Here is a 55,891-nt window from a genome sequence, read left to right as displayed (position 1 = left end):
GATATTGTCGAGCACGACGACATCGAAATGCGCCTCGTCCAAAAGCGTGGTGGCCTCCGCCGGAGAGGCTGCCTGCGCCACGCGTTTGACGCGCGGCTCCAATATCTTTGTCAGGAAATGCCGCATGCCCGGTTCGTCGTCGATCACAAGGACCGACGCGCCCTCGAGCGTGCCGCCATATTCGTCGCGCGCCATGCTTTGCCTTTTCGGTCTCAGTCCACCCGGACGTTTTTACCCGAATAGACCTCTTGCGAGGAAAAGCCTATCTCATGCAGCCCGTAATAGGCCACAACGCCGATCACAGCGACGGCGACAAACCCTGCGAGCATGGACTTCATTGCGCGTATCCTTTGTTCAACACACCGGCGCCCGTCATTCCGCAGGCGTCCGGCGTTTGTCTTGTTTGACCTCTTCGAGCCAGAGAGAGTGGTGCTGCTCGGCCCAACGCTCATCAACCTCGCCATTGCCCATCGCGTCAAAGGCGCCTTCCATGCCGAGCGTGCCGATATAGATATGCCCAAGGATCACCGCCATCATCACGAAGCCAATGATCGCATGCCACAGTTGAGCATATTGCATTTCGGCATGGGGCGTCAGATCGGATTGCAGCGGGCCAAAGCCAGCTGCCTCTGCCATGCCAATGTCGTTGATGATGCCAAAGGTATGGCCAAAGAGCTGGATTTCGAAGGGGAACAGCAATGACAGGCCCGACAGCGACACGGAAAAGCCGAGCAGGATCACCGCCCAGAAAACGATCTTCTGTCCGAAGTTGAACTTCTTGGCGGGCGGGTGCTTGTCGCCGATGAAACCGCCGCCCTGCTTGATCCAGACCCAGTCGGTTCTGTTCGGAATATTGTGCCAAATCCACATGACGAAAACCATGACCAGCGCGATCATAAAGGCCCAGGAAACGTTGTTGTGGATGAACTTCGATCCCGTGAGCAGCACAGAGTTGAACTCATGACCCAAGAGCGGGATTACCACCTTGCGGCCAAAGAGCGTGGCAAGCCCAGTCAGCGCCAGCAGAATAAAAGACCCCGCCAACATCCAATGGGCAAAGCGCTCAATCGCCTTGAACCGCGTAACAGTGCGCCCGATCTTGCCGCCTTCAATACGAATGCGTCCGCGCAGCAAGAAGAACAACGCCAGCAGCGCGATGGTCCCCAACAGCAGCCAGATGCCATAGGTCGCCAGCGGCCCTTTGCGGAATTCCTGCCACCAAATGCCGTTGTCTTGAACGAGCACGCGGCCCGTTTTGTTCATCGTGCTGACCTTTACCGGCAGCTCATTATAACGAATGCCGCGCCAGAGGTCCGGGTCCGAGCGCCCGCCGAGCGGGCCAAGCGCCGGCACCGTGGCTGCATCACCGCCCAGGTTGTTGCGCCGAAAGCCGTCGTCGATCTCGGCCCCGTTCTGGCGGCGCTCGATATCTGCAAGGTTCTGTGCCCCGCCAGTGCTGGCACGGTCAACGGCGGCAGGCGTTGAATTCTCAGGCAGGCGCACGTCCTGCGCCGTGGCGCCCATCGGCAGGGCAACCAGCGCGAGAATGAAAAGAGCCATCAGGTGGCGCAGCATGGGTAATCCCCCGGCTAAACAAATGTCGTGAAACGGGCGGCCCATATAGGGCCGCCCCGAGAGCCGTTACTGGCCCTTTCGCTCATATGCCGTGCCCCAGCCCCAAGCGCCGGAGCCGAAGCCGCGCGCGACGACGCGCTCGCGGTAGATGTCGGACACCATGTCGCCATCCCCGGCCAGCAGCGCCTTGGTCGAACACATCTCGGCGCAGATCGGCAATTTGCCTTCCGCGATCCGGTTGCGGCCGTACTTTTGGAACTCCGCCTGGCTGTGGTTCTCTTCGGGACCACCGGCACAGAAGGTGCATTTGTCCATCTTGCCGCGGCTGCCGAAGTTGCCGGCCTGCGGGTACTGCGGCGCGCCGAAGGGGCAGGCGTAGAAGCAGTAGCCGCAACCGATGCAGAGGTCTTTGGAGTGCAGCACGATGCCGTCGTCTGTTTGGTAGAAACAATCCACCGGGCAGACCGCCATACAGGGCGCATCCGAGCAGTGCATGCAGGCGACCGAGATCGAGCGTTCGCCCGGCTGGCCGTCCTGAATGGTCACCACGCGGCGGCGGTTGATGCCCCAAGGTACTTCGTGTTCGTTCTTACAAGCCGTTACACATGCGTTGCATTCAATGCAGCGCTCGGCATCGCAGAGAAACTTTGCTCTTGCCATTCTCTTGTCTCCTTACGCTGGCATAATCTTGCAGAGAGTACATTTTGTCTCCTGCATTTGCGTGACTGAATCGTAGCCGTAGGTCTGAACCGTGTTGGTGCTTTCGCCCAGTACGATCGGGTCGGCCCCGTCGGGGTATTTGTCCCGCAGGCTGACGCCGCCGAGATGACCGCCGAAGTGGAAAGGCATGAAGGCCACACCCTCGCCCACCCGTTCGGTGACCATGGCCATGACCTTGATCTTGCCGCCCTCCGGGCCTTCGACCCAGACGTCGGACCCGTCGCGCACACCAAGGTTGTTGGCGTCACGGGTGTTGATCTCGATGAACATGTTCTGCTGAAGCTCAGCCAACCAAGGGTTCGACCGGGTCTCGTCCCCGCCGCCCTCATATTCGACCAGACGGCCAGAGGTGAGGATGATCGGGAATTCCTCCGAGAAGTCGTTCTCCTGGATCGAGGCGTAAAGCGTCGGCACCCGCCAGAAGGTCTTGTCCTCGTAGGTCGGGTAATCCGCCACCAGATCGCGCCGGTTGGAATAGAGCGGCTCGCGGTGTTTTGGCACCGGGTCGGGGAAGGTCCAGACCACGGCGCGGGCCTTGGCGTTGCCGAAGGGCGCGCAGCCGTGTTTGATCGCGACCCGCTGGATGCCCCCCGAGAGGTCGGTCTTCCAGTTGATCCCACCGACCTGCTCGACGTAGTCGGATTCCAACTCGCCTTGCTGCGAGGTTTCGCCAACTTCTTCCTGACCATCGTCCGCATTCTCGGGCGCTTCATAGCCCGCGACCGCTTCGATGATGCCGCGCTCTTCGGCTGTCAGATCACCGTCCCAGCCCAGATCCATCAGCATCTGCATGGTGAACTCAGGATAGCCATCCTTGATCTCGGAGCCTTTGGAATAGACCCCTTCGGCCAGAAGGTTGTCGCCATCGCGCTCCACCCCAAAACGGGCGCGGAACGTCAGGCCGCCTTCTGCCACGGGCAGCGACATATCGTAAAGGTTCGCCGTGCCCGGATGCTTCATCTCGGCAGTGCCCCAGCAGGGCCATGGCATGCCGTAATAATCGCCATCCGCCGGGCCACCATTGGCGCGCAGGGTGGTTTTGTCGAAAGTATGCTGGTTCTGCATGTGCATCTTCATCCGCTCGGGGCTCTGCCCGGTATAGCCGATGGTCCACATGCCCTTGTTGAACTCGCGGGTCAAATCTTCGACCAGCGGCTCTTCCCCGTTCACTTCGATGTTGCGGAACATGCGATCTTCAAAGCCGAACTTCTTGGCGAACTTATAAAGGATCGTGTGGTCCGGCAGGCTCTCGAACAGCGGCTCGACAACCTTCTCGCGCCACTGCAGCGAGCGGTTCGAGGCGGTGACCGAGCCGGAGGTTTCGAACTGAGTACAGGCCGGCAGCAGATAGGTGTTGTCCGTGCGGTCATGCAAAACAGCCGAGACAGTCGGATAGGGGTCGACCACAACCAGCAGGTCGAGCTTCTCCATCGCCGTTTTCATCTCAAGCTGACGGGTCTGCGAGTTCGGCGCATGGCCCCAGAGCACCATCGCTTTGGTGTTGTCAGGCTGCTCGAGGTTCTCACGATCCTCAAGCACACCGTCGATCCAACGCGACACCGGAATACCGGTGAGGTTGATCATCTTCTGCTCTTCGCCCGCACCATCGGTCCAAGAGGCGAAACGGCTCTGGATCCACTCCAGATCCTCCCCCCAGACCCGCGCCCAATGCGCCCAAGACCCGTCGGACAGACCATAGTAGCCCGGCAGCGTGTCGGCCAAAACGCCAAGATCGGTCGCGCCCTGTACGTTGTCGTGGCCGCGGAAGATGTTGGTGCCGCCGCCCGCGGTGCCCATGTTGCCAAGGGCCAACTGCAAGATGCAGTAAGCGCGGGTGTTGTTGTTGCCGTTGGTGTGCTGCGTGCCACCCATGCACCAGATCACGGTGCCGGGGCGGTGGTTGGCCAGTGTGCGCGCAACGCGCTGAAGCTGCTCGCCCGGCACGCCGGTGACGCGCTCAACTTCGTCAGGGGTCCAGTTAGCGACTTCCTTGCGGATTTCGTCCATGCCCCAAACGCGTGTGCGGATAAATTCTTCGTCTTCCCAACCGTTCTCGAAGATGTGGTAAAGAAGCCCCCAAACCAGCGCCACGTCCGAGCCGGGACGGAAGCGCACATATTCGTCGGCATGGGCCGCGGTACGGGTGAAACGCGGATCACAGACGATCAGCGGCGCGTTGTTTTCCTCTTTCGCCTTCAGCACGTGCTGCAACGAAACAGGGTGCGCTTCGGCAGGGTTGCCGCCGATGATGAAGATCGCCTTGGATTTGTGGATGTCGTTGTAGCTGTTGGTCATGGCGCCGTAGCCCCATGTGTTCGCCACGCCCGCAACGGTGGTGGAGTGACAGATCCGCGCCTGGTGGTCGACGTTATTGGTGCCCCAATAGGCCGCGAACTTGCGGAACAGATAGGCCTGTTCGTTGGAGTGTTTCGCCGAGCCAAGCCAATAGACCGAATCCGGGCCAGAGGTGTCGCGGATCGACAGCATCTGATCGCCGATCTCGTTGATCGCCTGCTCCCAAGAAATCCGCTGCCACTCACCGCCGACTTTCTTCATCGGGTACTTCAGGCGGCGCTCACCATGGGCGTGCTCGCGGACCGAGGCGCCCTTGGCGCAATGCGCCCCGAGGTTGAAGGGGCTGTCCCAACCGGGTTCCTGACCCAGCCAAACACCGTCCGATACTTCGGCGATGACTGTACAGCCAACCGAGCAATGGGTGCAGACGGATTTCTTAACTTCCATCTTCCCGCTTACCGCAGCGGTCGCGGCGGAAGCCTGCTGTACGCTGCCCGCGGTCGCGGCAATCGCGCTCAGCCCGCCGATGGCAAGGCCCGAACCGCGCAGGAACGCACGGCGGTTGATGCCACTGCGCGCCACATCGGACATGATGCCTGCCCGCCCTGCGCTACGCGCGACCCCATTGGTCTTTTTCCTCAACATATCTTCACTCCCTATGTGCGGGGTTGGCCCCGCCTGAGATGCTATTGAACGGCGGGCACATGGCGCCCTGCCAAAGTTAAAGAGGCAGCGCCCCTTGGTATCTGATCAGAACCGCGCCGCGGCGTAATAGGCCCGCGTGTGTTCTGTGTCTTGAATACGGTCCGACGACAGATCGGGCGCTTTGGCGGCTTCGGCCTCTGTGCCCGTGGTGGCCACGGCGACGGCGGCCAAGGGCGCGGCGGTGCCTGCGAATTTCAGGAAATCGCGCCGGTCCTTGCGGACGGGCTGTTGTGCGGAACCCTCTGGCTTGCGTGTCATGTCGTCTCTCCTGTTACGTCTCTTGTTCATGGGCGCTACGGCCCGCTCGTCTTGATGTCTCAATCGTCTTTGCTCAGCCGAAAGGCCTCGGCCTCGATCTGCATAAAGGCGCGTCCAATCTTGCCCACCGGTGCATAGAAAACCGAGTTCTTGGCGCCTTCCAAATCGGTAAAGAAATGCGCGGCCCACGGGGCGATGTGACGGTTAAAGAAGGTCTTCTGCTGCGCCAGCGTTGCGGGGGTCGAGAACCGGCCCGCGATCATCGCGCCCATCATCTCCATCAGTGAGGCGATGTTGTCCTCCGGCTCAAAAACATTCGCCGCCCGCTCCAGCCCCCGCGCGACCATATCCTGTCGCAGCGCGGCCAACGGCTTCTCGTTCAAAAACCCGGTGAGGTAGTAGCTGGCATAGGGCAGCAGCTCGCCCCGGCCCAAGCCAATGAAGAGCCGGTTGAACTCGCTCTCGGCGCCCGACGGTTTGGTCTTACTCGCCAACTTCGACAGCGCGGCAAAACCCTGACCCAACTCACTGTCATCACCGGAAAGCGCTGCGCATTGGTCCAGCAACATCTGGTCCGGCGGCCCGGCAAGGATCAGACCCATGAAATTATAGAGATCCGCACGCAGGCGGTCTTCTTCGGGCAAGGTTGTCGCGGCCAATTGGGTCAAGCGCTCGTCCCTTCCATGTCTGATGCCGCATCAACGGCAAAGTGAAACCGCATGCGACGGTGCGTCGGCGCGGGCTGAAGGGCCTCTTCGACGTCGGTGCCCTCTTCAGCCTGCGGTTGATAGCTCACCGTTTCAATCTCTTCGACCTGCGGCGTTTCTGTCAACACCACGTCAGTCGTAGACGTCTCTTCCACCGGGTGAGACGCACCAGCTTCCAACACCTCTTCTACCTTAGCCACCATACCGCGGCCCACTTGATAGATGGTGTTCACCGGCTTCCCGGCTGTCGCCGCTGCAGTGTAATCGTCGTCGTAATCATTCAACCCGTCAAGACAGGCGAGCACAGGGTTGGTTTTCCAAAAGCTGCGCAAGGCGCGGGTCTTGAGCCGTTGAGGAAGCTGCGCTTTAAGGAAGGCACGCAGCTGTTCGCCGCTGACCAAATCCTCCGGCACGGGCAGGTCGAACTCAGCCAGCAACTCATCGTCACTGCGCTCGGCCAGAGCCGCTTCCTGCGCTTCAAGCGCACGTGCCTCGGCGACCTGCGCTTCGGCCTTGGCCTCCGCCACCACAGCAGCGCGGCGCTTTTGCCAGAAACCGCTCATGCCAGCCGCTTTCGTTTGAGCGTCGGGGAGGCATAGACATCCGCGGGCTTTTCAATACGCGGGTCACCAACGCCATCTTGCTTGCGATCCACGCGCAGCCGGTCGCGCCGCCGCTTTACGAACTCTTCCTCGTGGTGGAACTCTTCAACAAACTCGTGCACCCAAGCCAGCAGTCCCGGTGTCATCGCAACCTTCTCCACCACCTCTTCAGCACTGTCGCAATAGTCCTGCGCTTCATAAGGCGAGGCTGTGACGAGGGCGATCTCAAACGGCCGGTCTGTCTTGCCCGCAATCGGGCGCATCACGACATAGACGCAGGGCACGTCCGCGCCGAGCCCATGCACATAGGCTTCGGTCTCGGCCCCATGCAATTCGATCGGGAGGGTCGCTGCGTGATACTCGACAATATCACCATCCCGGCGCAGTTCACGCCAATCGGCAGCGCCCGCGCCCGGCAGCACAGAAGTCGCCTTCCAGCTCCACTTGGCCCAACGGGTCACCCCCGGCGCACGGCGCAGCACAACACCCACGGGCATCGTCCGGTACTTTTTTGGGTTGTGAATCAAGTGGCTCCTCCGTTGCCTAATCTTTCACCGCCTAACCGCCTTGTGAAAAGTACAAACTATTTAAAACGGTGAAAAACCCAGCTTTAAAGACAAGATGACCCGCGGCTTTCGGGCTTCAATAGCGATCTGGACCTTTTGTCTAACTTGACCAAATTCATAGGATTTGCGGGATTCGCTGATATTCGAATCACACTGTCCTTCGCGATGCTCCCCCTGACGATATCACAGGTCCGATCCCAGCGGTCCGACGCAGAATTGCGGTTGTGAACCGGTCTTGATCCCGTCTAGCTTGAGGCCTCAATCAGGCCCAGAAGGGCGTCGGATTGTCGTGTGAAACAAGGGAAAATTCATGGCCAAGACGTTGATAACATGCGATTGCGCGGGATCGCAGCGTATCGATTCAGATGCGCTGGCCGAGACCACGGGTCTGACGGTCAAATCCCCCTGTTCGGCGCTCTGCACCACTCAGATTAACCGCGCGGCCAAGGCGCTGACCGAGGGCGATGCAATTTTATGCTGCACCCAAGAAGAGCGCGTCTTTACCGAACTGGCCGAGGACATGGGCCTGCCCCCTGCCCCCCTGCTCGACCTGCGCGACCGGGCCGGGTGGTCCGATGATGAGGGCGATAAACTGCCCAAAATGTCCGCACTGGCCGCAGAGGCGCTTTTGGATGCGCCTGCGGAGAAAACCATCGATGTCGGCTCCGAAGGGCTCTGTCTGATCCTCGGACGCGGTCCTGCGGCGCTGGAAGCGGCCGAACAGCTAAAGGCCCATCTCAGCGTCACGCTTTTGATGGATGACAACGTGACCGAGGCTGACGACAACCTGCCCGAAGTCCGCGACTTTGACTTGATCTCCGGCAAGCTGCGCCGCGCCAAAGGGGCGCTTGGCCAGTTCGAAGTGGTCATCGACGCCCTGCGCCAGATCGACCCACGGGGCCGTGGCCCGCTGACGTGGACCGACCCGCGGGATGGCGCGAAAAGTCAATGCGACGTGATCCTCGACATGCGGGGCGACACGCCGCTCTTCCCTGCGCACGAAAAACGCGAAGGCTACCTGCGCGCCGACCCAAACCACCCGCCCGCCGTGGCCGCCGCCGTGCTGGCCGCCTCGCATCTGGTCGGCACCTTCGAGCAGCCGCTCTATGTCCGCACCGAACCGCTTCTCTGCGCCCATTCCCGCGCCGGGCAAACCGGCTGCACCGCCTGTCTCGACCTCTGCCCCACCGGCGCGATCATGCCCGACGGTGATCATGTCACCGTCGATCCGATGATCTGCGCAGGCTGCGGCGCTTGCTCTTCGGCCTGCCCCTCCGGTGCCATTAGCTATGACGCACCGCCCGTCGATTTCACCATGCGCCGGCTCCAGACCCTTGCGCGCAGCTACCTTGAAGCGGGTGGCGGCGCGCCCCGCTTGCTGGTGCATGACGACCATGGGGCCGAGATGATCCGCCTCGCCGCCCGCCATGGCCGTGGTCTGCCCGCCGATGTGGTGCCGATGGAACTCGACGCAATCGCCGCATTTGGCCATGCCGAAGCGCTGGCCGCCCTCGCCGCCGGGTTCGCCCATGTCTCGCTGCTGCTCGGCCCAAAGGCCGACCGCGACGCGATTGAGACCCAGACCGCGCTGGCCCGCGCCATCGCGGGCGAGGCGCGCATGGCGCTGATCGACACGCCCGACCCCGACGCGCTGACCGACATCCTCTATGAAGGCACGGCCCCCGCCCCGGTGGCGCAACCTGTGCGCCCCATGGGCAGCCGCCGCCAGATCGCCCGCCAAGCCGCCCGCGCTCTGCAACCCGAAGCCGACGTGCTGCCCCTGCCCGCCGGTGCCCCCTACGGCGCGGTGCTGGTCGATACCGATGCCTGCACGCTTTGCCTCTCTTGCGTCTCGCTCTGCCCCTCGGGCGCGCTCGGCGACAACCCGGACATGCCGCAGCTGCGCTTTCAGGAAGACGCCTGTTTGCAATGTGGCCTTTGCGAACATGTCTGCCCCGAAGACGCGATCACCCTCGCCCCGCAGCTTGACCTCACCGATGCGGCGCTGAGCCAGCGGGTGCTGAACGAAGAAGAACCCTTTGCCTGTGTCGAATGCGGCAACCTCTTTGGCGTCAAATCCACGGTGGAGAAAATCACCGACAAGCTGCGCAACCATGCGATGTTCGCCGATGACGCCAAACTTCGCATGATCCAGATGTGCGATGACTGCCGCATCAATGCGCAGTATCATAACACCGGAAATCCCATGGCGGGCGCCGAACGCCCCCGCCCCCGCACCACCGACGATTACCTCTCCAAGCGGCGCGACCACTAGGCCGCCGCAACCAGACGAAAGGAGCCCCCCATGAGCGAAGACTTCAACATGTCGATGCGCAAGTTTCTCAAGCAGGTCGGCGTGACCTCGCAACAGGCCATCGAGAAAGCCATGCGTGACCAAGACACAAGCGGCAAGACGTTTGCCGTCAAAGCTGTCATCACGATCCCCGAACTGGGTCTTGAGCACGAAATCGACGGCACCATCGCCGGCGCGGACAAGGGCGAGGCATAAGCAACGTGACTGCCAGCAGAGAAGCGGTCTTGACCGCGCTAAAAACCGTGACCGATCCGGCCACGGGCACCGATATTGTGGCCAGCGGCGTGATGCGCGCGCTGAATGTGGACGACGCGGGCGCGGTGCGTTTCGTGATGGAAATCCCCCCCGCCCAAGCCAAAGCCTATGAGGAAGCCAAGGCGCTGGCCGAAGCGGCGCTGGCGCAGGTCGACGGGGTATCGAAAGTCTCCATCGTCCTCACCGGCCACAGCGAAAAAGCCCCGCCGCCGGACCTCAAGCCGCAGCGCAAGGCCGAGCCCACCGGCCCGCAAAAAATCCCCGGCGTGGACCGCATCATCGCCGTCGCCTCGGGCAAAGGCGGCGTCGGCAAATCAACCGTGTCCGCCAACCTCGCCTGCGCACTGGCCGCCCAAGGCCGCAGGGTTGGCTTGCTGGACGCCGATGTCTACGGCCCCAGCCAACCGCGGATGCTCGGCGTCTCGGGCCGCCCGGCCTCGCCCGACGGCAAAACCATCCTGCCGATGCGCAACCACGGCGTCACCATGATGTCGATCGGCCTCATGACCAACGAAGACCAAGCCGTGGTCTGGCGTGGGCCGATGCTGATGGGTGCCTTGCAACAGATGATGACGCAGGTGCAATGGGGCGCGCTGGACGTGCTGATCGTTGACCTGCCGCCGGGCACCGGTGACGTGCAGATGACGCTGGCGCAAAAGGCGCATGTGGATGGGGCGGTGATCGTCTCTACACCGCAGGATGTGGCTCTGATCGACGCCCGCAAGGGGATCGACATGTTCAACCAGCTCAAGGTGCCGATCCTTGGCATGATCGAGAACATGTCGACGCATATCTGCACCAACTGCGGCCACGAAGAACATGTCTTTGGCCATGGCGGTGTCGCCTCGGAGGCCGAGAAATGGGGCGTACCGCTGCTCGCCGAAGTGCCACTTGATCTGCAAATCCGGCTCGCCTCGGACGGCGGCGCGCCGATCACCGTGAGCCAGCCCGACAGCAAACAGGCCGCGGCCTTCCACGCGATAGCCAAGCAACTGATCGACGCCGGCGCGGCATGAGCGACCTGTCCTTCCCGCCACTGATGTCGGGCGAAGCGGTGACGGGCGATGCCCTCACCGCCGCCTGCGCCCGCGCGGCTGAGGGCTGTGATGCGGGGCTGATCGTCTACCGGTTGGACGGGGCCGAGATGCAGGCGGCGTTGGTCTTCGCCCCCGAGGTGCCGCTGGCTAAAGCCGCGGCGATGTTGCCGCTGTGCGGCGTCGGCTTCCAAAACGCCCTCGGCGCGCTGTCCCCGCCCGAGGTCGCGGTGCAACTGAAATGGGACGGCGGCATCCGGATCAACGGGGCCTCCTGCGGGGCGCTGCGGATGATTGCGCCCGCCGCCGATCCCGCCGCCGTCCCCGATTGGCTGGTCGTCGGTTTCACCCTGCCGCTTTACCCTGCCGAAGACCCTAATATGGCGCAAACCGGCCTCAACCCCGATCAAACCGCGCTCTATGCCGAAGGCTGCGCCGAGGTGCAGCCCCCTGCCCTTGTCGAAGCATGGGCCCGCCACACGCTGCATTGGATCAACCGTTGGGAAGACCTTGGCCCTGCCAGCCTGCACAGTGAATGGCGCGGCTTGGTCTATGGGATCGACGCCGACGTGACGGTGCAGGGCCAAAGCGGCACATTCATCGGTGTCGACGAAGACTTCGGCATGTTACTGCGGACGGACGACACCACCCGGCTGATCCCGCTCACCACGATATTGGAGCCCGCCCTATGACCCTCAAACTCGCCCGCGCGATCCACTTTGACGAAAGCGACCGCAACGTCTTTGCCTCCCCCGCGCGCACCGGCGAATGGTGCATTTCGGGCGGGTTCGAGTTCTCGGACTGGACCGAAGGCGACCTCACCGGCAAGGCGCGGCAGGCTTTCGCGAACGGCTGGCTGGGGTTGGAAACCTTTGGCCGGGTGACCTTTGTCGCAGTGACACAGATCGAGGAGGCCGAGGTCGAAACCCTAGCAGCCCTTTTGGCGCAGCATTTCGTCACCTACTACGGCGCGCCATCCGTGGATGCCGCTCGCCCGGTCGCTCAGGAAGAACTGGCGCAGATGATTGACCTTTGCGCCGATCATGCGCCGAACTGCTTGCTCACCGTCGCCCGCGAGTTGACTGACGCTGGCGTCCGCGAAAGCTTCCGTATGATCCAACCGCAAGATGCCGGGCTGGAGCAATTCGCCATCCACGGCGACCTGCCAGAGTAAGCTATCCCGCCCCCGCAAGTGGGCAGGATAAGTCTCTAACTGCGGTTATTCCGCCTCTTTCGCGTTGAACACAAAGAGCGTTTCCCCATTGATCTTGTAGTTATTGATCAACGCCTTCGCCCGGTCAGATGTCAGCCACCCTTCCAGCTTCAACGCCAGATCATTCTTTACATGATCGTGCATTTCGGAGTTCACCGGCAGATAGGCGTATTGGTTAAACAATACCGGGTCACCTGCATAGAGCAGCGCCAACTCGCCCTTGTTGCCAAAGTTCAACCAACTCGCGCGGTCCGACATGATATAGGCTGGCATTCCCGATGCGGTGTTCAATGCAGCGCCCATGCCGGCGCCAACGGCATTATACCAGCCCCCGAAACCCGCAACATCAAGACCCGCCTCGGCCCATAGCGACAGTTCTTTCTTATGCGTGCCGCTGTCGTCCCCGCGGCTCACGAAACTCGCTTGCGCATTAGATATCGCCGCCAAAGCCGCCGTCGCCGCTTCTGCGTCTTGAATGCCCGCGGGGTCATCCTTCGGCCCGATGAAGACAAAATCGTTATACATGATCTCGGTCCGATGGCTGCCGTAGCCGCCTTCGACAAATGCTTCCTCGGCACTGCGGGAATGCACGAGGATCGCATCGACATCCCCCGCTTCGCCCAGCTTGATCGCCTGCCCGGTGCCCACGACCAGCAGTTGCACATCAAGGTTTAAATCCTTCGCGATTTCGGGCAGCAGCACATCGGCCAGACCGGAGTTGTTGAAAGACGTTGTGACCGCCATGCGCATCACATCCGCAGCCTGCGCAGCATTCGCCATGACGAAGGCCGCAATCGCGCCCGAGAAAAGATGTTTCATTCTACGATATCCCCTCTTAAAAATGCCCGCGCTTGTGGTGTCTCCGGGCCGTTGAAAAAAGCTTCCGCCGGCGCAGCCTCATGCAAACGCCCCCCGAGCAGAAACAGCACGTCATCTGCCAAACGCCGTGCCTGGCCGAGATCGTGGGTCGATAAAATCAGTCTGGTGCCCGCAGCCTTTGCTTCTTGCAAAATCGTCTCAATCTCGCGCATGGCCCGCCCATCTAAGGCGGCGCAGGGTTCATCCAGAAACAGCAGTTTAGGGTCACATATCAGTGCGCGCGCCAGAGCGAGCTTCTGTTGCTCTCCGCCAGACAAAACGGTCGCCGCCCGCGTCACCAACTGTGCCAAGCCAACCCGCGAAGCCCAGTCTCGGGCACGCTCTTCGGCTTTGGCTTTCGACACGCCCCGCAGACGCAAAGGGTAGCTCAGGTTCTCCAGCACCGTACGTCTCAGCATCACGGGGCGCTGAAAGACAAAAGCCTGATGATGCCGCGCTTCCTCCGTCGAACAGGCCCAGTCGATCCGCCCTGCCGAGAGCCGCGCGGTGCCGTGAAGGAGTTGCAGAAACGTCGTCTTGCCTGCCCCATTCGGGCCAATCACCACCGTGGCCCCCTGCCCTTCGAGCGTCAGGTCAATCGGTCCGACCAGTTGCTGCCCGCGTCTCCGGCTTTCAATCGCACAGGCTTTCATCGGGAAGAGTTCCATCACCAACGGCCCTCCCGTTCTGTCTGGCCAAGCCAGTGGATCGCAAGGTTCACCGCGACCGCCAGCCCGATCAGGACGAAACCGAGGGCCAGTGCCAAAGCAAACTCCCCCTTACCGGTCTCTAATGCAATCGCCGTCGTAAGCACCCGCGTCGCATGATCGATATTGCCGCCGACGATCATAATCGCCCCGACCTCGCCGATCCCCCGCCCGAACCCGGCGAGGGCAGCGGTCAGCAGCGCACGACGACTGTCCCACAATAGGGTCCGTATTTTCTGGCTCTGCGTCACATTCAACGAGATCAGCAGATCATGATACTCCTGCCAGAGATCCCGAATAGACTGATGCGCGATGGAGGTGATGAGGGGCACAATGATAATGACCTGCGCTATAATCATCGCCGCGGGCGTGAAAAGCACCCCCAACACGCCAAGCGGGCCGGACCGTGACAGGATGACATAGACGATCAGCCCGACAACCACCGGCGGCAGGCCCATCAATGCATTGAGCACAGCAATCACCAAGCGTCGTGCGCGAAAACGTTTGACGGCGATCAACGCGGCGAGGGGAAGCGAGATAAGACAGGCGATCGCCAAAGCCGTGAGCGTCACATAAAGCGACCGCCCCGCGATTTCGAACAACTCTGCATCGAGCGTTAACACAAGCCAAAACGCCTGCGTAATCCCGCTCCAAATATCGACCATCCGGCGGTGGCCTCCCCCTGCGGCTGAACTGCCTCCATTGCCGGGCACCCTGTCAGGGCTTTTCGCTGGAGACCAGACCCGAAAGCCGGGAAAGTAGTCTTTGAGACAGGATGGCCCATGTCACAGGGGCGACAAAGTTGCCTTCGGTCAATTTGGCCTCAGGGCGGTGAAATTTAGGCCAGTGATTCTGGGCACCGGTCGTTTGCAGCTCTGCCGCTGCGTAAGTCAAATCAAAGTCGGGCAAGGGAAAAGATTCCGCCGAGACCGATTATTAAATAGTTATTTCAATATATTACCGAACTTTCAGGTCTGATACCGGCGACTATCAAATGAAGATCTCCTGCCCTCCTCGCGCCACCCACGCAAGAATCTGTTGCACGCAGAGCTTGAATGGCATTAAGTAACGGAAACAAAAGCGCTACCGAATAATAGCGTTACTGAGAGCGAGGGCAGATGTGACTGATACCGTACACATCAATACACGGATCCGCCGGAATGCGGAAACGCTTTCCGAGGCGTTGGAAAGTCACATGATGAAGGTCTTTGCGCCGGACGCGCGCAAGGAATTGCGCCGGTTTTCAGCCGGTGAAGCCGCTGAGTTGCTTGGGATTTCGACCAGCTTCTTGCGGAAACTGCATTTTGATAGCAAGATCGTCGAGGTCCACACCAGCCCGGGCGGGCGGCGCCATTATAGCGCGGAAGACCTGCTGGAAATTAGACGTACACTGGAAGCGACAGCCAAGACCCGGGGGGCCTATCAACGCGGCCGTCGTGAGGGGGACAAACTTCAGGTTTTATCCTTTCTCAACTTTAAAGGCGGCAGCGGCAAGACGACCAGCGCGATCCATGCAGCACAGCGTTTGGCCCTAAAGGGCTATCGTGTGCTTTGTGTCGATATTGACCCTCAGGCGTCTCTAACCACGCTGTTTGGCTATCGGCCAGAGTATGACTTCCTAAATTCAGGCACGATCTACGATGCGATCCGCTATGACGATCCAGTGCCAATGGCCGACGTCATTCAGAAGACTTTCTTCACCGGCATCGACCTCGCCCCCGGCGGGCTGATGCTGCAGGAGTTCGAGCATGAGACGCCCCAAGCGCTGTTGAACAATACGCAGCCACCCTTTTTCGCACGGCTGGCCACTTCGCTGCAGGATGTGGAAGAGAATTACGACGTGGTGATCTTCGACTGCCCCCCTCAGCTGGGCTATCTCACCATGTCCGCACTCTGCGCATCGACCAGCGTGTTGATCACTGTAGTGCCTAATATGCTCGACGTCGCGTCTATGTCGCAGTTTCTGCAGATGAGCGCCGATCTCTTAGATGTAGTGTCTAATGCGGGGGCGAGTATGGAATTCGACTTCCTGCGGTTCCTGATTAACCGCTATGAGCCGAACGATGGCCCGCAGCAGCAGGTGCTCTCCTTTCTGAGACAGCTATTCGACGAAGAGGTCATGGTTGCACCGATGTTGAAGTCGACGGCCATTTCCGACGCGGGGCTGACCCACCAGACGATCTATGAGGTCGACCGCTCACAGTTTCACCGCTCCACTTACGATCGCGCGGTGGATTCACTCAATCTTGTGAACGACGAGATCGAATCCATGATCCAGAAAGCATGGGGGCGCTAATGGCACGTAAAGGTATTCTTTCGACTGGGCTTGGCACTGAGCCAAAGCCGCAAAGCAGAGCGAAACAGCCTGTAACAGAGCCTATTCAGGCAAAGGCCAAACCAAATCTGATGCCGCGCGGTGCGGTTGGGGCGCTTCAGTCGTCGCTTAACCGGATGCAAGAGAACGCAGTCCAGGAGTTGGACGCCGCAGTTATCGATATGGCAGGGGTCGAGGACCGTTTAGGCACTGATATACAGGCCCAAAAGCAGCTTGAAGAGAGCATGCGCGCCTATGGGCAGCAGGTTCCCGTCTTGGTCCGCCCTCACCCGAAGAAGCCGGGCCGGTTTGAGATCGTCTATGGTCGACGTCGTCTACAGGCCCTACGTACGCTCGGCCTGCCCGTCAAAGCAATGGTTCGGCAGTTGGACGACCACGCGCTTGTCATGGCGCAGGGTCAGGAAAACACCGCGCGGCAAGATCTGTCCTTCATTGAGAAGGCCAGCTTTGCGGCTCAGCTCGATGCGGGCGGCCATGACCGGCAGACAATCGCGGATGCGCTGTCGATCGACCTGCCGATGGTCAGCCGTATGCTGAAGGTCGGTCACGCCTTCGATCTGCCCTTCTTGCGGCAGGTTGGCTCGGCACCTGGTATTGGGCGCGACCGCTGGATGGCCTTGGTCAAACTGTTTGAAGAACCCGGCGCGAAAAGCCGTGCGGCGAACTACATGAACCGTCCTGAGTGGGGCGGGCTGACCTCGGACGAACGGTTTGAGATGGTTTTTGCCCGTGCAAGCGCCACTCCGAGCAAGAAAGCCCCCTCCCCTACTGCCGCTGCCAAGCCGCGCACTCTGCGCAGCCGTGACGGTAAAGCGCTGGCAGATATTCGCAGCGGCAAACGCGGGGTGACGGTCACCGTCCCGTCGCGCGCGGCTGAGGGGTTCGACACATGGCTCGACGCGCATGCCGAAGAGCTTATGCAAGAGATTCACGACCGCTGGCAGAAGACCCGCGCGTGAGACATTGAGGAAGTAGCAACAGGAGGCACATCAGGACCACAAAAGAAAAGCCCCCCAGGATGAATCCCGGAAGGCCCTTCTCAAACTTTGCACCTTCGAGATAGCCCCAAAGATTCACCACTGTCAACTCTACCCGATGGGATAGGGCCGGTATTTTGTTGTCTTTCGTGATTTTAACATGGAAACCACGTTCCGAACTGCGTTCGGGCGGCCGAAAGAGGCTGTCCAACCGTCTGTGGAGGGGCCGGATAAATGGGCCCTGCTCGACCGGCTGACAATCGCCGCTGACAGTTTCGAGCTGTCGCATCGTACGCTCACTGTCCTGAAAGCGCTGCTGAGCTTCCTTCCTTCTCGCCATATTCCGGACGGCCCTGCAGGGGTGGTTTTTGCCTCGAATGCACGGCTGTCAGATCGGCTTCACGGAATGCCTGAAAGCACGCTGCGACGGCACCTTGCGCAACTTGTCCGTCTGGGTTTGCTTGTCCGGCGCGACAGTCCGAACCGGAAGCGGTTTGCGCGGAACCGGGGTGGCGAGATTGCCTCGGCCTTCGGTTTTGATCTCTCCCCTCTCGTTCTGCAAGCTGAGTTGATTGAGCGAGCCGCCTCTGAAGCTGAGGCCCAGCAGGAACGGTTGCTTGCACAGCGAGATCGGATCCTAGTTCTGCGGCACGCTCTGATCCGTCAGGAAGGCAATCGTGCGCTGTCGGATGAAGCCGGGCGTCTGTTGCGGCGCAAGCCTGAGGCGGAGACGCTTTCGCAGTTGGAAGCGCAACTCCGTGCCGCTTTGGAAGCTGTCGAAAGTGGAGCTTTAGAGTGCGAGCCATCTGCTCCATGCCTTAGCTTGTCGACGGTTCAGGTGAGCGCCAGCGACAGCCAAAATGAGCGGCACATACAGGATTCAGATAAATCCTATTTAAACTCTGAAAGAACGCACAGGTCCAAGACGCCGGACGTAAAGACGGCTGACAATTGCAAACCTTCTCAGGAAGAAGCAGGCGTAACGCTGGCGGATGTGTTGGAGACATGCAAAGAGGCTCGTAGCTTTTTCCCTGAGAGGCTGCGCGATTGGCGAGACCTTGTGCGTGTCGGAGACCAGATTGCGCCCATGCTTGGGATCGACCAGCCGGTGTTGATCGAGGCCAAGCGCAATATGGGGGCCGAGAGCGCTGCGGTTACGGTGCTCTGCCTCTTGGAGAAAGCTGCAACGATCCGAAGCCCGGGTGCGTATCTGCGGCGGCTGACACAAATGGCCTGTGAGGGGCGCTTTACGCTCAGCCCTATGCTTATGGCACTGCGTAATCGGGGAAATTGTCAGCTGACAACATAGAAAGTTGTTATAATTTAATGGGTTACCGAATTTCACAGATGGCAATCGCCTGTTTTCAGCGGATTTCATGGGTTTTACGGCATCAGAGCGCTTCCTGTCCTTGCCTGCCACCGCTAGATTGCCTGTAGTTTGCCGAGAGCCCGCATGACCTCCGTTCGCCTTCGCCTTTTGATCCTGGCCCTGACGCCGCTGGTTGTGCTGATGCCGCTGCTACTGCTCTTGGGCATGTCGCGCTGGACGGGTGATTACGACGAAGTCCTGATCGCCAATGTTGAAAGCGACCTGAAGATTGCGAGCCAGTATCTGTCGCGGCTTTTGGACGAGACGGGCAATGACCTCGGCGCCGTGGCTGCATCGGTCGAGTTCAGCCGCTGGCTGGGACGCCCGAAAGCAGAGCAAGCGCAGTATCTGCAACAGACGCGTGATCGGCTTGGCTTGGATTTTCTTCAGTACTTGCCGATGGACTCGGTGGATGCCGCCGCAGAAGAATGGCCCGTCATCGCGCGGGCGCTCGCGGGGCAGGGTGGGGCCGAGATCGACATCTTTAGCAATGAACGGCTGACAACAATTTCCGAACCTCTCGCAATTCGCGCCCGCGTGCCGCTGGTCGATACGCCCGCCGCTGTGCCTACGGATCGGAAGATCGAAGACCGCGGCATGGTTGTTCATGCCGCCAGCCCGGTTCGATTGAACGGCGCGGAGGGGGTTTTGGTCGGCGGGATGTTGTTAAACCGCAACCTCGACTTCATTGATACGATCAACGACCTTGTCTATGCGAACGCCGTGACGGGCGGGGACCGGCAGGGGACGGCGACGCTGTTTCTGGATGACCTGCGCATCTCCACGAATGTCCGTCTGTTTGAAGACATCCGCGCGCTTGGCACCCGCGTCTCGGCTGCGGTGCGTGAGGCGGTTCTGATCGAAGGGCGCACGTGGCTGGACCGCGCCTTTGTGGTGAACGACTGGTACATCTCCGGCTACGAGCCCATCACCGACAGTTTCGGCAACCGGGTCGGGATGCTTTACGTCGGCTTTCTCGAAGCACCTTTTACACAAGAGAAGCGGGAAGCCTTCTGGTGGATGATGGCGGCTTTCGTGTTGGTCTTGGCGATCTCGGCGCCGGTCTTCCTCTGGATGGCGCGGGGAATCTTCGCGCCGTTGGAACGGATGACAAAAGTCATGCACCGCGTCGGGCGCGGGGAGTTGGCTGCGCGGATCGGTCCGGTTTCGGCCAAAGGCGAGATTGCCGCCGTGGCGCATCACCTCGACTGGTTGCTTGAGCAGGTCCAAGAGCGAGACCGGCAGCTGCGCAACTGGAATGACGAGTTGAACGCACGGGTGGACCAGCGCACCGCCGAATTGCGCGAGGCGAATGAGAAGCTTGAGCAGACCTTCCGCCAGTTGGTGATGAGCGAAAAGCTGGCCTCGATCGGGGAGATCACGGCGGGGGTGGCGCATGAGATCAACAACCCGGTGGCGGTCATTCAAGGCAACGTCGATGTCATCCGCCAGACGCTCGGCGATGAGGCTGAACCGGTTGCGACGGAACTCGGTTTGATCGACAGGCAGGTGTCCCGAATTGAGGTGATCGTCGGCAAACTGCTGCAATTCGCCAGCCCGTCCGAATTCTCTGACTGTGAACATAATATCCAGCTGCAGCCGCTGGTCCAAGACTGTCTGGTGCTTGTGGATCACCTGCTGAGCCGAGGCGGGATTGAGGTGATTTGCGACTTTGACGACGTGCCCCCGGTGCGCGCGGATTCCGGAGAGATTCAGCAGGTCGTGGTGAACCTCATTGTGAATGCCACGCAGGCCATGGGCGGGGCAGGGCGGTTGCAGATCGGTCTGCGCCCAGAGGCGCGCGATGGGGCAGCAGGGGTCGCCCTGACCGTGCAGGACAGCGGGCCGGGCGTGCCGGAGGACGTACTCAGTTCCGTCTTCGATCCCTTCTTTACCACCAAACCGGGGGAGGGGACCGGGCTTGGCCTGTCGATCTCGCAGACGCTTATCCAGCGGGCAGGGGGGATCATCACGGTACGCAACCGCAGTGGGGGCGGCGCGGCGTTTTCCGTTTGGTTGCCTGAGGCGACCGGGGAAGAGAGCCCCTGAGCGCCGCGAGACGCTCAGGAAGGCCGTTTAGGCCGCTTTGCCGTCGAACCCTTCGAGATAGGCCACGATAATGTCCAACGCAGCCTGTAGGTCGGTTTTCGAGACCATTTCGGTCACCGTATGGATGTAGCGCGTGCCAACCACGATCCCCACGGCCCGCGCGCCTGCAGCGGCCTGCTGGGCAGCAGCACCGTCCTGCCCCCCGGCGGCGAGCATGGTGCGCTGGAAGGGGATATCGCGTGCTTCGGCCAGTTTCTCGATCTCGCTGACAAGGCCGACATCGGCGATAAAGCTGCTGTCGCGCACATGCAGGCCAAAGCCTTTGCCAAGCCGCGTTGTCGCCATGTGATCCGGCACGCCCGGCGTATCGCAAGCCAGTGTCGTGTCGATGCCGAGGCCAATGTCGGGCTGCACCTTATAAGCCGCCGTGCGTGCGCCACGCAGGCCGACTTCTTCCTGACAGGTGAAGGCCACATGAATCTCCGCCCCGCGGCCCTTCTCGGCGAGTTTGCGGATTGCTTCGATGCCAAGCCAGCAGGCGACGCGGTTGTCGAGCGCTTTGGACACAAACTGATTGCCCATCTCGAGGAAGGGCTCGTCCATCACCACAAAGTCACCGACTTTGACGATGTCCTTTGCCTTTTCGCCCAGCCCCAGATCGACGAAGAATTCCGAAACCTCGGGGATCTTCTTGCGGTCCTCGGCAGAGGAGATGTGAATGGGCTTGCCGCCGGGGTTCATGACGCCCTTGAGATCGCCTTGATCGGTGCAAACTATCACGCGGCGCGAGAAGAGGTTGCGGGGGTCGAAACCGCCGACGGGCTGGAGGTAAAGGAAGCCGTCCTTCGAGACATGGCTTACCAGAAAACCAATTTCATCCATATGGCACAGCAGCATGATCTTAGGCGCTTTTCCGTCACCTGCCTTTGCGTCGCGGCGGCACAGCAGGGAGCCCATCGCGTCGGTCTCCACATGGTCGAACAGACCTTCGATCTCGCGGGTGATCAGATCGCGCACGCGGTGCTCACGACCCGGCACGCCGGGGGTTTCGCATAGGTCTTTGAGTAGGTCGATGTTCATGCTGGCCTCATCCTTGGGTGATTTGGCCGCACTATCGCGCCGCGCCTGCCGAAGTGCAAACAGGCGCAGCGAAAGGGCGTGCTACATCTGCCCGGGCAGGAAAAGGACCAGCGCGGGGAAGATCAGCAGCAGGATCAGGCGGAGGATATCGACGAGCCAGAAGGGGGTGACGCCGCGAAAGATTGTGCCTGTGGAGACATCACCGACCACACCTTTGAGGACAAAGACGTTGAGGCCAACGGGCGGGGTGATGAGGCTGATCTCGGTCACTACGACCACGATGATACCGAACCACACAGGATCGAAGCCGAGGCTCGTGACCAGTGGAAAGAAGATCGGCACGGTCAGTAGCAGCATCGACATGCTTTCAAAGATGCAGCCAAGCGCGATGTAGATCACGAGGATCAGCCCCATCACGACCCACGGGCCGAGGTCCAGCGCCGTGACGGTGGCCAGCAGCCCTTCGGGCAGGCCGGCAAGGTTCACGAAGTTGGAGAAGATCCACGCCCCGATTAGGACCGAGAAAAGCGATGCCGAGGTGAGTGTTGTTTCTTCCAGCACCTCGCGCAGCCCGCGCCAACTTAAGCCGCCGCGCGCCCATGCGATGAGGAAGGCACCCGCCGCGCCCATGCCTGCGGCCTCGGTCGGTGAGAAGGCGAGGTGGATCGGCCAGAAGTCGAGCACGCCATAGAGGCCGCCAATCACCAGTGCAAACAGTGCCAGCACCGACCAGACGTGGTTCAGCGCGCGGAGCCGCTCGCCCCATGTGGCGCGAGGTCCGGCGGGGCCGGCTTCGGGGTTCATGGCGACCGAGAAACGCACCGCGCAGAGGTAAAGCAAGATGCCAAGCGCGCCGGGCACGATGCCCGCAATGAAAAGCGCGCCGATGGAGGTCTCGGTCAGCAGGCCGTAGATGACAAGGATCACCGAAGGCGGGATCAGGATGCCGAGCGTGCCGCCTGCCGCGATGGAGGCGGTCGAGAGGCTGTCGACATAGCCGTATTTGCGCATCTCTGGCATGGCGACTTTGGACATCGTTGCTGCGGTCGCCAAGGACGAGCCACAAATCGCCGCAAAGCCGCCACAGGCGACGATGGTGGCCATGGCCAGACCGCCCCGGAAGTGCCCTAGGAAAGCGTTTGAGACTTGGTAAAGCTCGCGGCTGATTCCGCCTTTGTTGACGAAAAGCCCCATGAGGATGAAAAGCGGTATCACCGACAGGCCGTAGTCTTGGCTGGTGTCGATGATGAGCCGCGACACCATGGAGATCGAGGCGCGGTAGCTGGTCTCGTAAACCAGCCCGATCATGCCCACGAGGCCCATGGCAAAAGCGATCGGCAGGCGCAGCAAGACGAGGACGAAAACGGCAGCAAAGCCGATGGCGGATGCGATCATGGGGCAGGGTCCAGAAGTTGCGGCGCAAAGAGGCGCAGAAGCCCGCGCAGGATCAGCACAACGGCGGTGAGATAGGTCATCACCGCGATGAACATGCCGATGTAGAAGGTCGGAATTTCGAGGTATTCGGTCACGTCACCATAGCTCAGTGCGCGGTAGGCGAGGTCGACCACCCGGCCCGCCGGAAACCACAGCATCACCCCGCAGGCCAGCGTTACCAGCCCGTCGCGCCAGCGTTGCAGACCCCAGTTCGCAAAGGGACGGTCCAGAAGGTCGGCAGCGATATGGCCTTCGCGGCCCGACAGGACGGGCAGGGCGGAAAAGACGATCAGCGCAATGCCGATGCGGATCAATTCGGTCGCGGCCTCAATCGGGGCGTTAAAGACCGAGCGCATGATGACATCGGCAAAGGTCAGCACCATCAGCGCAAACAGCGCGAGCGAGGCCATCGTCATCGGCAGGGCCGAGAGGGCGGTGGTAAGGCGGATCAATGGACGCATGGCGGTTCCCTGAGTTGGGGCCAAAGGCAGGTGCCCCCGGCCCCCTGTGGGTTACTGGCTGGCGTTGGCCATTTCTTCGCGCATCATCTCATAGGCGGCTTGCCCGTCGATGCCGGCTTCGTCCAGTTCAGCGATCACCTTGTCGCGCACCTTGGCGGCCATATCCGCGAAACGGGCTTGGTCCTCTTCGGAGGCGGTGACGATCTTGTTGTCGCCAGCGGCTTCCGTCGCCTCCCGCGCGTCAACGTCGCTCTGATCCCAGACCGCGCCCATCATGCGGCTGGCGGTTTCGCCAAAGACCTCGCTGTCGAGCTTTTGCTGAACCTCTTCGGGCAGGCGGTCAAAGGTTTCTTGGCTCATGATGACCGAGAAAGATCCGCGGTAAAAACCACCGGGCATTTCATAGACGTTTTTGGCCACTTCATTGAGTTTGAAGCTGATCCGCTCGCCCATGTTCATCGCCACGGCATCGGCGGCCCCGGAATCGAGGGTCTCGTACACTTTGGGCGCGGGCACCTGAATGCCGACGAGGCCAAGCTCAGCGCCCACATCCGCCGAAACGCCGCCACCGAGGCGGGTTTTCAGACCTTGCAGGTCGTCAAGCGAGGCGACTTCTTTGTTGGAGTGGATCTGGCCGGGGCCGTGGGTGGTCAGCGCGATGACTTTGACACCACGGTGCTCGTCCAACTCTGCCAGCATCGCCTCATGCACCCGCCAATGGGCTACCGATGCGGCCTCGGCATTGCCTTCGTAGCCGGGAATTTCGACCAGTTTGGTGCCGACAAAACGTCCGGGCGTGTAGCCGTGGAACAGGATCGCGATATCCGCGGCACCGTCGAGCAGCAAGTCCATCTGTGCGGGCGGCGGGGCGAGGCCGTTTTTCAACTCGGTCTCGATCAACCCGTCGCTGGCCTCGGACATCATCTCGCTCAGCTGCGTGAACATGCCGGTGTTGACCGGGTGGCTCGGCGGCAGCCATGTGGAAATGGTCAATGTCTCAGCGGCAAAGGCACCTGTAGCGGTGCAGAGCGCGAGCGCAGAAGTGGCTAGAAACTTGGTGAATTTGGTCATTTTGGGCTCCTCCCCATATCGTTCGATATGACTTGGCTGGGTTCTCCCAAACCCGTCGCGCCAAGTATATGCTTTTTCATGTATTCACATTTAAAGCACGATTGGAACCATTTTTTCAGGAGGGAAGGGCGCGGGCTTAGCCTTGCCAATCCTCTTGCGCCTCGAGGGCGGCCAGCAGGGATTTCAGCGCGGGCTTTAGCTGGGCGCCTTCGTTTCCTTGCAGCATTTCCATCAAGGCGGCCTCATGCTTCTGCGCTTGGGGCACCAGTTCAGCGGCGAGCGCGCGGCCAGAGTCGGTCAGGTAAACGCGCACCCGGCGGCCATCGGCGGGGTCGCTGCGGCGAATCAGGAGGCTGCGGTCTTCCATTTGGGCGATGATCCGGGTGAGGCGGGATTGCTCGGCCAAGGCCCGACGGGCGAGCTGCGTGATCATAGCGCCGTCGGTGTCCGCAAGGCAGGCCAGAACCCGCCATTCCGGCACGCGAAGCCCGGCCTTGCGCACCTTTGCATGGAATTGCGCGCTGGCCGCATCGCTGGCGGCGGCGAGCAAATAGAGCAAGTAATCGGACACAAATCCCGGTGCCCGTCCTGTCTCTTCTACGCGTTTTGCTTTGGTCGTCTGTTGCGTCACGCCGCTTAACCCTTTGACGTTTGGGGGCAACGTCGCGCCCCGGTGTTCCTAAATGGCGGCCAAATGCACGCTTGGCAAGAAAACCCTTGACCGAAACTATATGAAAAATCATATTGTTTGTCACGGGAGGAGTTCACATGTCGAAAATTAACGCCATCGTGCGAGAGGTCACAGCCCTGACCGAACGCATCAGCGAATTTCGCATTGCCGCTGCCGACGGGGCTGCCTTGCCCGGTTGGGACGCCGGGGCACATGTTCTGTTTGATCTGCCGGACGGCGACACGCGGGCCTATTCGCTGATCGCCTTTGCGCCGATGGATAAGGCCCCCGAGGAATACCGCATTGCTGTGCAGCGCGAGCCCGAGGGCAAGGGCGGATCGACCCATATGCATGGGCTAAAGCCGGGGGCTGAGATCACCTGCGCCGCGCCGAAAAACGACTTTCCGCTGACACCGAATGCGCCTGCTGTGCTGCTCGCCGGAGGGATTGGGATCACGCCAATGATTTCAATGGCGACCACGCTGAAGGATGCGGGGCAGGCGTTTGAGTTTCATTATTCGGGCCGCAGTGCCGGGGTGATGGCTTACCGTGAAGCGTTGCAGGAAACCTTCGGGGACAGCTTGCATTTGCACTGTGATGACGCCGCCAGCGCACTGGACCTCGATGCCGTGATCGCAGGTTTGGCAGCGGAGAGCCATCTCTATGTGTGCGGCCCCAAGGGGCTGATCGATGCGACCAAGGCAAAGGCCGAAGCGGCGGGGATCGCCGCCGACCGCATTCACTTTGAGCTTTTCGACGCGCCGCAGGAGCAAGAGGGCGACAGCGCCTTTGAGGTTGAATTGGCTTCGAGCGGGGAAGTATTCACCATCCCGCCCGGCCAATCCATCATCGACGTGCTGGAGGCTGGCGGCGTCGACGTCATGTACGATTGCCAGCGTGGCGACTGTGGCATCTGCCAATGCGATGTCATCAGCGGCACGCCGGATCACCGCGACGTGGTGCTGTCCGAAGCCGAACGCGCGGCGGGCAATGTCATGCAAATCTGCGTAAGCCGCGCCAAATCACCGCGCCTTGTACTGGACATCTGAGGGAGGATTTCATGGGACGTTACGACAGCCCGGCGGCACTGACCGCCCTCGTGCAGCCACATCAGGTGCACCGCGATATCTACACCGACCACGAGGTGTTCCAGCAGGAGATGAAGCATCTCTTTGCCAATGCTTGGGTCTTTGTCGGCCATGAAAGCCAGACGCCGAACAAGGGCGATTACTTCAGCACCCATATCGGCACCCAACCCGTCATTCAGGTGCGCCATTCAACGGGCGACATCCATGTGCTGCTGAACCGTTGCCCCCACAAGGGCACCAAGATCGTGATCGACCGGCAGGGCAACACCGGCAAGTTTTTCCGCTGCCCCTATCACGCCTGGAGCTTCAAGACCGATGGCTGCCTTTTGGCGATCCCGCTCAAGAAGGGCTACCAAGATACCGGGCTGGAAGAGACCGACAGCGGCAAGGGCATGCGCAGCGTCGGCGATGTGAAAAACTACCGTGGTTTCATCTTTGCGCGGCTGGCCGAAGAGGGGATGAGCTTCGAAGAGTTCTTTGGCGAAAGCCTGTCCTCGCTCGACAATATGGTGGACCGCTCCCCCGCCGGGCGGCTCGAAGTCGTCGGACCCCCGCTGCGCTACATGCATCACTGTAACTGGAAGATGCTGGTCGAAAACCAGACCGACACCTGCCACCCGATGGTGGCGCATGAAAGCTCTGCCGGGACGGCGGTGAAGCTCTATGAGGAAATGGGCCTGCCCAAAGACGCGCCCAAACCGCCCGCGATGGAGATCATCGCGCCCTTCATGTCGCCCTATGAGTTTTTCGAAGGCATGGGCATCCGCACGTGGCCCAATGGGCATGGGCATACGGGCGTAAATCACTCTATTCACTCGGATTATTCCGCCATCCCCGGCTATTTCGAGGCGCTCTGTGCCAGCTATGGGGAGGAGAAGGCCAAGGCGATCCTGGACGAGAACCGGCACAACACGGTCTATTTCCCGAACATCATGATCAAGGGGCCGATCCAGCAGCTACGGGTGTTCATCCCCATCGCGGCGGATCGTACGGTGGTGGAGAGCTATATCTATCGCCTCGTGGACGCGCCGGATGAGCTGACTGCCCGCACGGCGATGTACAACCGCATGATCAACGCGCCCACCTCCATCGTCGGCCATGACGATCTGGAGATGTATGAGCGCGCGCAGGAGGGGCTGATGGTCGACGGTTTGGAATGGGTGAACATCCAGCGGCTGATTGAGGAAAACGAGGATTTCGAGGTCGAGGCGGTCGAGAACGGCACCACCGAACGGCAGATGCGCAACCAGTTTCACGCTTGGGTCAAATTCATGACCATGGGCCAGAAGGCAGAGGCTGCGGAATGACTGTCACACGCGAAAGCCTGATCGACTTTATCTATGACGAAGTGCGCATGTTGGACGAGGGTCGCTATACCGAGTGGCTGAACCTATGGCTGCCCGATGGGCACTATTGGATGCCGCTGGACTATCAGCAGAAAGACCCGATCAACGAGACCTCGCTGATGTATGAGGATATGTTCATGCTCAAGCTCAGGGTCGAGCGGCTGAACGGGGCGCGGACCTTTAGCCAGAAGCCCAAGAGCCGGTGCCATCATGTGATCCAGCGGCCCTATGTCGACGAGATGGACATGGACGCGGGGCGGTTCAAGACGACGACATTCATGCATTACGTTGAGACGCGGTTGGACGAGCAGCAACTGCTGGCGGTTACCGCACGGCACGAATTGGCGCTGGTGGAGGGCGCGCTGCGGATCGCGAACAAGAGGGTCGATATCGTTAACTGCGACGCGGCTTTCCGCAACATTCAGTTACTGCCATGATCGCGCCAGAGATCGCTACGGTCCATGTGGCCTTTGAGGATACCGCCGCGCGGCATCCGGACCGGGCTTTCCTCAATGTCCTGCCGGAAACGGCGGAGATCTACGGGATCGCGGCAGGGGAGACGACCTATGCCAATGCCGCGGATGACGTCGCGGCTTTGCGCGAGCGCATCGCGGCGGCGGGCTATCTGGCCGGACAGCGGGTGATGCTGCTGATGGAGAACCGTCCGGCGTTCTTCCTTTGGTGGCTGGCGCTGAACGCTCAGGGCCTGTCGGTCGTGCCGGTGAATCCCGACCTGCGGGCGGCGGAGCTCAGCTATATGATCGACCACGCCGAGCCGGTTTTGGCGGTGGCCATCCCCTCGCGGGGGGACGACCTGCGCGCGTCGGCGCAAACAGCGGGGCGTGAGATGCCGGTGATTACGCCGGACGATCCGCTGCCCACGCCGGTTACGACCGATGCAATCGCTGCGCGGGAGGGCGGGGCGGCGGATGCGGAAGCGGCGCTTCTCTACACCTCTGGCACCACGGGACAGCCCAAGGGCTGTATCCTGACGAACACCTATTTCCTCGACGCCGGGCGGTGGTACGCAGAGACCGGCGGGCTCTGCGCATTGTCGCAGGATGGCGAGCGCATGATCACCCCGCTGCCGATCTTTCACATGAACGCGATGGCCTATTCCTTCATGGCGATGATCGCCGTGGGCGGATGCCTCACCGCGCTCGACCGGTTCCACCCGCGCAGTTGGTGGGCCTCGGTGCGGGAGTCTAGGGCGACCTGCCTGCACTATCTCGGCGTCATGCCATCGATGCTGATGGGGGCCGAGGAAAGCGCGGAGGATCGCGCGCATAACGTGCGTTTCGGTTTCGGCGCGGGGGTCGATCCGAAACTGCATGCGGCATTTGAAGCGCGGTTTGGTTTCCCGCTTGTGGAGGCCTGGGCGATGACAGAGACGGGCGCAGGCGCTGTGATCTGCGCCAACCGTGAGCCGCGTCGGGTGGGGGAAAGCTGTCTCGGTGCCCCCGAAGGGGGGCTGGAAGTGCGGCTGCTGGATGACGCCGGGCAGGAGGCGGAGCAGGGCGAGTTGTTGGTGCGGCGTGCGGGGTCCGACCCCCTTCGTGGCTTCTTTGCCGGTTACTTCAAGAATACCGAGGCGACCGACGAGGCTTGGGCGGGCGGCTGGTTCCACACCGGGGACATCGTGCGGCGTGAGCGGGACGGAGCCATGTTTTTCGTCGACCGAAAGAAAAACGTGATCCGCCGCTCAGGCGAAAACATCGCGGCGGTGGAAGTGGAATCGACCCTGATGCGGCACCCCGCGGTTGCCAGCGCTGCGGTGGCAGCGGTGCCCGATGCGGTGCGCGGGGATGAGGTCTTTGCCTGTATCGTGCCGAAGGATGCCAGTGCCGATCCTGCCGCTTTGGCGCAGGAAATCACCCGGTGGTGCCTCACGCAGCTTGCCTATTACAAGGCGCCCGGCTTCATCGCCTTTGTCGAGGCACTGCCGCTGACGGCGACGCAAAAGCTGCAGCGCGGAGTGCTAAAGACGCTGGCGGCTGACCTGCTCGACGATCCCGCGACGCAAGACCTGCGCAGGCTGAAGAAGCGGACGGCAGCATGAGACGTCAGGGGTATGACGGCGTGGTCCTCGCGGCACCGACGTCGGTGCCCTATGAGCGTTACAGCAACGAGACCGCGCATTGGTGGATCGCGCGTGCCCTGCGCGAAATGCTGGGGAAGGCCGGGATCACGCCGGGGGAGTTGGACGGGTTCTCGGTTTCCAGCTTTTCGCTTGCGCCTGATACGCCGGTGGGGCTGACACAGCATCTCGGCCTCAGCCCGCGCTGGTTGGATACCGTGCCGACCGGTGGAGCCAGCGGGGTTGTCGCCCTGCGCCGAGCAGCGCGAGCGGTGCAGGCGGGGGATGTGGATGTCGTGGCCTGTGTGGCGGGCGATGCGAACCGGATCGACAGTTTTCGAACGCTGCTCAGCGGGTTCTCACGGTTCTCGATGGATGCGACCTTTCCTTATGGTTTCGGTGGTCCAAACGCGAGCTTTGCGCTGTTAATGGACCGTTATATGCAAGAGTACGGTGCCACGCGCGAGGATTTCGGCCATATCGCGGTGTCGCAACGCGCAAACGCGCTAAACTATCCCGCGGCGTTAATGAAGTCACCGCTGACCTTGGCGCAGTATATGAACGCCCGGATGATCGCGGACCCGGTGGCGCTGTTTGACTGCGTTATGCCCTGCGCGGGGGCCGAAGCGTTCTTGGTCATGCGCGAAGACGAGGCGGTGCGGCGTGGCCTGCCTTTTGCCCGGATCAGTGGCACGATCGAGAGACACAACGCTTTCGCCGGAGACCAAATGCAGCTGCGCGGTGGCTGGGGCGTGGACATTGACGAGCTCTACGAGATGGCGGGCCATGGGCCGGAAGCGGTGGATCTGGTGCAGACCTATGATGACTACCCGGTGATCTCGATGATGCAATTCGAAGACCTCGGGTTTTGCGCCAAGGGCGAGGGTGCGGGTTTTGTACGTGCGCGTGATCTGACGATCACCGGTGACTTCCCGCACAACACCTCTGGCGGACAGTTGTCGGTAGGCCAGGCCGGGGCGGCGGGGGGCTATCTCGGCTTGGTTGAGGCAATCAGGCAGGTCACTGGGCAGGCCGAGGGCACGCAGGTTCAGGGCGCGGAGCGGGCGCTGGTCTCGGGGTTTGGCATGATCAATTATGACCGGGGCGTCTGCTCTGCCGCTGCGATTATCGAAGGGGGCGCGACATGACCGAGCCGCTCGCGCCGCCACCAAAGAAGAGCCCCCAGAAACGCAGCCGGGTCCCGACGCTGCCGCCCGCACAGCGTTCGCGCGCGGCGCTTGGGTTGGCGATTGCCGCAGGTCGGGGGCAGTTCGCGCTGCAACACTGCGCCGACTGTGGTGCGGTGCAATATCCGCCGCGCGATGCCTGCTGCAAATGCCTCTCGGTCGCGCTGGACTGGCGCGAGACGGATCGCGCCGGCGAAGTGCTTGCCGAGACGACGATCCGCGTCTCGCCTGACCCCTATTTCCGTGAGCGGCTGCCGTGGCGTATCGGCACCGTTCAACTGGCTGCCGGGCCGGTCGCGGTCTGTCATCTGCATGGCGAGGTGGGGCGCGGCGATCGGGTGCGCTTGGCGTTGAAGTTGGACAAAGCCGGGCAGGGGGTCATGGTTGCCCTGCCGGAACAGGGGAGTGAGTGGATGCAGGACGATCCGATGCTGCGCGAAATTTCATGTGATCCGAAACATCGCCGGGTGCTGATCACCGATGCGCGTTCGCCTTTGGCATTGCCGCTCGCGCAAGCGCTGCTGAAGGTCGGGGCTGCGACGGTCTTTGTGGGCGAGCCGGAAGACTGGCGACGGTGGGAGAGCCGCGCGGCGTTTGAGGGGATCGAGAACGTCACTCTTATGCCGCTTGATGTGACCGATACTGCCTCGATCTCGCGGCTCGCGGCTGAGATCGGGGGCAAGGTCGACATCCTGATCAACACGGCTCAGTTCATCCGCCCCGGCGGGGTGATGGGCGGCGATACGGTCTTTGCGCGGGAGGGGATGGAGACGAATGTGCTCGGCCTGATGCGCCTAGCGCAGGGTTTTGGCCCGGCGATGGCATCGCGCACGGCGGATGGGGTGAACTCGGCGGTGGCATGGGTGAACCTGCTGTCGGTCGGGGCGCTGGCTCCTGATTCGGGGTTTGGCGGGTTTGACGCATCGCAGGCCGCGGCGCGGTCGCTTAGCCAGACACTGCGCGCCGAATTTTCCGGATCGGGGCTGCGGGTGATGAATGTCTATACCGGGCCAATTGATGACGAATGGCACCAGCCTTTGCCGCCGCCCAAAGTCTCCCCCCGCGCGTTGGCCCGGACGGTGGTAAGCGGATTGGTCGATGGGCTTGAAGAGGTCGCTTGCGGCGATGTGGCCAAGGATGCGCTGGCGCGGTGGCTGGATGATCCGGCGCTGATGGAACGTGAGACGCGGGGGAGCGGAGCATGAGTGATGCAATCACGGCACTGGCTGAAGCGCTGGCGGGTGGCGTCGCGAAAGTGGTTGATCTGACGCACCGGCTCGACCCGGACTTTCCGGTCATCGTGTTGCCGCCGGAGTTCGGACAATGCGCGCGGTTTCGGATGGAAGAAGTCTCGGCCTATGACCATCGCGGCCCGGCTTGGAAGTGGCATAATCTAACGCTGAACGAGCATACCGGCACCCATTTCGACGCGCCGATCCACTGGGTCTCGGGCAAGGATGTGGCAAATGGTGCGGTGGATGAGATACCGCCCGAAGCCTTTATCGGCCCAGTGGTTGTGATCGATTGCTCCGAGGGCGCGGGGCAAGACGACGATTTTGAACTGACGCCCGAGATCATCCTTGAGTGGGAGGCCACGCATGGCACGATCCCCGATGACGCTTGGGTGCTGATGCGCACCGATTGGTCGAAACGCCGCGGGGCGGACTACCTCAACATGCGCGAGGACGGCGCGCATTCGCCCGGCCCCACCCCCGCCGCGATCTCGCTTTTGCTGGAACGCGGCATTCGCGGTTTTGGCACGGAAACGGTTGGGACGGATGCCGGGCAGGGGATGCATTACGACCCGCCCTTCCCGGCACATTACCTGCTGCATGGAGCGGGCAAATACGGGCTGCAATGCCTGTGCAACCTAGACCAACTGCCGCCCACAGGCGCCATGCTGATCGCGCCGCCGCTCAAGATCAAAGGCGGGACGGGCAGTCCCTTGCGCGTGCTGGCTCTGATACCGGGAGACGCGAAATGAGCGATTACACCGCAGTCATTACCGGGGGTAGCAAAGGCATCGGGGCCGATCTGGCGCAGCGGTTGTTGGAGCGCGGCTATCGCGTTGTCTCCATCGCGCGAGGTAAGCCTGAGTGGGAGGCAGAGGGGTGCGAGCATATCGAGGCGGATTTGCTGGACCCCGCCTCCGTTGCCGCAGTCGCGGCAGATATTGCGGCGCGTTATGAGGTCACCCATTTGGTGCATAACGCCGGTCTAATCTGGCCCAATCTGATCGAAGAGGCCAAACCCGAAGACATCACCGGCCTTGCGCAACTGCATCTCGGTTCGGTGCTGACGCTGTTACAAGCCTTCTTGCCTGCCATGAAAGAACGCGGTTTTGGCCGGGTCATGTTCAACGCTTCCCGCGCGGCTTTGGGCGCGCCGACGCGCACGGCTTACTCGGCATCGAAAGCGGGGATGATCGGCATGGCGCGGACATGGGCGTTGGAACTGGCGCCGCATGGGATCACCGTCAATGTGGTGGCGCCCGGTCCGGTGCAGACCGATAACTTTTGGGGCATCATCCCGAAAGAGAGCGCGCGCGAAGCGGAACTTGCCAAGCGCATCCCGGTGGGGCGTTTGGGTCAGGTGGAGGACGTGACCAACGCCTTCCTGTTCTTCTGCGATCCGGCCAATAGTTTTGTCACTGGCCAGACGCTGTTTGTCTGTGGCGGGTCGAGTATCGGAACGCTGACGCTCTGACCCGGCGGGCCTCAGCCCTTGCGGAAATGCTTTACCAATTCAGGCACATAGGCATCGCCCGCGCCTTTTTCGACGACCTTGGACAGGGCGCTATAGACCCCGTCGGCAATCTCGACTTGGGCACCTGCCTGGGCGGACATCTGACGGTAATAGTCGAAGTCCTTAAGCGCGTTGCTGATCGCAAAGGGCAGCGATTCGCGGTCGCCGTTCACGATGAAAGGTGACAGACGGTCGAGCGCCGCGCTCGCGCCGCCGCCATTGGCGAGCACATCGACGAAGCTTTGCGGATCGATCCCCGCATCGGCGGACTGCGCGGCGGCTTCGGCGAGGAGGGACATGAAACCGACCGAGACGTAATTGTGCAGGAGCTTCAGACGGTGCCCGGCGCTGACCTCGCCCACATGTCTTACCTCTTCGGTGAAGGAGGCGAGAACGTGAGAGATCTTCTCGACCACCGTTGTGTCGCCCCCCACCAGCAGGTTCAGCTTTCCTTCATGGGCAAACTGGGCGGTGCGGGTCATCGGCGCGTCGACGAAATCGCCGTCTGCCGCTTTGACCGCTTCGGCCATTTTCAGCGTCGACTCGGGCAGAGATGTGGAACAGTCGACCACCACCGCGCCGGGCTTCAGCCCCGCGATCACGCCGTTGTCGCCGATGAGGATCGCTTCAACCTGCGGGGAGCCGGTGACGCAGAGGATGATCACATCGGACGCGGCGGCGAGGTCGCTGAGGCTATCGTAAGCCGTCGCCCCAAGCCCGTCCAACTCATTGGTCGGCTGGTTGCCGGGATGGTCGAAATAGCCGAGTGCAAAGCCCCCGCGCCGCATCACATTGCGCGCAATCCCGTGGCCCATCAGGCCGACACCGACCATACCGATTTTCATGAATGTCTCTCCGCTCCCGGCCGCCCGCCAAACGGGTGGCACCTTGGGCGCAGTTCTATAGGGCGGGCCACTGCGGCGCAACGCGGAGCGGCGTTTTTATCCTGCAAACCGGGCTTTGCGTCTAGGACCCCGCCCGCATGGTTGCTAGGAATGGCGCATTGAATGAATGAGGCTGACATGACTTTGACCTTCGACCCCCACGAGATTGCCGAGACGCTCTATCATGGGCAGTTCTGCCCGATGTTTATCGACGGCAAGGATGTTCCGGCGCTCTCGGGCGAGGTGATTGACGTGGTCGACCCCGCGTCGGGCCGGGCGCTGGCAACGGTGCCGCGGGGCGGGGCCGAGGATGTCGACGCTGCCGTGGCCGCGGCACGTCGGGCCTTTGAGGGCGAGTGGTCTAAATTTACGCCCTATGACCGGCAGGAAGTGCTCTTGCGCATCGCCGATGTGATGGAAAGGGATTGGGAAAAGCTTTGCGTGTCGGACACCGCCGACATGGGTCTGCCGTTGGCGCGGACCATGGGCAACAAGCGCCGGGTGATCGGGATGCTGCGGTTCTATGCGGGGCAGGCAACGGCGCTGCATGGGGACTACATCGAGAACTCGATTTCGCAATCGATGGTATCCTTCACCACCCGCGAGCCTGTGGGCGTGGTGGGCGCGATCATTCCGTGGAATGCGCCTACGGCCGCCTCGATCTGGAAAATTGCGCCTGCGCTGGCGACGGGCTGTACCGTTGTCCTGAAACCATCCGAGGATGCGCCGCTCACACCCCTAATGATCGCGCGGCTAATGCAGGAGGCCGGGGTGCCGGATGGTGTGGTCAATATCGTTACCGGCACGGGTCGCGAGGCGGGCGCGCGGCTGGCCGAACACCCGGATGTGAACAAGGTGGTTTTCACCGGCTCGACCGCGACAGGCAAGACCATCGCGCGCGCCGGGGTGGAGAACCTCAAGCGGATCACGCTGGAACTGGGCGGGAAATCTCCGCTGATTATCTGCAAGGATGCGGACATCGACAAGGCGGTGCCTGTGGCGGCAATGGCGGTCTATGCGCATTCGGGGCAGATTTGCATTGCGGGATCGCGGCTCTTTGTGGCGCGGGAGATTCAGGATGAATTTATCGAGAAGCTTCGCGACTTTGCGCGGGGGCTGAAGATTGGGCATGGGTTGGACGAGGGTACGGACCTCGGCCCGCTGATCAACGCCGTGCAGACCGAGAAGGTTGAGGGCTATATCGCCAAGGGCAAGGCCGAGGGCGCGCGTTTGGTCACCGGTGGCGGGCGGCCGGAGGGGGACGGCTTTGCGGGGGGCAACTTCCTAGAGCCGGTGATCTTTGCCGATGTGACCGACGAGATGACCATTGCGCGGGAAGAGATTTTTGGCCCCGTGATCTCGGTGCTACCCTTCGACACGATGGAGGAGGTGGTGACCCGCGCCAATGCAACGCCTTACGGTCTGGCGGCGGGGATATTTACCCGCGATTTGAGCACGGCGCACCGCACGGTGAAGCGGCTGAAGGCGGGGTCGGTTTGGGTGAATATGTACCACGCGATTGATCCGGCGGTGCCCTTTGGCGGGCTGAAGATGTCGGGCTATGGCAAGGAAGGTGGTGTGGAGCACCTGCAGGCGTATTTGGATACGAAAGCGGTTTGGATCCAGACGGAATAAATCGCAACGCTTTTGATTGAACGCTGAGGGCAGCGCCGAGCCGCGGGGTGGGGCTGAAAGCGCTGCCCCAGGGGGGCGGGTCGGCGCTGCCCGGCCCGCGGCCGGGCGGGAGCTTTCTAGAAACCGCTGATCTTCGGTAGCCAGGTGCTCAGCGCGGGCACGAAGGTCAGCAGCATCAGCACCAGAAAATTCGCTAGAAAGAACGGCGGCATCTCGCGGATCAGCGCGGCGGGGCTTAGGTTCACCGCTGAAGACACCACAAAGATCAAACTCCCAACCGGCGGCGTGGTCAGCCCCAGCGTCAGGTTCACGATCACGACGATGGCAAAGTGGTCCGGCGCGATGCCAAGCGCATGGCTGATCGGCGCCAAGATCGGGACGAGGATCATCACGCCGGGCAGCGGGTCCATGAAGAGGCCGAACAACAGCAACAGCACGTTCACGGCCAGCAGAAACAGGATCGGCGAGAGCTCCCACGAGATGATCGTCTCGGCCAGAAACTGCGGCACGCCTTCGATCACCAGCACCCAAGCAAAGGCCCGCGCGGCGCCGAGGATCAAGAGCACCGCCGAAGAGATCAGTGCGGCGCGCAGGATCAGCCCCGGCAGGTCGCGCAGGCGCAGGGCGCGGTAGATGAAGAACCCGCAGAAGAGGGCGTAGAAGACCGCAATGACCGAGGCCTCGGTGGGGGTGAAAATGCCGCCCCGGATGCCGCCGACGATCAGCACGATGAGGCCAAGCGCGGGCAGGGCCATGCCCGTATTGCGCCACATCTGTGCGCGGTCGGGGCGGGCATCAACGCTGCGGTAGTCGCGTTTCCAGCTGACGTATCCATTGGCGGCAAGGCTGCCGAAGGCCAGCAAAAGCCCCGGGATCACACCAGCCATAAAGAGCGAGCCGACCGAGACTTCCTGATCCTGCAGCGCGTAGATGATCATCACGATCGAGGGCGGAATGATCGGCCCGACAACCGCCGAAGATATCGTCAGCGCCCCGGCATAAGAGCGGTCATAACCGCCCTTCTCCATCATGCGGATCATCATCGCCCCCGGCCCCGCCGCATCGGCCAGTGCCGAGCCGGAGATGCCTGCGAACATGGTGGAGGAGATCACATTAGCATAGCCCAAACCCCCGCGCAGGTGGCCGACAAATTGCGCCGCGAAACGCAGCAGGGTGTGGGTGATCGCGCCGCCGGTCATGATCTCGGCGGCGAGAATGAAGAAGGGCACGGCCAAGAGAGGGAAACTGTCGAGGCCCGAGAACATCTCTTTGACGACAACGATCTGCGGGTAGGAACTGCCCAAGCCAATGGCGGCAAAAACCGAGATCGCCATGGCAAAAGCCACGGGCAGGCCCAGCACCATTAGGACAAAGAGCGATAGGAAGAGGATCTCAGCCATTGGCGGCTCCGGGCATGTTCTCGGTCGCGCCATTGGCTTGACGGTACTGGCCCGCCATGACGAAGGGTTTGGTGATGAGCAGCAGATGTACAATGAGCAGGCTGAACCCCACCGGCATCGCGGCATAGACATAGCGGAACGAGAGACGCATCGCCGGGGTCATCTGATACTGCGACCGCTGCATATAGTCCCAGCCGACCTGCACCATATAGGCAAAGAAAAACAGCAGAACCGCGACGATCGCGGCGCGCAAGATGCGCTGCGCGCGGGTCGAGATCACCTCATGCAGATTGGTGATCGCCACATGCCCGCCCTGCCGCAGCGCAAGGCCCGCGCCGAGAAAGGTCATCCAGATCATCAGGTAGCGGGCGACTTCGTCGGACCATGAAAGCGAATGGTTGGTGCCAAAGCGCAGCGCGACATTTGCCCCCACCACGAGCACCATTCCCGTCAGGCAGCCGATCACCGCAGCGGCGTTCAGCCAGACGAATATCCGTTCCAATTTGCGCATGGTTCTCCCCCCGTGCAAAACGGCCGGAAGCGCTGCTCCCGGCCGCCTTTTTACTTGTGGTCGAGCTTACTCGGTCGCGGCGATCTGGTCGATCAGCTCTTTACCGTAGGTCTCGTAATACCCCTCATAGGCGCTCTCAATCGAGGCGCGGAAGGCGGCTTTCTGGTCTTCGGTCAGTTCGTTCACTTCCATGCCGCGCTCTTTCAGCGTCTCGACGCCGCTTTGCTCGACATCATCGACATAGGCGCGCATGGCGGCGACGGCTTCGGTCGCGCCCGTCTCAAATGCGGCTTTGTCTTCGTCAGACAGACCTTCCCAGAACGGCTTGCTGACCAGCAGCATGGCGGGGGAATAGACGTGGCCCGAGAGGGTCAGGTACTTCTGCACTTCGTCGAGCTTGACCGAGACAATCACCGACAGCGGGTTTTCCTGCCCGTCGATGGTGCCCTGCTGCAGCGAGCTGATCACCTCGGGCCATGCCATTGGCCCCGGCGCCGCCCCGGCGGCGTTGAAGGCGTCGAGGTGCACCGGGTTTTCCATCGTGCGCAGCTTCATGCCTGCAATGTCTTCGGGTGTCTGAATCGCATTGCGGTTGTTGGTGATGTGGCGGAAACCCTGCTCACCCCAGGCCAGCGCGACCAGACCGGCGCTGTCGAACTCGCCCAAGATGTCCTGACCGATAGGGCCGTCGAGCACGCGGCGGGCGTGGTCAAGGCTGCGGAACAGGAAGGGAATGTCGGTGACGCCGGTGGCGGGGACAAAGTTGCTCAGCGTGCCGGTGGAAACGATGGTCGCTTCAACGGTGCCAAGCTGCAGGCCCTCAACGACTTCGCGCTCACCGCCAAGACCGGAGGAGGGGAAGTGGCGGAAGGTGAACTTGCCGTCGGTTTCGGCGGTCACGACCTCTTCCCACTTCTGCGCGGCAACGCCGTAGTGGCTGTCGGGGGCCAGTGCGTAGCCGATCTTCACTTCGGTCTGGGCGAAAAGCGCGCCCCCAGTGACGGTGGCCAGGGTTGCGATTATTGCCGTGTGGCGCATCATTTTGAACATTTTGTATCCTCCAGCGATCTTATTAACAAGGTCAGGAAAATTGCTAGCGACCAGCGCGCCAAATGGCAATGGGGGGTCGGGGCTTTGCGTGCAAATGTTCTGCGGTCAGATTTGTGCGACGATATGGTCAGGCGCGATGCCGGAACTTGCGATAGCGTCCGCCACGTCCAGACCCAGTAGAGAACCGTGACCGCTAACAAGCGCGGTGGCAAAACCTGCCTGCGCGCCGCCGAGGATGTCGGTGTGCAGCGTATCGCCGACCATCAGCACACGCTCCGGCGCGGTGGGGTCGCGGCGGGCGAGGGCCAGATCGAAGATATCGGGAAAAGGTTTGCCGCAGAAGTGGACCGGCACGCCAGTGGCGTCAATCAGACGATGCGCGAACCAGCCGGGTTCGAGCGAAAGCCCGTCTTCGCGCGGGGCGACGAGATCGGGGTTGCCGACAAAAACGGGGCGCGGATGGCGGGTGAGGCTGGCTTCGAGCAGAGCTTGGCGCGCTTCGGTCCAGCCATCGGCGCCGACGAGGAGGAAGCCTTCGACCGCGTCATAAAGCGCCGGATCGTCGGCGAGCACGGTGGCGCCAAGCTCGGCAATCTCGCCGATGTCCTTGTCCGGGTTCAGCATGACGCCCCAGTGCCGCGCAGGCTCATTGGCCACGCGGGCGAGCAGCGCCTCGCGGCTGGTGACGACTTCGTCGGGGGTGAAGTCAAAGCCGAGCCGGGCATATCGCATCATCATATGCGCCTTTGGGTAGGCGGCGGAGTTCGACACGACCATGACCCTTTTGCCCATGCCGCGCAGGGCGGCAATGGTCTGCGCGGCGCCGTCGATGGCCGTTTCGCCGACGTTCAGCACGCCGTAGGCATCGAAAAGGATCAGATCATAAGGCGCGACGATATCTAGAAACCGCGCCGCTGGGGTCGCCTTGCCGCGCCCTTGATGGGCGGGCAGGCGGGGGCGCAGGCGCTGGTATTCGGCCAGCGCCTGCGCGGGGTCTATTGCGGTGCTCACAGAATGCGGCGACGCAGGAAGGCCGAGATGATCTCGCCAATGATCACCAAGACGATGATCGCGATGAGGATCGTGGCGACTTCGGGCCAGTTGAAGGTGTCGATGGCACCCTGCAAAATGATCCCGATGCCGCCTGCGCCGACGAGGCCGAGCACAGTGGATTCGCGCAGGTTGATGTCCCACCGCAGGATTGAGACCGCCCAGAAGGTCGGCATGACCTGCGGCACGATGGCATAGGCGATGACCTTGAAACGCGAGGCACCTGTGGCTTCGAGTGCTTCGACGGGGCGCTTGTCGATTTCCTCAATCGCTTCGCCCAGCAGTTTGCCGACAAAGCCGATGGAGCGGAACATGATCGCCAAAATGCCCGCCACCACGCCGGGGCCAAAGATGGCCACGAACAACAGCGCCCAGATGATCGTATTGACCGACCGCGAAGTCACGAGGATCAGCCGCCCGAGCCAAAGTGTGGCGCGGTTGGGCGTGGTGTTTTGCGCGGCGATATAGGCCACTGGCAGCGACAGCAGCACCGCAAAGGTGGTGGCGAAAGTGGCGATGTTCACCGTGTCCCAAAGCACCTTGAGAATGGTCTCAAGATTGCTGGGGTCAGGCGGATACATGCGGCCAAAGAGGTCGCCAATCTGCTCCGGCGCGCCCCAGACCCAAGCCCATATGACTTCGATAGAGGTCAGCGCCCATGCGATGGCAAGCGCGCAGCCAAAGATCACAGCATAGCGCGTCATGCGCTGGCGCAGGGTGAAGCGGGTCCAGTCGTCGCGACCGAATTTTTTTGCAAGCGTGGTCATTGGATGCGCTTTCTGATCACGCCGCTGACGGCTTCGGAGACAAGGATCACACCGACGATGACCATGGTGATGGCGAGCGCGAAGTCATAGTCATAGCGCCCGAAGGCATTGGCCAGCGTCGCGCCGATGCCGCCCGCGCCGACGATGCCCACCACCGCCGAAGCGCGCAGGTTGCTGTCGAGTTGGTAGATCGTGAGACCGATCTGGCGCGGCATGATTTGCGGGAAGATCGCATAGGTCAGGGTGGAGAAATAGGGCGCACCGGCGGCGCGCATGGCTTCGACCTGGCCAAAGTCGATCTCTTCGATCCGCTCGGCCAGCATCTTGGCGACGAAGCCTATGGAATAGACGATTAGCGTCAGCACCCCGGCGAAGGGGCCAAAGCCCACGGCTTTGACGAAGAGGATCGCGACGATGACAGGGTGGAAACTGCGCGCCACAATGATGATGGCGCGGCCCAGATAGAAGATCGGTTTGGGGGCCACATTACGCGCGGACATAAAGGCGATGGGGATCGACAAAAGCACCCCGCCTGCGGTGGCGAGGATGGCGATTTTCAGGCTTTCGAGAAAGCCGTCGATCAGCAGGCCCGAGCGTTCAAAGCTGGGCGGAAAGGCCCCGCCAAAGATGCGACCGGCGCGGCCAATGCCTTCGGCAACGCGGTTCCAGTCGATGGGCATGGTGGTGCCGACCCAGCCAAAATATGCCAGCGCACCGAGGATCACCGCCCAGCGAAGCACCGGGTTGGCGATGAAGGGTGGCTTTTTCCACGTGTCGCGGGGGGCGCTCATGCTGCGGCCCCATCTTTGGCGCGGTCGGCATGGGGGCTGCCTGCGTAAATCTGGTCCATCGCCTCTTGATCAAGCTGGGCGGGGACGTCGTCGAAAATGATCCGGCCATAGCGCATCCCGACGATGCGGTCGGTGTATTCCTTGGCCTCGGTCACGTTGTGGATGTTGATCAGCACAGGCAGTTTCAATTCGCCCGCGAGGTCGCGCAGCAGGCCCATGATCTGCTCGGAGGTTTTTGGGTCGAGCGAGGCGGTCGGCTCATCAGCCAGCAGGATGTCGGGGTCTTGCATCAGGGCGCGGACCACGCCGACACGCTGGCGCTCACCGCCTGACAGTTGATCGGCGCGGGTGTTGGCATATTGGGCGATGCCGACGCGTTCCATCAACTCAAAGGCGCGGCGAATGTCTTCTTTGGGATAGCGGCGGGTCACGGCGGACCATGTCGAGATATAGCCCAGACGGCCCGACTGCACATTCTCCATTACGGTCAGACGGTCGACGAGGTTGAACCCCTGAAACACCATGCCGATCTTGCGCCGGGCGGCGCGCAGGTTCTTGCCCCGCAGGCTGGTGAGTTCGGTGCCATTGAGGTTGATCGACCCCGAGGTCGGCTCCACCAATCGGTTGATGCAGCGCAGCAGCGTGGATTTGCCCGCGCCCGATGAGCCGATGATCGACACGACGCTTTCGCCCTCGATCGTCAGGTCGAGGTTTTTCAGCACCGGATCACCGCTGCCATAGCGCTTCACGAGGTCGGAGATTTTCAGCATGTGTTGTACCTTGTGTGCAGGGCCGACGCGTGCGCCGGCCCTGACGTTAAACGATTATTCAGCCGCAAGACCTTGGGGCGTGTACTCGACGCCGTTCGCCTTTTGGATCTGACGGATGACCGCCCACTGATCTTTATAGGTGATCGGAACGAACTTGCTCACGCCTGCGAATTCTTCGCCGAGCGCTGTACCCTCAAAGTCGAAGGAGAAGAAGGCTTCTTTGATCTTTTCCTTCAGCTCGGGCGCGAGGTCGTGGGCCACGCCGTAGGAGGTTGTCGGGAAGGGATCGCTTTCCCAAACGATGCGCACGTCTTCGGGGTCGTAGAGGCCGCGCTCGGCCATACGGTCGACCACTTCGGACGCCACCGGGGCCGCGTCATAGTCGCCCGCGACAACGCCAAGCATCGACTGGTCGTGGCTGCCGGAATAGGTCACTTCGTAATCCTCATCCGGCACGACGCCGAGATCGGGGAAGAGCGCGCGCGGCGCTTGGTTGCCGGAGTTGGACGTGGGCGAGGTATGCGCGATGCGCTTGCCGGCGAGGTCTTTCATCTCTTTGATGTCGCTGTCGGCCTGGGTGTAGACCTGCAGCTTATAGCCGAACTGGCCGTCATCCGCGCCCATGATCGCAAAGGGCTCAACGCCAGCGAGGTTCACCGCGAATGGGGTCGGGCCAGTGGAGAAGCCCGCGATGTGCAGACGGCCCGAGCGCATGGCTTCGACCTCGGCGGAGTTCGACTGCACGGCGAAGAACTGAACGTCTTTGCCGGTCACATCCGAGAGGTGGTCGATGAAAGGGGTCCAGATGTCCTCATAGATCGCGGGGTCTTCGACGGGTGTGTATGCGAAAACCAGCGTGTCGGGGTTTTTCAGCATGTCCGGATCGGTCGGCGCGTCGGCAACCAAATCGCCGTTGGCGTCACAGAACATCTCGTCCAGCTGGCCGCGCTCGCAATCCTCCTGAGCGAAAGCGGCTGTGCCGGTGAAGGTGAAAGCCGCCATAAGCCCGGCGGCAAAAAGATTTTTATGAGTCATCGCGTTCTACTCCCAATTATACCCGCGCGTCATACGAGGGTTAATAATGCGCAGATACGAACATTGAAATGTTTCGTTTGCAAGACAATCCGGCGCGACTTTCCTCAGCGCCGCTACATGCCACCGAAATCTCCCTGCGCCAAGAGAAAGTCGCGGGCCATGCTAGGGAAAGTTCTAGCAGGAAATTTCGCAGGGTGGTCTGAAAACGGTCGGAAGGGCGCTAGAGATCGAGCTCGATCTTGCGCACACGCTCGCGCAGCAGGGTTTTCGATACCGTCAGAAGGTGCTGCTCCATCGCCGCCGCAGCCCCGAGGCTGTCACGCCGGGCGATGGCTTCGGCCAAGGTCATATGTTGCTCGCCCAGAATCTGAAGTGTCTCTGGCGGGTGGTATGTCCGACGGCGCGAGGTCCAGGCCACTTCGCTGCGCACGGCGCGGATGGATTCGTAGACGGTGAGGAACAGCGGATTGCGCGCGGTCTCGGCGATCTTGTAGTGGAATTTGTCGTCGGCGGCCTCGTAGGCGTCGGGGTCGCTGAGGTTCAACGTCGCGCGCATCAGTTGGTCCAGTCGCTCGACTTCCTGCGGGCGGGCCCGATCTGCGGCGAGCGCGGCCAGCGCTGGTTCGACCTCTAGGCGCACTTCCATAATGTCGCTTGGCGTGACCTGCCGCGCCAGATGCCGCAGGCTGTCGGCGTTGGTGGCGGGCGGCGGGGTGGCGAAAGTGCCTTGGCCATGGCGGCGATAGATCGTGCCGTCCTCTTGCAGCAAGCCAAGTGCCAAACGCAGCCGTGCGCGGCTGACGCCAAAGTGCTCTGCCAGCGCCCGTTCCGGCGGCATACGTCCGTCATTCAAAATATCACCCTGCCGGATCGCCCCGCGCAGCCGTTCGGCCAATTCGGTTTCTGTCAGAACAGGCTGGGTGTTTTTGGTCATGAAATGGCAAACGCTTTGAAAAGATCGAACAACATGCGCAGAGACGTTATCATCAGGAAGATTCCGAAGGCAAACCGCAGTGCGCGACGCGGGATACTATGTGCTAATTTAACACCGACATGGGCAAAGCTGCTGGTCAGCGGAATGATAATCGCCGCGGCGGCAAGGTTCACATAGCCCAGCGAAAAAGGCGGGAGCCCTTCGGCCCCGAGCCCGGTCAGCGCATAGACCACGGCCCCGGGCAGACCGATGATAAACCCAATGGCTGCGGAGGTGCCCACGGCCCGGCGGATGTCATAGCCGAGGAAATTCAAAAGCGGCACGCCGATGGTGCCGCCGCCGATGCCCATCATCGCCGAGAGCGCTCCGGTGATCGTGCCCAGCACAGCCCAGACCGGTTTGGCAAAGCCGCGCGGGGTGGGGTCGTCCTTGGTTTTGCGAAAGATCATGTCGATGGCGACCAAGGCGGCGACCGTGGCAAAGACGCCGACGAGGATCAGCCCTGACACATAACCGCCCAGCAAAGCCCCGACGATGACGCCGACCAGCAGCGACGGTGCCCAGAGCTTCAACAGGTCCATATCAATGGCGCCGCGTTTGAAATGACCGTAGCCTGAAGAGAGCGAGGTGAAGACAATTGTCGCCAGCGAGGTGCCGACCGCGACCTGCATGGTGATCGCCGGGTCCATCCCAGCGGTGGACAGCGCGAGGTAAAGTGCTGGCACGATAACAATGCCGCCGCCCACGCCGAGCAGCCCGGCAAGGATGCCGCCCGCGACACCAGCGGTCACGGCAATGGCTAGGAGCGGCAGAAGTTGGCCAAGGTCGAAGGCATTCATTTCTTATTCTTTCTTTGCCACGGTATCGGTTGCCAGTGACCGGCTGGGTTTGCCAGCGGCTTTACGGACCTCTTCGGCGCGGAGGATCGCCGCATCAATAGGCGCGCGGTCAGTGGTTCCCGAGAAGTTGTCGAGGCTAGGCATGGCATCGGCGACATGAAGATAGCGTTCGCCCGCCACTTCAAGCAGGCGGTCCAGCTCGCCGAGTGGGTCGCCGTGATCGTCGACACGCAGGTCGAGATAGGCATGGTCTTGCCCCCGGTGGATCACGAGGCCCGCCGCCTGCCGGCCCCGCTTGTCGCCACCCGCCTCTTCACCGGCGCGCATGGCGGCGAGCAGGCGTTCGGCCATCGGCAGGTCGCTACGGGCTGCATAGGTGTCGAAGGTCGCCTCGACGACCTCCGGCCCGGTCAGCATATTACCGGCAACTGAATGGTGCGTGCCAGTGCGGTGACCGGCCCAATCAACGCAGTCTATACCAGTGTGCGCCGCGAAATTGCCGTCGGCGTCGAGCATATGGCACTGGCGAATGTCCCGCCCCGCATCGCGTTCGGCAAACTCGGCAATCAGCGCCTCGGCGGGCTCGCCATTCTCCAGCATTCGGCGGCCCTCGGTGCCCCAGAGCGGGTTGACGAAAGCCTGCGTCGCTACAGCAACCCGGCGCCCGACATAGGGCACGGCGGCGCCGCAGGCGAAGAAGCGGCTGGCGACGGCGATGCCGATTTCATTGGTCTTGGGGTCTCGGGCGATGATGGAATAGGTCATGGGTCAACGTCCTACGGCATAGGCCTGCATGAGGCGGGGAGTGGCGGCGGCTTGGAGGCTGCCATCGGGGTTGCGCTGTGCGGCGGTGAGGCGCCCGATGGACCAAGGCTCGGCGACCGTCACCACATGACCGCGCGTGCGCAGCCCGTCGATGACGGCGGTGCCGACATTGGGTTCGATCATCATTTCACCCGGCAGCGCCTGACGTGGGAAAAAGCTGCTTTGGAAGTGCATCGTGTGGAACAGCGGCGCGTCCATGCCCTCTTGCAGGTCCAGCCCGTGGTGCACGAGCCGCAAGAACCAGATGAGCTGCCATTGGTCCTGCTGGTCGCCGCCGGGGGTGCCAAAGACCAGCCGTGTGCCGTCGGGTTTCTCGGCCAGCGAGGGGGTGAGTGTGGTACGCGGACGGCGGCCCGGCGCGAGCGAGGTGGGCAGGCCGGGCTCCAGCCAGAACATCTGGGCGCGAGAATTGAGCGGGAAGCCAAGGCCCGGCACCACCGGATTGCTCTGCAGCCAGCCGCCCGAGGGCGTAGCCGAGACCATATTTCCCCAGCGGTCGATCACATCAAGATGTACGGTATCGCCGCGTTTCTCGGTCAGATGCGCCATGGTGGGTTCTTGGGGTGCGGCGTTCTTCACGCCGAAATCGCGTGCCGCGCGTTCGACATAGCGTTCGGCGAGATGCTCGAGCCCCGGCACCACGCCGGGGCGCTGGTCGAGGGAGGCGCGGTCGGTGATCAGTTCTGCCCGCTCTGCGTTGTAGTCGTCCGACAGCAGGATCTCCATCGGGATAATGCTGTGGTCGGGGTCGCCGTAGTAGGCTTCGCGGTCGGCAAAAGCGAGTTTCATCGCTTCGATCACGGTATGGGTAAAGTCCTCGCCCATTGGGTCCATTGCGCCAAGGTCGAAGTGCTTGAGGATCGCCAGCGTTTGCAAGAACACCGGGCCTTGCGACCATGCGTGGGTCTTATGCACCGTCCAGCCGTGGTAGTCGTAGCTGAGCGTGTCTTCATAAGTCGCGGACCAGTGCGCCATGTCCTCGCGCGCCAGCACGGCGCTGTTTTTCTGCTCGGACACGTCATGCACGCAGGCGTCTTCGAGGTAGTCAAAGATCGCGTCGGCGATGAATCCTTCAGACCAGATTTTGCGCGCCGCGTCGATCTGCGCGGTGCGGTCGCTGGCGGTGTCTTCGGCCTCGCGCAGCAGCCGGTCATAAGTAGCGGCGAGGTCGGGGTTTTTGAAATTTGCGTTGGGCTCAGGTGCCTTGCCGCCCGGTGTCCATACCGCAGCGGAGGTCGGCCATTCGGCGGCGAAATAGTCGGCCAAGCCTTTGATCGTATTCGACACACGCGGCAGGACCGGGTGGCCGTCGCGGGCATAATCGATCGCGGGTTGGAGGACATCACGCAGAGACATGCTGCCATGGTCGCGCAGCATCAGCAGCCAGCCGTCAAAGGCACCGGGCACGACCGTGGACAGGAGGCCCGAGCCGGGGATCAGGCGCAGACCCTGTTCTTCGTAATGCTCAATGGTCGCGGCGGCGGGGGTGACGCCCTGGGCGCAGACGACCTTGGTCACGTTCGCCTTAGCATCGTAGAAGATGATCGGCAGGTCGCCCGCCGGGCCGTTCAGATGCGGCTCAACAACTTGCAAGACGAACCCAGTGGCAGCGGCGGCGTCAAAAGCGTTGCCGCCTTTTTCCAAAATGCCGAAGCCGACGGTGGAGGCGATCCAATGGGTCGAGGTGGCGACGCCGAAGGAACCTCTGATCTCGGGGCGGGTGGTGAAAGTCATGGAGGCTCCGGTCAATGTTCGCGCGGGTCCAGCGCATCGCGCAGCCCGTCGCCGAGAAGGTTAAAGCCCAAGACGACCATAAAGATCGCGATGCCGGGCCAGAGCGCCATCCAAGGCGCTTGGTTGAGGAAGTTCTTGGCCGTGTTCAGCATCGACCCCCAAGACGGCGCGGGCGGCTGTTGGCCGAGGCCGAGAAAGGACAGCGAGGCTTCGGCGATGATCGCGGTGGCCACGGTGAGCGTGGCTTGGACCAGCACAGGGGGCAACACGTTAGGGAAGATGTAGCGACGCAGGATGCGCGGTGTCGAGAGGCCAATGGCGCGCGCGCTTTCGACATAGTCTTCGGCAGCGACGCTCAAGACCTGCCCGCGTGTGAGGCGGATGAAGATCGGCGTGGCCGAGATCCCGATGGCGATCATCGCGTTGGTGAGGCTCGGGCCCAGAAAAGCCGCAAGTGCGATGGCGAGGATCAGGAAGGGCGCGGCCAGAAGCGCTTCGGTGCAACGCGAGATCACGGCGTCGGTCCAGCCGCCGAAATAGCCCGCGATGATGCCCAAAGGCACGCCGAGGCTGAGCGCGATGCCGACCGAGACGACGCCCGCGAGCAGCGAGGCCTGCGCGCCCCAGATCAGCCGGGCCAACACGTCGCGGCCCAGCTCGTCAGTGCCGAACCAATGCGCGGCGGAGGGGCCTTTGCGAACGGCGCCCCAGTCGGTGGCCGTGGGCTCGGGGATCGGCAGGATCGGTGCTGCGAGCGCGATGATGACGAAGAAGGCGACCAGCACCCCGCCCAGCATGGCGCTGCGGTGGTGGCGGAACTTCTTCCAGACGCGATTCTCGGGGCGCGCGGAGAGGACCGGATCGGCGGCGCTTTCGGCGTCGATGGTGATGGGGGTGGCAGGTTGGGCCATTATTGCTTCCTCAGGCGGGGGTTCAGCAGCACATAGGCGACATCGGCGAGCAGGTTCATAAAGATGAAGCCCACGGCGGTGACCAGCACGATGCCCTGCACCACGGCGTAATCCCGGTTGAACACCGCATCGACGACAAGCTTGCCAAAGCCGGGGATGGTGAAAATCTGTTCGGTCAGCACGGCGCCCGCGATCAACTCACCAAAGAGCAGGGCGGTCAAAGTGACGATGGGCGTCAGCGCGTTGCGAAAGGCGTGTTTCAGGATGACTTTGCGCTCGACCAGACCCTTGGCGCGGGCGGTGCGAACGTAGTCGCTGCTCATCACACTCAGCATGGCGGAACGGGTGTGGCGCATCAGCGTCGCGGCCAATGCGGTGCCCAGCACGAAGGCGGGCATGAGCATCACGGTAATGGAGCGGATAGGGTCTTCGCTCAGCGGCACATAGCCAGAGGCGGGCAGCAGTTTCCACTTCACCGAGACCAGCAGGATTAGCATGATGCCGAGCCAGAAGTTTGGGATCGACAGGCCCGAGAGTGCCACCACATTGGAGATGTAATCGGTCACGGTGCCCTTTTTCACGGCAGAGAAGATGCCGGCGGGAATGCCGATGATCAGCGCGAAAAGCATCGCCATGGTCGCAAGTTGGATCGTGACGGGCAGCTTTTCCCCGATCAGTTCCAGCACCGGCTGGTTGGTACGCAGCGATATGCCCAGATCCCCGGTCAGCGCATTGCCGATCCAAGTGAAATACTGCACCGGAATGGGGTCGTTCAGACGGTATTTCTCGCGCAGGTATTCCAGCACCTGCGGGTCGCGTTCCTCGCCGGCCATGGCCAGCACCGGGTCGCCCGGCAGCAGCTTTTGCAGGGTAAAGACAAAGACCGAGATCAGGATGATCGTGGGGATTGCGATCACCAGACGGCGCAGGATGAAGGACAGCATGGGGGTATGTCTCGCTTGAGAGGGAGCAGCGCCGGGTCAGCCCCGGCGCTGCGGATAAAGGGCTTAGCCTTCTTCTTTTTTGACGCCTTCCAGACGGATCATCCCGTCAGGGTAGGGGGTGAAACCGGTGATGTCGGAATCCAGCGCCCAGATCCATGTCTGGTGGTAGAGGTACACGATCGGCATCTCTTCGTTCAGGATCGCACGGGCCGCGTCATAGCTCTGCTTGCGCTCGGCCTGATCGTTGGACTTGCGCGCCTTATTAAGCAACTCGTCAACTTCCGGGTTGGAGAATTTGGAGTCGTTGATGCCGCCGTCGGTGGTCATGAACTGGTGGATGTTGCCATCGGGGTCGACACGACCCGACCAGCCGATCTGGCTCGCCTGATAGTCGCCCGCCGATTGGTCGGCCAGCAGCGTCGCGAATTCCTTGGAGGTGATCGAGATGTTGATCCCGGCCTCAGCCGCCATGGATTGCACCACCTGCATCAGTTGCAGCGGCACGGTCGTGTTGGGCACCTGCACTTCAAGGTCAATGCCATCGGCAAAGCCCGCTTCGGCCAGCAGAGCCTTGGCTTTTTCCACGTCACGTGGCGGCACCGGGAAATCGCTGCTGTACCAAGGGGAGTTCGGCGGGAAAGGCTGGTTGCCTGCGGCGAAAGCACCGTTGAACACCACCTGATTGATCGCTTCGCGGTCAATCGCATAGCTCAGCGCTTGACGCAGGCGTTTGTCATTGCCCCAAGGGTTGTCGCCCTTTTCGCCATTGGCGACGTTGATGGTGATGCCCTGATAGCCCAGCGACACGGCGCTTTCGACTTTGATGCCATCGTCTTCTTCGGCCTGCGCGAGGTCGGTCGCGGCCAGACGCTCGAGCATGTCGATATCACCCGACTGCAGGTTCGCCAGACGCACGGTGGTGTCGGGGATCGGCAGGAAGGTCACGCTGTCGAAGTGGTACTTGTCCGCGTCGAAATAGTCGGCGAATTTTTCCAGCACGATGCGGTCTTGGGCGATGCGCTCTTTGAACTGGTAGGGGCCGGAGCAGACCGGGTTCAGACCAAAATCATCACCTGCGGCTTCGGCGGCGGTGGGCGAGACCATCATGCCCGCGCGGTCGGCGAGTTGCGCCATCAGCGTGGCGTCGGCGTCGGCCAGATCAAAGCGGATCTCATGGCTGCCCAGCACTTCGACGCCGGTGATGGAGGACAACTCAGACTTGCGGCGCGAGGTCTCAAGGTTCTGGCTGCGGTCGATATTGGCGGCCACGGCTTCGGCATCGAAGGGCGTGCCATCATGGAAGACTGCGTCGTCGCGCAGTTTCATGGTGAGCGCTTTGCCGTCCTCAGAAAAGGACCATTCGGTCGCCAGCTGCGGAATGATTTCCAGATCGGGCGTGATGTCCACCAGCTTGTCACAAAGCGAGGCGTAGACGATGCGGCCCACAAAGGTGCGCGACTGGTCGGGGTCCAGCACGTCGGCGTCCGACTGCAGCGCGATGCGCAGATCGGCGGCCTGCGCGCCAAGGGTCGTGGCCCCCAGCAGTGCGGCGGCAAGGGTCATTTTGGTCAGTGTCATGTGATACTCTCCTGTCGTTTCATTTGGGTGTGGTCAGCCTGTTATTCTTGATCTTGGCGGGGCCGGGGTGTGGCCCGTTCCCGCATGGCATCTTCGTAAAGCGCAAAGCGCGCTGCAGCGCCGGGGGCGCGTTTGGGGGCGTCTGCGAGGCCGAGGTCCGGCTCGTCAGCGGCGATTACCTCAAAGAAATGGCAGGCCGCGATATGGCCTTCGGCCACGTCCGTCCTGCGCAGCTCCGGGTTATCAGTGGTGCAACGCGCTTGCGCATAGGGGCAGCGGGTGTGAAAGCGGCAGCCCGAGGGCGGATTGGCCGGGCTCGGCATCTCGCCCTCCAACGCCTTGCGCGGGGCGCGTTCGCCATGGGCGGCCACCGGGATCGCCGAGAGCAGAGCGCGAGTATAGGGGTGGCGCGGTTGGGTGAAGACGGTGTCGACATCGCCTTGCTCGACGATCTGGCCCAGATACATCACCGCGACGCGGTCGCTCATATGGCGGATCACGGCGAGGTCATGGGCGATGATCACCAGCGTCAGGCCCAACTCATCGCGCAGATCGCCCAGCAGGTTGATTACCTGTGCTTGCACCGAGACGTCGAGGGCGGAGACAGGCTCATCCCCGATCACCAGTTTCGGGGCCGAGGCCAAGGCGCGGGCAATCCCGATGCGCTGGCGCTGGCCGCCGGAAAACTCATGCGGATAGCGTTCGGCATGTTCGGGGCGCAGGCCGACTTTGGCCAGAAGCGCAGCCACCTTGCCGCGCCGTTCAGAGGCGGACATCTGCGGAAAATGCGTCTCTAGCGGTTCGCCCACCAGTTTGCCGACGCTCATGCGCGGGTTGAGCGAGGAGAAAGGGTCTTGGAAAACAAACTGCATGTCGCGGCGCAGGGCCGTCAGGTCGCGGCCCTTGAGGCTGCGCACGTCAATGCCGTCGAACTCAACATCGCCGTCGGTGGGCGTCAGCAGGCGCATCAGCAGCCGGGCGAGGGTGGATTTGCCGCAACCGGACTCGCCCACGATGGCAAAGGTCTCGCCCCGGCGCACGTCGAAGGAAACATCGTCGACGGCGCGGACAGTACCGCTCTTGGCCATGCCGCCGCCGGTCTTGAAGTGTTTCTTCAGCCCGCGTGCTGTCAGGATCGTGTCGCTCATGCGCTTTGCTCCAGATGGGTTTCCAGCGGCGCGAAGTGGCAGGCCACGGCATGGCCATCCCCGAGCGGCGCAAGCGGCGGCTCAGTCGCGCAGATTGGCTGCGCAAATGGGCAGCGGGTGGCAAAGCGGCAGCCTTCGGGCATGTTCGGCGTGGTCGGCACCATGCCCGGCACGGTTGACAGACGCCCCCGCGGCCCGGTCAGTTGCGGGATCGAGGACATGAGGCCGATGGTGTAGGGATGCTGCGGATCGTTAAAGATGCGTTCAGCAGGGCCGGTTTCGACAATCGTGCCGGCGTACATTACCGCTACGGTGTCGGCTATTTCGGCGACGACGCCAAGGTCATGGGTGATCATGATCGTGCCCATGTCGGTCTCGGTTTGCAGGTCGCGGATCAATTCGAGGATCTCGGCCTGAATGGTCACATCAAGCGCCGTGGTCGGCTCATCGGCGATCAGCAACGCGGGGTCGTTGACCAAAGCCATGGCGATCATCACCCGCTGGCGCATCCCGCCAGAAAGCTGGTGCGGATAGTCGCGCATCCGCTTTTCCGCCGCCGGAATGCCGACGCGTTTCAATATCGCCAGCGACCGGTCATGGGCCTCGGCTTTGGTGCAGTTGCGGTGCGCCAGAACCGATTCCGCGATCTGGTCACCGATGCGGAAGGCAGGGTTCAGCGAGGTCATCGGCTCTTGGAAGATCATCGTCATGCGGCTGCCGCGCAGCTTGCGCATCGCGTTATTGTCCGAAAGATCGAGGTTCTGACCCTCAAAGATCATCTCGCCCGAGCGGATCGTCGCAGCGCCGGGCGGCAGTAGCCCCATCATCGCCAGCGAGGTCACGCTCTTGCCGCAGCCGCTTTCGCCGACCACGCAGAGCGTTTTGCCCGCGCTGACAGAGAAATTCACGTGATTAATCTGGTCGCTCGGCGCGCCGCGAAAGCGCAGACTAAAGTCGCGCACTTCGAGCAAAACCCTATCGGAGCCGGAGGAAGAACTGGGCAATGGACCGCTTTCTTGAACCAATATCAGATTGGTCGACTATGCGGTTTAGGGGCGAAATCTGTCAATCCGACTATTTGTGTTTTTTAGTATTCCTTTATGTGTCAGTATGTTGCGTGTCGAATTGCCAAAAATGTCAACGCTAACGGCGAATTTTTCAGCGCTTTGAAATGACCAATTGGCCGAGATTATGCGGCAGGTTCCAACTTCAACAGTGCGACCAGCTCCTATTGTCGCGAAGCCCAATTGTTGCTTTACCAAACACACAAGTTCACCGGGCACAAAGGGCTGCGCATGACCATCAAACCCAAAGCAGGAGAGCGCAAACGTGGCTCTGGTGTGCAATATGTCTATGGCATCCTGCGCGATGAGATTCTCGACCTGACCTTGGCCCCCGGTGCGCCGATCGACGAGATTCGCCTCGCCGAGCGTCTGTCCATGTCGCGGACGCCGATCCGCGAAGCCTTGGTGCGTCTGGCCAGCGAAGGGTTGGTGACCACATTGCCCAACCGCTCGACCGTGGTGGCGAATATCGACTTTATGAACCTGCATACATTCTTTGACGCGATGACCCTCATGTACCGCGTCACAACACGGGCTGCCGCGCAGTTTCATACGCCTGCTGACATGACGGCGATCAAGTCCCGGCAGGCGGACTTTGCAAAGGCCGTCGAGGCGCAGGACGCTCTCGCGATGATCGCCAGTAACCGGGAGTTCCACGCCGAAATCGCCCGCGCCGGGCGCAATCCATATTACAATTCGCTGTCTCTGCGCCTTTTGGACGAAGGGCGGCGTTTGCTGCGGATGTATTATCGGTCTTTCGATGACCGTTTGCCGCCCGAGTATGTGGCGGAGCATGAGGAGATGATTTCGGCGATCTCCGCACGGGATCTGGATCGTTCAGATCGACTGGCCAAGGCCCATGCCGACCAAATCGTCGAACAGATAAGGGGCTTTATCGCCCGAGACCACCGCGACCACGTCACTCTATAGCCACCGCGGGAGCGACTTCGGCAAAGATTTTTCGTCTTAGAAAAACTTGTCGACAAATAAAATACAAATAGTATTCTAAACCGCATAAGCCCTCTCAGACACGGAGACTAAAATGACCGCAGATATCTTTTCCGGCTGCATTCCTGCACTGATGACCCCCTGCACCCCGGATCGAAAACCCGACTTCGATGCACTGGTTCGCATGGGCAAAAAGCTCATCGCCGACGGTATGCGCGCGGTGGTCTATTGCGGCTCGATGGGGGATTGGCCGCTTCTTAGTGATGCTGAGCGAATGGAGGGCGTCGAGCGTCTTGTAAAAGCGGGCGTGCCGGTAATCGTAGGCACAGGGGCGCAGAATACGAAGCTTGCCGCCGCCCATGCCGCTCATGCGCAGAAGGTCGGGGCGCAGGGGCTTATGGTGATCCCACGCATCCTCTCGCGCGGCATCTCGATCCCTGCCCAAAAGGCGCATTTCAAAGCCGTGCTTGCCGCAGCACCGGATCTTCCTGCAGTCATTTACAACAGCCCCTATTACGGCTTCGCCACCCGCGCCGATCTCTTCTTTGCCCTGCGCGCAGAACATCCCAATCTTGTCGGCTTCAAAGAGTTCGGCGGCGCCGAAGACCTGCGTTACGCTGCCGAGACCATCACCAGCCGCGCCGATGACGTGACCTTGATGATCGGTGTGGATACGACAGTTTATCATGGCTTCGTGAATTGCGGGGCGGCTGGCGCGATTACCGGGATCGGCAATGTGTTGCCGCACGAGGTCTTGCATCTGGTGGCGCTTTGCCAGGCTGCTGCCAAAGGCAATGTCGAAGCGCGCCGACGGGCGCAGGAACTCGACGCCGCCCTGGCCGTATTGTCGTCTTTCGACGAGGGTCCCGATCTTGTGCTTTACTACAAACATCTGATGACGCGCGAAGGCCATGCGGAATATGCGCTGCATTTCAACGAGACCGACGTGTTGACCGATAGCCAGCGTGGCTATGCTGATGCGCAGTACGATCTGTTCCGCGCTTGGTATGCCGCGTGGTCGCGACAGGATGAGACGTTGGCGGCGACGGCGGCTTGATACTGGATCGCGGCGCGGTTCTGATCTCACGTGCATCGGCTTAGCCGCACGCTTAAGGTCGCGCAGCGAAGCCAGCCGGTAAGAGGTATCTCATTGGAACATATCACGGTGATCGGCGCAGGGGTGATTGGGCTTTCCATCGCCCTCGCCCTCCAAGCGCGGGGTTTGCCTGTGCGGGTGATAGATCGGGAGGGGCCGGCGGCAGGGGCCTCGGCTGGCAACGCGGGCGCTTTCGCCTTTTCTGAGATCCTGCCCCTCGCATCCCCACGGATGATCCGGCAAGCGCCAAAATGGTTGATCGACCCACTGGGCCCGCTC

56 protein-coding genes (2 of these 56 only partly in view) are annotated in these 55,891 nt (G+C 61.8%); 21 read left to right on the top strand and 35 right to left on the bottom strand.

Features of this window, described 5'->3' with window-relative positions; genetic code table 11:
• The 9 genes from BLS57_RS11995 to BLS57_RS11960 form a co-directional block, all read right to left on the bottom strand.
• A protein-coding gene (locus BLS57_RS11995; protein ID WP_093742589.1) for a sigma-54-dependent transcriptional regulator crosses the window boundary here: on the bottom strand, positions 1–195 show its start. Its footprint begins 1,158 nt before the window's first position; 195 of the gene's 1,353 nt are visible here — the first part of the coding sequence; it begins with the start codon at positions 193–195; its stop codon lies off the left edge, out of view.
• A 17-nt stretch (positions 196–212) separates the two neighbouring features.
• Positions 213–338 carry a hypothetical protein gene (locus BLS57_RS20060; RefSeq protein WP_279626455.1) on the bottom strand — a complete coding sequence of 42 codons (126 nt, stop codon included), beginning with the start codon at positions 336–338 and terminating at the stop codon, positions 213–215.
• 34 nt (positions 339–372) lie between these two features.
• Positions 373–1,575, bottom strand: a complete 1,203-nt coding sequence (locus BLS57_RS11990) for a formate dehydrogenase subunit gamma (protein WP_093742587.1) — start codon at positions 1,573–1,575, stop codon at positions 373–375.
• 66 nt (positions 1,576–1,641) lie between these two features.
• Positions 1,642–2,235 (bottom strand): formate dehydrogenase FDH3 subunit beta, encoded by a 594-nt coding sequence (fdh3B, locus tag BLS57_RS11985; RefSeq protein WP_093742585.1) that lies wholly within the window; start codon positions 2,233–2,235, stop codon positions 1,642–1,644.
• Positions 2,236–2,247: 12 nt separating this feature from the next.
• On the bottom strand, positions 2,248–5,235 hold the full coding sequence (locus BLS57_RS11980; RefSeq protein WP_093742583.1) for a molybdopterin-dependent oxidoreductase: 2,988 nt from the start codon (positions 5,233–5,235) through the stop codon (positions 2,248–2,250).
• Between the two features lie 105 nt (positions 5,236–5,340).
• Positions 5,341–5,553: a twin-arginine translocation pathway signal protein gene (locus tag BLS57_RS11975; protein WP_093742581.1), complete on the bottom strand. Its 213-nt coding sequence runs from the start codon at positions 5,551–5,553 to the stop codon at positions 5,341–5,343.
• 59 nt (positions 5,554–5,612) lie between these two features.
• Complete coding sequence (locus BLS57_RS11970; protein WP_093742579.1) at positions 5,613–6,221, bottom strand: TorD/DmsD family molecular chaperone; 609 nt, start codon at positions 6,219–6,221, stop codon at positions 5,613–5,615.
• Positions 6,218–6,823, bottom strand: coding sequence for a DUF3306 domain-containing protein (locus BLS57_RS11965; RefSeq protein ID WP_093742577.1), 606 nt, complete (start codon positions 6,821–6,823; stop codon positions 6,218–6,220). Before BLS57_RS11965 ends, BLS57_RS11970 begins: the two co-directional genes overlap by 4 nt.
• Complete coding sequence (locus tag BLS57_RS11960) at positions 6,820–7,359, bottom strand: DUF3305 domain-containing protein (protein WP_093742575.1); 540 nt, start codon at positions 7,357–7,359, stop codon at positions 6,820–6,822. Before BLS57_RS11960 ends, BLS57_RS11965 begins: the two co-directional genes overlap by 4 nt.
• Before the next feature lie 379 nt (positions 7,360–7,738).
• Between BLS57_RS11960 and BLS57_RS11955 the strand changes: the two genes are divergently transcribed.
• The 5 genes from BLS57_RS11955 to BLS57_RS11935 are packed head-to-tail and all read left to right on the top strand — an operon-like array spanning position 7,739 to position 12,205.
• The gene (locus BLS57_RS11955; protein ID WP_093742573.1) at positions 7,739–9,703 is read left to right on the top strand and encodes a 4Fe-4S binding protein; all 1,965 of its coding nucleotides are present in this window, start codon (positions 7,739–7,741) and stop codon (positions 9,701–9,703) included.
• 30 nt (positions 9,704–9,733) lie between these two features.
• Positions 9,734–9,937: a DUF6494 family protein gene (locus BLS57_RS11950; RefSeq protein ID WP_093742571.1), complete on the top strand. Its 204-nt coding sequence runs from the start codon at positions 9,734–9,736 to the stop codon at positions 9,935–9,937.
• A 5-nt stretch (positions 9,938–9,942) separates the two neighbouring features.
• On the top strand, positions 9,943–11,013 hold the full coding sequence (locus BLS57_RS11945; protein WP_093742569.1) for an Mrp/NBP35 family ATP-binding protein: 1,071 nt from the start codon (positions 9,943–9,945) through the stop codon (positions 11,011–11,013).
• Entirely contained in the window at positions 11,010–11,723 is a 714-nt protein-coding gene (locus BLS57_RS11940) for a biotin/lipoate--protein ligase family protein (protein ID WP_093742567.1), read from the top strand. Before BLS57_RS11945 ends, BLS57_RS11940 begins: the two co-directional genes overlap by 4 nt.
• On the top strand, positions 11,720–12,205 hold the full coding sequence (locus BLS57_RS11935) for a DUF6505 family protein (protein WP_093742565.1): 486 nt from the start codon (positions 11,720–11,722) through the stop codon (positions 12,203–12,205). Before BLS57_RS11940 ends, BLS57_RS11935 begins: the two co-directional genes overlap by 4 nt.
• 45 nt (positions 12,206–12,250) lie before the next feature.
• On the opposite strand, the gene BLS57_RS11930 is transcribed toward BLS57_RS11935, so the two are convergent.
• From BLS57_RS11930 to BLS57_RS11920, 3 genes are read right to left on the bottom strand one after another with little or no spacing between them, the layout of a single operon-like run.
• Positions 12,251–13,063, bottom strand: coding sequence for an ABC transporter substrate-binding protein (locus BLS57_RS11930; protein WP_093742563.1), 813 nt, complete (start codon positions 13,061–13,063; stop codon positions 12,251–12,253).
• Complete coding sequence (locus tag BLS57_RS11925; protein WP_093742560.1) at positions 13,060–13,770, bottom strand: ATP-binding cassette domain-containing protein; 711 nt, start codon at positions 13,768–13,770, stop codon at positions 13,060–13,062. The genes BLS57_RS11930 and BLS57_RS11925 overlap by 4 nt, the downstream gene beginning before the upstream one ends.
• A complete protein-coding gene (locus BLS57_RS11920; RefSeq protein WP_093742558.1) occupies positions 13,770–14,474 on the bottom strand; it encodes an ABC transporter permease in 705 nt (234 codons plus the stop codon). Before BLS57_RS11920 ends, BLS57_RS11925 begins: the two co-directional genes overlap by 1 nt.
• 455 nt (positions 14,475–14,929) lie before the next feature.
• Here BLS57_RS11920 and repA point away from each other — a divergent pair, with 455 nt between their 5' ends.
• The 4 genes from repA to BLS57_RS11900 all read left to right on the top strand — a co-directional run bounded on the left by repA (position 14,930) and on the right by BLS57_RS11900 (position 20,539).
• Entirely contained in the window at positions 14,930–16,105 is a 1,176-nt protein-coding gene (repA, locus tag BLS57_RS11915) for a plasmid partitioning protein RepA (protein WP_093742556.1), read from the top strand.
• Complete coding sequence (gene repB / locus BLS57_RS11910) at positions 16,105–17,103, top strand: plasmid partitioning protein RepB (protein WP_093742554.1); 999 nt, start codon at positions 16,105–16,107, stop codon at positions 17,101–17,103. The genes repA and repB overlap by 1 nt, the downstream gene beginning before the upstream one ends.
• 178 nt (positions 17,104–17,281) lie before the next feature.
• Positions 17,282–18,430, top strand: a complete 1,149-nt coding sequence (gene repC, locus BLS57_RS11905; RefSeq protein WP_093742552.1) for a plasmid replication protein RepC — start codon at positions 17,282–17,284, stop codon at positions 18,428–18,430.
• Between the two features lie 144 nt (positions 18,431–18,574).
• Complete coding sequence (locus tag BLS57_RS11900) at positions 18,575–20,539, top strand: sensor histidine kinase (RefSeq protein WP_093742550.1); 1,965 nt, start codon at positions 18,575–18,577, stop codon at positions 20,537–20,539.
• Positions 20,540–20,566: 27 nt separating this feature from the next.
• On the opposite strand, the gene BLS57_RS11895 is transcribed toward BLS57_RS11900, so the two are convergent.
• The 5 genes from BLS57_RS11895 to BLS57_RS11875 form a co-directional block, all read right to left on the bottom strand.
• Complete coding sequence (locus tag BLS57_RS11895; protein WP_093742548.1) at positions 20,567–21,619, bottom strand: M42 family metallopeptidase; 1,053 nt, start codon at positions 21,617–21,619, stop codon at positions 20,567–20,569.
• Between the two features lie 81 nt (positions 21,620–21,700).
• Positions 21,701–23,014: a TRAP transporter large permease gene (locus BLS57_RS11890; RefSeq protein ID WP_093742546.1), complete on the bottom strand. Its 1,314-nt coding sequence runs from the start codon at positions 23,012–23,014 to the stop codon at positions 21,701–21,703.
• Positions 23,011–23,514 carry a TRAP transporter small permease gene (locus BLS57_RS11885; protein ID WP_093742544.1) on the bottom strand — a complete coding sequence of 168 codons (504 nt, stop codon included), beginning with the start codon at positions 23,512–23,514 and terminating at the stop codon, positions 23,011–23,013. The genes BLS57_RS11890 and BLS57_RS11885 overlap by 4 nt, the downstream gene beginning before the upstream one ends.
• Before the next feature lie 51 nt (positions 23,515–23,565).
• Positions 23,566–24,585, bottom strand: coding sequence for a TRAP transporter substrate-binding protein (locus BLS57_RS11880; protein WP_093742542.1), 1,020 nt, complete (start codon positions 24,583–24,585; stop codon positions 23,566–23,568).
• 136 nt (positions 24,586–24,721) lie between these two features.
• Complete coding sequence (locus BLS57_RS11875; RefSeq protein WP_093742539.1) at positions 24,722–25,216, bottom strand: MarR family winged helix-turn-helix transcriptional regulator; 495 nt, start codon at positions 25,214–25,216, stop codon at positions 24,722–24,724.
• Between the two features lie 137 nt (positions 25,217–25,353).
• Between BLS57_RS11875 and BLS57_RS11870 the strand changes: the two genes are divergently transcribed.
• From BLS57_RS11870 to BLS57_RS11835, 8 genes are read left to right on the top strand one after another with little or no spacing between them, the layout of a single operon-like run.
• A complete protein-coding gene (locus BLS57_RS11870; RefSeq protein ID WP_093742537.1) occupies positions 25,354–26,304 on the top strand; it encodes a PDR/VanB family oxidoreductase in 951 nt (316 codons plus the stop codon).
• Positions 26,305–26,315: 11 nt separating this feature from the next.
• Complete coding sequence (locus BLS57_RS11865; protein WP_093742534.1) at positions 26,316–27,650, top strand: aromatic ring-hydroxylating dioxygenase subunit alpha; 1,335 nt, start codon at positions 26,316–26,318, stop codon at positions 27,648–27,650.
• Positions 27,647–28,126, top strand: coding sequence for an aromatic-ring-hydroxylating dioxygenase subunit beta (locus BLS57_RS11860; RefSeq protein WP_093742532.1), 480 nt, complete (start codon positions 27,647–27,649; stop codon positions 28,124–28,126). The genes BLS57_RS11865 and BLS57_RS11860 overlap by 4 nt, the downstream gene beginning before the upstream one ends.
• Entirely contained in the window at positions 28,123–29,748 is a 1,626-nt protein-coding gene (locus tag BLS57_RS11855; RefSeq protein WP_093742530.1) for an AMP-binding protein, read from the top strand. The genes BLS57_RS11860 and BLS57_RS11855 overlap by 4 nt, the downstream gene beginning before the upstream one ends.
• Positions 29,745–30,914 (top strand): thiolase family protein, encoded by a 1,170-nt coding sequence (locus BLS57_RS11850; RefSeq protein ID WP_093742528.1) that lies wholly within the window; start codon positions 29,745–29,747, stop codon positions 30,912–30,914. Before BLS57_RS11855 ends, BLS57_RS11850 begins: the two co-directional genes overlap by 4 nt.
• Positions 30,911–32,158, top strand: coding sequence for an SDR family NAD(P)-dependent oxidoreductase (locus tag BLS57_RS11845; protein ID WP_093742527.1), 1,248 nt, complete (start codon positions 30,911–30,913; stop codon positions 32,156–32,158). Before BLS57_RS11850 ends, BLS57_RS11845 begins: the two co-directional genes overlap by 4 nt.
• Positions 32,155–32,937: a cyclase family protein gene (locus tag BLS57_RS11840; protein ID WP_093742525.1), complete on the top strand. Its 783-nt coding sequence runs from the start codon at positions 32,155–32,157 to the stop codon at positions 32,935–32,937. Before BLS57_RS11845 ends, BLS57_RS11840 begins: the two co-directional genes overlap by 4 nt.
• The gene (locus tag BLS57_RS11835; RefSeq protein WP_093742522.1) at positions 32,934–33,659 is read left to right on the top strand and encodes an SDR family NAD(P)-dependent oxidoreductase; all 726 of its coding nucleotides are present in this window, start codon (positions 32,934–32,936) and stop codon (positions 33,657–33,659) included. Before BLS57_RS11840 ends, BLS57_RS11835 begins: the two co-directional genes overlap by 4 nt.
• 11 nt (positions 33,660–33,670) lie before the next feature.
• Here the strand turns inward: BLS57_RS11835 and BLS57_RS11830 are convergent, their stop codons facing one another.
• Positions 33,671–34,543 (bottom strand): NAD(P)-dependent oxidoreductase, encoded by an 873-nt coding sequence (locus BLS57_RS11830; protein WP_093742520.1) that lies wholly within the window; start codon positions 34,541–34,543, stop codon positions 33,671–33,673.
• Positions 34,544–34,720: 177 nt separating this feature from the next.
• Between BLS57_RS11830 and BLS57_RS11825 the strand changes: the two genes are divergently transcribed.
• Positions 34,721–36,217 carry an aldehyde dehydrogenase family protein gene (locus BLS57_RS11825; protein WP_093742769.1) on the top strand — a complete coding sequence of 499 codons (1,497 nt, stop codon included), beginning with the start codon at positions 34,721–34,723 and terminating at the stop codon, positions 36,215–36,217.
• A gap of 116 nt (positions 36,218–36,333) precedes the next feature.
• Here BLS57_RS11825 and BLS57_RS11820 read toward each other — a convergent pair whose 3' ends face one another.
• From BLS57_RS11820 to BLS57_RS11740, 17 genes are all read right to left on the bottom strand, one after another.
• A complete protein-coding gene (locus BLS57_RS11820; protein WP_093742517.1) occupies positions 36,334–37,617 on the bottom strand; it encodes a TRAP transporter large permease in 1,284 nt (427 codons plus the stop codon).
• On the bottom strand, positions 37,610–38,128 hold the full coding sequence (locus BLS57_RS11815) for a TRAP transporter small permease (RefSeq protein ID WP_093742515.1): 519 nt from the start codon (positions 38,126–38,128) through the stop codon (positions 37,610–37,612). Before BLS57_RS11815 ends, BLS57_RS11820 begins: the two co-directional genes overlap by 8 nt.
• Before the next feature lie 66 nt (positions 38,129–38,194).
• Positions 38,195–39,166: a TRAP transporter substrate-binding protein gene (locus BLS57_RS11810; RefSeq protein WP_093742767.1), complete on the bottom strand. Its 972-nt coding sequence runs from the start codon at positions 39,164–39,166 to the stop codon at positions 38,195–38,197.
• A gap of 117 nt (positions 39,167–39,283) precedes the next feature.
• A complete protein-coding gene (locus BLS57_RS11805; RefSeq protein WP_093742513.1) occupies positions 39,284–40,189 on the bottom strand; it encodes an HAD-IIA family hydrolase in 906 nt (301 codons plus the stop codon).
• Positions 40,186–40,995 carry a phosphonate ABC transporter, permease protein PhnE gene (phnE, locus tag BLS57_RS11800; RefSeq protein WP_093742510.1) on the bottom strand — a complete coding sequence of 270 codons (810 nt, stop codon included), beginning with the start codon at positions 40,993–40,995 and terminating at the stop codon, positions 40,186–40,188. Before phnE (BLS57_RS11800) ends, BLS57_RS11805 begins: the two co-directional genes overlap by 4 nt.
• Positions 40,992–41,786 (bottom strand): phosphonate ABC transporter, permease protein PhnE, encoded by a 795-nt coding sequence (gene phnE, locus BLS57_RS11795; protein WP_093742506.1) that lies wholly within the window; start codon positions 41,784–41,786, stop codon positions 40,992–40,994. The genes phnE (BLS57_RS11800) and phnE (BLS57_RS11795) overlap by 4 nt, the downstream gene beginning before the upstream one ends.
• The gene (phnC, locus tag BLS57_RS11790; RefSeq protein WP_093742504.1) at positions 41,783–42,556 is read right to left on the bottom strand and encodes a phosphonate ABC transporter ATP-binding protein; all 774 of its coding nucleotides are present in this window, start codon (positions 42,554–42,556) and stop codon (positions 41,783–41,785) included. The genes phnE (BLS57_RS11795) and phnC overlap by 4 nt, the downstream gene beginning before the upstream one ends.
• A 54-nt stretch (positions 42,557–42,610) precedes the next feature.
• Positions 42,611–43,591: a phosphate/phosphite/phosphonate ABC transporter substrate-binding protein gene (phnD, locus tag BLS57_RS11785; RefSeq protein ID WP_093742501.1), complete on the bottom strand. Its 981-nt coding sequence runs from the start codon at positions 43,589–43,591 to the stop codon at positions 42,611–42,613.
• 220 nt (positions 43,592–43,811) lie between these two features.
• Positions 43,812–44,525, bottom strand: coding sequence for a FadR/GntR family transcriptional regulator (locus BLS57_RS11780; RefSeq protein WP_093742498.1), 714 nt, complete (start codon positions 44,523–44,525; stop codon positions 43,812–43,814).
• Complete coding sequence (locus BLS57_RS11775; RefSeq protein WP_093742496.1) at positions 44,522–45,364, bottom strand: sulfite exporter TauE/SafE family protein; 843 nt, start codon at positions 45,362–45,364, stop codon at positions 44,522–44,524. Before BLS57_RS11775 ends, BLS57_RS11780 begins: the two co-directional genes overlap by 4 nt.
• Before the next feature lie 3 nt (positions 45,365–45,367).
• Positions 45,368–46,129, bottom strand: coding sequence for a DUF1028 domain-containing protein (locus tag BLS57_RS11770; RefSeq protein ID WP_093742494.1), 762 nt, complete (start codon positions 46,127–46,129; stop codon positions 45,368–45,370).
• 3 nt (positions 46,130–46,132) lie between these two features.
• A complete protein-coding gene (locus BLS57_RS11765; protein WP_093742492.1) occupies positions 46,133–47,923 on the bottom strand; it encodes a gamma-glutamyltransferase family protein in 1,791 nt (596 codons plus the stop codon).
• Positions 47,924–47,934: 11 nt separating this feature from the next.
• Positions 47,935–48,834 carry an ABC transporter permease gene (locus BLS57_RS11760; protein WP_208597562.1) on the bottom strand — a complete coding sequence of 300 codons (900 nt, stop codon included), beginning with the start codon at positions 48,832–48,834 and terminating at the stop codon, positions 47,935–47,937.
• Positions 48,834–49,778 (bottom strand): ABC transporter permease, encoded by a 945-nt coding sequence (locus BLS57_RS11755; RefSeq protein ID WP_093742490.1) that lies wholly within the window; start codon positions 49,776–49,778, stop codon positions 48,834–48,836. Before BLS57_RS11755 ends, BLS57_RS11760 begins: the two co-directional genes overlap by 1 nt.
• 63 nt (positions 49,779–49,841) lie before the next feature.
• The gene (locus tag BLS57_RS11750; protein WP_093742488.1) at positions 49,842–51,356 is read right to left on the bottom strand and encodes an ABC transporter substrate-binding protein; all 1,515 of its coding nucleotides are present in this window, start codon (positions 51,354–51,356) and stop codon (positions 49,842–49,844) included.
• A 41-nt stretch (positions 51,357–51,397) separates the two neighbouring features.
• On the bottom strand, positions 51,398–52,504 hold the full coding sequence (locus BLS57_RS11745) for an ABC transporter ATP-binding protein (RefSeq protein ID WP_093742486.1): 1,107 nt from the start codon (positions 52,502–52,504) through the stop codon (positions 51,398–51,400).
• Entirely contained in the window at positions 52,501–53,508 is a 1,008-nt protein-coding gene (locus tag BLS57_RS11740) for an ABC transporter ATP-binding protein (RefSeq protein ID WP_093742484.1), read from the bottom strand. The genes BLS57_RS11745 and BLS57_RS11740 overlap by 4 nt, the downstream gene beginning before the upstream one ends.
• 291 nt (positions 53,509–53,799) lie before the next feature.
• Here BLS57_RS11740 and BLS57_RS11735 point away from each other — a divergent pair, with 291 nt between their 5' ends.
• From BLS57_RS11735 to BLS57_RS11725, 3 genes are all read left to right on the top strand, one after another.
• Complete coding sequence (locus tag BLS57_RS11735; RefSeq protein WP_093742482.1) at positions 53,800–54,498, top strand: GntR family transcriptional regulator; 699 nt, start codon at positions 53,800–53,802, stop codon at positions 54,496–54,498.
• 112 nt (positions 54,499–54,610) lie between these two features.
• Positions 54,611–55,573 (top strand): dihydrodipicolinate synthase family protein, encoded by a 963-nt coding sequence (locus BLS57_RS11730; protein ID WP_093742480.1) that lies wholly within the window; start codon positions 54,611–54,613, stop codon positions 55,571–55,573.
• Between the two features lie 87 nt (positions 55,574–55,660).
• On the top strand, positions 55,661–55,891 hold the 5' end (the start) of the coding sequence (locus tag BLS57_RS11725; protein ID WP_093742762.1) for an NAD(P)/FAD-dependent oxidoreductase. 1,005 nt of this gene lie beyond the right edge of the window; only the first 231 of its 1,236 coding nucleotides appear in the window; it begins with the start codon at positions 55,661–55,663; the stop codon falls past the right edge of the window.

Origin of the sequence: Sulfitobacter delicatus (genome assembly GCF_900102535.1) — a bacterium.
Lineage (GTDB): Bacteria > Pseudomonadota > Alphaproteobacteria > Rhodobacterales > Rhodobacteraceae > Sulfitobacter > Sulfitobacter delicatus.
This window is presented reverse-complemented; position numbering and strand designations above follow the sequence as displayed.

Excerpts from the sequence above, each read along its gene's own strand:
- BLS57_RS20060 (WP_279626455.1), bottom strand. The coding sequence starts at position 338 with ATGAAGTCCATGCTCGCAGGGTTTGTCGCCGTCGCTGTGATCGGCGTT.
- BLS57_RS11990 (WP_093742587.1), bottom strand. The coding sequence starts at position 1,575 with ATGCTGCGCCACCTGATGGCTCTTTTCATTCTCGCGCTGGTTGCCCTG.
- fdh3B (WP_093742585.1), bottom strand. The coding sequence starts at position 2,235 with ATGGCAAGAGCAAAGTTTCTCTGCGATGCCGAGCGCTGCATTGAATGC.
- BLS57_RS11980 (WP_093742583.1), bottom strand. The coding sequence starts at position 5,235 with ATGTTGAGGAAAAAGACCAATGGGGTCGCGCGTAGCGCAGGGCGGGCA.
- BLS57_RS11975 (WP_093742581.1), bottom strand. The coding sequence starts at position 5,553 with ATGACACGCAAGCCAGAGGGTTCCGCACAACAGCCCGTCCGCAAGGAC.
- BLS57_RS11965 (WP_093742577.1), bottom strand. The coding sequence starts at position 6,823 with ATGAGCGGTTTCTGGCAAAAGCGCCGCGCTGCTGTGGTGGCGGAGGCC.
- BLS57_RS11960 (WP_093742575.1), bottom strand. The coding sequence starts at position 7,359 with ATGCCCGTGGGTGTTGTGCTGCGCCGTGCGCCGGGGGTGACCCGTTGG.
- BLS57_RS11955 (WP_093742573.1), top strand. The coding sequence starts at position 7,739 with ATGGCCAAGACGTTGATAACATGCGATTGCGCGGGATCGCAGCGTATC.
- BLS57_RS11950 (WP_093742571.1), top strand. The coding sequence starts at position 9,734 with ATGAGCGAAGACTTCAACATGTCGATGCGCAAGTTTCTCAAGCAGGTC.
- BLS57_RS11940 (WP_093742567.1), top strand. The coding sequence starts at position 11,010 with ATGAGCGACCTGTCCTTCCCGCCACTGATGTCGGGCGAAGCGGTGACG.
- BLS57_RS11935 (WP_093742565.1), top strand. The coding sequence starts at position 11,720 with ATGACCCTCAAACTCGCCCGCGCGATCCACTTTGACGAAAGCGACCGC.
- BLS57_RS11930 (WP_093742563.1), bottom strand. The coding sequence starts at position 13,063 with ATGAAACATCTTTTCTCGGGCGCGATTGCGGCCTTCGTCATGGCGAAT.
- BLS57_RS11925 (WP_093742560.1), bottom strand. The coding sequence starts at position 13,770 with ATGGAACTCTTCCCGATGAAAGCCTGTGCGATTGAAAGCCGGAGACGC.
- BLS57_RS11920 (WP_093742558.1), bottom strand. The coding sequence starts at position 14,474 with ATGGTCGATATTTGGAGCGGGATTACGCAGGCGTTTTGGCTTGTGTTA.
- repB (WP_093742554.1), top strand. The coding sequence starts at position 16,105 with ATGGCACGTAAAGGTATTCTTTCGACTGGGCTTGGCACTGAGCCAAAG.
- repC (WP_093742552.1), top strand. The coding sequence starts at position 17,282 with ATGGAAACCACGTTCCGAACTGCGTTCGGGCGGCCGAAAGAGGCTGTC.
- BLS57_RS11900 (WP_093742550.1), top strand. The coding sequence starts at position 18,575 with ATGACCTCCGTTCGCCTTCGCCTTTTGATCCTGGCCCTGACGCCGCTG.
- BLS57_RS11895 (WP_093742548.1), bottom strand. The coding sequence starts at position 21,619 with ATGAACATCGACCTACTCAAAGACCTATGCGAAACCCCCGGCGTGCCG.
- BLS57_RS11890 (WP_093742546.1), bottom strand. The coding sequence starts at position 23,014 with ATGATCGCATCCGCCATCGGCTTTGCTGCCGTTTTCGTCCTCGTCTTG.
- BLS57_RS11885 (WP_093742544.1), bottom strand. The coding sequence starts at position 23,514 with ATGCGTCCATTGATCCGCCTTACCACCGCCCTCTCGGCCCTGCCGATG.
- BLS57_RS11880 (WP_093742542.1), bottom strand. The coding sequence starts at position 24,585 with ATGACCAAATTCACCAAGTTTCTAGCCACTTCTGCGCTCGCGCTCTGC.
- BLS57_RS11870 (WP_093742537.1), top strand. The coding sequence starts at position 25,354 with ATGTCGAAAATTAACGCCATCGTGCGAGAGGTCACAGCCCTGACCGAA.
- BLS57_RS11865 (WP_093742534.1), top strand. The coding sequence starts at position 26,316 with ATGGGACGTTACGACAGCCCGGCGGCACTGACCGCCCTCGTGCAGCCA.
- BLS57_RS11860 (WP_093742532.1), top strand. The coding sequence starts at position 27,647 with ATGACTGTCACACGCGAAAGCCTGATCGACTTTATCTATGACGAAGTG.
- BLS57_RS11855 (WP_093742530.1), top strand. The coding sequence starts at position 28,123 with ATGATCGCGCCAGAGATCGCTACGGTCCATGTGGCCTTTGAGGATACC.
- BLS57_RS11850 (WP_093742528.1), top strand. The coding sequence starts at position 29,745 with ATGAGACGTCAGGGGTATGACGGCGTGGTCCTCGCGGCACCGACGTCG.
- BLS57_RS11845 (WP_093742527.1), top strand. The coding sequence starts at position 30,911 with ATGACCGAGCCGCTCGCGCCGCCACCAAAGAAGAGCCCCCAGAAACGC.
- BLS57_RS11840 (WP_093742525.1), top strand. The coding sequence starts at position 32,155 with ATGAGTGATGCAATCACGGCACTGGCTGAAGCGCTGGCGGGTGGCGTC.
- BLS57_RS11835 (WP_093742522.1), top strand. The coding sequence starts at position 32,934 with ATGAGCGATTACACCGCAGTCATTACCGGGGGTAGCAAAGGCATCGGG.
- BLS57_RS11830 (WP_093742520.1), bottom strand. The coding sequence starts at position 34,543 with ATGAAAATCGGTATGGTCGGTGTCGGCCTGATGGGCCACGGGATTGCG.
- BLS57_RS11825 (WP_093742769.1), top strand. The coding sequence starts at position 34,721 with ATGACTTTGACCTTCGACCCCCACGAGATTGCCGAGACGCTCTATCAT.
- BLS57_RS11820 (WP_093742517.1), bottom strand. The coding sequence starts at position 37,617 with ATGGCTGAGATCCTCTTCCTATCGCTCTTTGTCCTAATGGTGCTGGGC.
- BLS57_RS11815 (WP_093742515.1), bottom strand. The coding sequence starts at position 38,128 with ATGCGCAAATTGGAACGGATATTCGTCTGGCTGAACGCCGCTGCGGTG.
- BLS57_RS11810 (WP_093742767.1), bottom strand. The coding sequence starts at position 39,166 with ATGCGCCACACGGCAATAATCGCAACCCTGGCCACCGTCACTGGGGGC.
- phnE (WP_093742510.1), bottom strand. The coding sequence starts at position 40,995 with ATGACCACGCTTGCAAAAAAATTCGGTCGCGACGACTGGACCCGCTTC.
- phnE (WP_093742506.1), bottom strand. The coding sequence starts at position 41,786 with ATGAGCGCCCCCCGCGACACGTGGAAAAAGCCACCCTTCATCGCCAAC.
- phnC (WP_093742504.1), bottom strand. The coding sequence starts at position 42,556 with ATGCTGAAAATCTCCGACCTCGTGAAGCGCTATGGCAGCGGTGATCCG.
- phnD (WP_093742501.1), bottom strand. The coding sequence starts at position 43,591 with ATGACTCATAAAAATCTTTTTGCCGCCGGGCTTATGGCGGCTTTCACC.
- BLS57_RS11780 (WP_093742498.1), bottom strand. The coding sequence starts at position 44,525 with ATGACCAAAAACACCCAGCCTGTTCTGACAGAAACCGAATTGGCCGAA.
- BLS57_RS11775 (WP_093742496.1), bottom strand. The coding sequence starts at position 45,364 with ATGAATGCCTTCGACCTTGGCCAACTTCTGCCGCTCCTAGCCATTGCC.
- BLS57_RS11770 (WP_093742494.1), bottom strand. The coding sequence starts at position 46,129 with ATGACCTATTCCATCATCGCCCGAGACCCCAAGACCAATGAAATCGGC.
- BLS57_RS11765 (WP_093742492.1), bottom strand. The coding sequence starts at position 47,923 with ATGACTTTCACCACCCGCCCCGAGATCAGAGGTTCCTTCGGCGTCGCC.
- BLS57_RS11760 (WP_208597562.1), bottom strand. The coding sequence starts at position 48,834 with ATGGCCCAACCTGCCACCCCCATCACCATCGACGCCGAAAGCGCCGCC.
- BLS57_RS11755 (WP_093742490.1), bottom strand. The coding sequence starts at position 49,778 with ATGCTGTCCTTCATCCTGCGCCGTCTGGTGATCGCAATCCCCACGATC.
- BLS57_RS11750 (WP_093742488.1), bottom strand. The coding sequence starts at position 51,356 with ATGACACTGACCAAAATGACCCTTGCCGCCGCACTGCTGGGGGCCACG.
- BLS57_RS11745 (WP_093742486.1), bottom strand. The coding sequence starts at position 52,504 with ATGAGCGACACGATCCTGACAGCACGCGGGCTGAAGAAACACTTCAAG.
- BLS57_RS11735 (WP_093742482.1), top strand. The coding sequence starts at position 53,800 with ATGACCATCAAACCCAAAGCAGGAGAGCGCAAACGTGGCTCTGGTGTG.
- BLS57_RS11730 (WP_093742480.1), top strand. The coding sequence starts at position 54,611 with ATGACCGCAGATATCTTTTCCGGCTGCATTCCTGCACTGATGACCCCC.